The organism is Catenulispora sp. GP43, assembly GCF_041260665.1.
GTDB lineage: Bacteria > Actinomycetota > Actinomycetes > Streptomycetales > Catenulisporaceae > Catenulispora.
Genome location: NZ_JBGCCT010000002.1, coordinates 563,091 through 618,589, shown reverse-complemented (window position 1 = coordinate 618,589; position 55,499 = coordinate 563,091). Strand labels below are relative to the sequence as shown.

50 protein-coding genes, 1 pseudogene and 1 riboswitch (2 of these 52 cut by a window edge) are annotated in these 55,499 nt (G+C 71.5%); of the genes and pseudogenes, 22 read left to right on the top strand and 29 right to left on the bottom strand.

What is annotated here, in order from left to right; all coding sequences use genetic code 11:
- Positions 1 to 558, top strand: the 3' portion of a protein-coding gene (locus tag ABH926_RS06525; protein ID WP_370364427.1) for an endonuclease/exonuclease/phosphatase family protein. Its footprint begins 201 nt before the window's first position; 558 of the gene's 759 nt are visible here — the last part of the coding sequence; its start codon lies off the left edge, out of view; the stop codon is at positions 556 to 558.
- A gap of 8 nt (positions 559 to 566) precedes the next feature.
- Here ABH926_RS06525 and ABH926_RS06520 read toward each other — a convergent pair whose 3' ends face one another.
- Positions 567 to 1,151 (bottom strand): gluconokinase, encoded by a 585-nt coding sequence (locus tag ABH926_RS06520; protein WP_370364426.1) that lies wholly within the window; start codon positions 1,149 to 1,151, stop codon positions 567 to 569.
- A gap of 121 nt (positions 1,152 to 1,272) precedes the next feature.
- On the opposite strand from ABH926_RS06520, the gene ABH926_RS06515 reads away from it, so the two are divergent.
- On the top strand, positions 1,273 to 1,707 hold the full coding sequence (locus tag ABH926_RS06515) for a nitroreductase family deazaflavin-dependent oxidoreductase (protein ID WP_370364425.1): 435 nt from the start codon (positions 1,273 to 1,275) through the stop codon (positions 1,705 to 1,707).
- On the opposite strand, the gene ABH926_RS06510 is transcribed toward ABH926_RS06515, so the two are convergent.
- Both ABH926_RS06510 and ABH926_RS06505 read right to left on the bottom strand, forming a co-directional pair.
- On the bottom strand, positions 1,704 to 2,318 hold the full coding sequence (locus tag ABH926_RS06510) for a DUF4291 domain-containing protein (RefSeq protein WP_370364424.1): 615 nt from the start codon (positions 2,316 to 2,318) through the stop codon (positions 1,704 to 1,706). The two genes, ABH926_RS06515 and ABH926_RS06510, sit on opposite strands and share 4 nt — an antisense overlap.
- Positions 2,319 to 2,441: 123 nt before the next feature.
- On the bottom strand, positions 2,442 to 3,077 hold the full coding sequence (locus ABH926_RS06505) for a DUF1707 domain-containing protein (RefSeq protein ID WP_370364423.1): 636 nt from the start codon (positions 3,075 to 3,077) through the stop codon (positions 2,442 to 2,444).
- Between the two features lie 214 nt (positions 3,078 to 3,291).
- Here ABH926_RS06505 and ABH926_RS06500 point away from each other — a divergent pair, with 214 nt between their 5' ends.
- Entirely contained in the window at positions 3,292 to 6,048 is a 2,757-nt protein-coding gene (locus ABH926_RS06500) for a PKD domain-containing protein (protein ID WP_370364422.1), read from the top strand.
- An 87-nt stretch (positions 6,049 to 6,135) separates the two neighbouring features.
- On the opposite strand, the gene ABH926_RS06495 is transcribed toward ABH926_RS06500, so the two are convergent.
- The 4 genes from ABH926_RS06495 to ABH926_RS06480 all read right to left on the bottom strand — a co-directional run bounded on the left by ABH926_RS06495 (position 6,136) and on the right by ABH926_RS06480 (position 11,712).
- Positions 6,136 to 7,509, bottom strand: a complete 1,374-nt coding sequence (locus ABH926_RS06495; protein WP_370364421.1) for an ABC transporter permease — start codon at positions 7,507 to 7,509, stop codon at positions 6,136 to 6,138.
- On the bottom strand, positions 7,506 to 8,537 hold the full coding sequence (locus ABH926_RS06490; protein ID WP_370364420.1) for an ABC transporter ATP-binding protein: 1,032 nt from the start codon (positions 8,535 to 8,537) through the stop codon (positions 7,506 to 7,508). Before ABH926_RS06490 ends, ABH926_RS06495 begins: the two co-directional genes overlap by 4 nt.
- Before the next feature lie 416 nt (positions 8,538 to 8,953).
- Entirely contained in the window at positions 8,954 to 9,904 is a 951-nt protein-coding gene (locus tag ABH926_RS06485; RefSeq protein WP_370364419.1) for an aldo/keto reductase, read from the bottom strand.
- 23 nt (positions 9,905 to 9,927) lie between these two features.
- Complete coding sequence (locus ABH926_RS06480; protein ID WP_370364418.1) at positions 9,928 to 11,712, bottom strand: acyclic terpene utilization AtuA family protein; 1,785 nt, start codon at positions 11,710 to 11,712, stop codon at positions 9,928 to 9,930.
- A gap of 194 nt (positions 11,713 to 11,906) precedes the next feature.
- On the opposite strand from ABH926_RS06480, the gene ABH926_RS06475 reads away from it, so the two are divergent.
- Both ABH926_RS06475 and ABH926_RS06470 read left to right on the top strand, forming a co-directional pair.
- On the top strand, positions 11,907 to 12,287 hold the full coding sequence (locus ABH926_RS06475) for a hypothetical protein (protein WP_370364417.1): 381 nt from the start codon (positions 11,907 to 11,909) through the stop codon (positions 12,285 to 12,287).
- Positions 12,288 to 12,333: 46 nt separating this feature from the next.
- Positions 12,334 to 12,690 carry a VOC family protein gene (locus ABH926_RS06470; RefSeq protein WP_370364416.1) on the top strand — a complete coding sequence of 119 codons (357 nt, stop codon included), beginning with the start codon at positions 12,334 to 12,336 and terminating at the stop codon, positions 12,688 to 12,690.
- Positions 12,691 to 12,761: 71 nt separating this feature from the next.
- On the opposite strand, the gene ABH926_RS06465 is transcribed toward ABH926_RS06470, so the two are convergent.
- Positions 12,762 to 13,937 (bottom strand): citrate synthase, encoded by a 1,176-nt coding sequence (locus tag ABH926_RS06465; protein ID WP_370364415.1) that lies wholly within the window; start codon positions 13,935 to 13,937, stop codon positions 12,762 to 12,764.
- Positions 13,938 to 14,050: 113 nt separating this feature from the next.
- Between ABH926_RS06465 and ABH926_RS06460 the strand changes: the two genes are divergently transcribed.
- Entirely contained in the window at positions 14,051 to 15,019 is a 969-nt protein-coding gene (locus ABH926_RS06460) for an ABC transporter ATP-binding protein (protein ID WP_370364414.1), read from the top strand.
- Here the strand turns inward: ABH926_RS06460 and ABH926_RS06455 are convergent.
- From ABH926_RS06455 to ABH926_RS06445, 3 genes are read right to left on the bottom strand one after another with little or no spacing between them, the layout of a single operon-like run.
- The gene (locus tag ABH926_RS06455; RefSeq protein WP_370364413.1) at positions 15,006 to 15,710 is read right to left on the bottom strand and encodes an alpha/beta fold hydrolase; all 705 of its coding nucleotides are present in this window, start codon (positions 15,708 to 15,710) and stop codon (positions 15,006 to 15,008) included. The genes ABH926_RS06460 and ABH926_RS06455 overlap by 14 nt on opposite strands.
- 10 nt (positions 15,711 to 15,720) lie before the next feature.
- Entirely contained in the window at positions 15,721 to 17,199 is a 1,479-nt protein-coding gene (locus ABH926_RS06450) for a sensor histidine kinase (protein ID WP_370364412.1), read from the bottom strand.
- The gene (locus ABH926_RS06445; RefSeq protein ID WP_370364411.1) at positions 17,196 to 17,930 is read right to left on the bottom strand and encodes a response regulator transcription factor; all 735 of its coding nucleotides are present in this window, start codon (positions 17,928 to 17,930) and stop codon (positions 17,196 to 17,198) included. Before ABH926_RS06445 ends, ABH926_RS06450 begins: the two co-directional genes overlap by 4 nt.
- Before the next feature lie 93 nt (positions 17,931 to 18,023).
- On the opposite strand from ABH926_RS06445, the gene ABH926_RS06440 reads away from it, so the two are divergent.
- Genes ABH926_RS06440 through ABH926_RS06430 form a run of 3 tightly spaced genes read left to right on the top strand, consistent with a single transcriptional unit; the run spans position 18,024 to position 20,694 of the window.
- The gene (locus ABH926_RS06440) at positions 18,024 to 19,376 is read left to right on the top strand and encodes a ferric reductase-like transmembrane domain-containing protein (protein ID WP_370364410.1); all 1,353 of its coding nucleotides are present in this window, start codon (positions 18,024 to 18,026) and stop codon (positions 19,374 to 19,376) included.
- 11 nt (positions 19,377 to 19,387) lie between these two features.
- Positions 19,388 to 19,966 (top strand): FMN-binding protein, encoded by a 579-nt coding sequence (locus tag ABH926_RS06435; RefSeq protein ID WP_370364409.1) that lies wholly within the window; start codon positions 19,388 to 19,390, stop codon positions 19,964 to 19,966.
- Entirely contained in the window at positions 19,963 to 20,694 is a 732-nt protein-coding gene (locus ABH926_RS06430) for an FAD:protein FMN transferase (protein WP_370364408.1), read from the top strand. Before ABH926_RS06435 ends, ABH926_RS06430 begins: the two co-directional genes overlap by 4 nt.
- A gap of 3 nt (positions 20,695 to 20,697) precedes the next feature.
- On the opposite strand, the gene pyrE is transcribed toward ABH926_RS06430, so the two are convergent.
- The 3 genes from pyrE to ABH926_RS06415 form a co-directional block, all read right to left on the bottom strand.
- Entirely contained in the window at positions 20,698 to 21,225 is a 528-nt protein-coding gene (gene pyrE, locus ABH926_RS06425) for an orotate phosphoribosyltransferase (protein ID WP_370364407.1), read from the bottom strand.
- A gap of 46 nt (positions 21,226 to 21,271) precedes the next feature.
- The gene (locus ABH926_RS06420) at positions 21,272 to 21,937 is read right to left on the bottom strand and encodes a hypothetical protein (protein ID WP_370364406.1); all 666 of its coding nucleotides are present in this window, start codon (positions 21,935 to 21,937) and stop codon (positions 21,272 to 21,274) included.
- Positions 21,938 to 22,011: 74 nt separating this feature from the next.
- Positions 22,012 to 22,902 (bottom strand): serine protein kinase RIO, encoded by an 891-nt coding sequence (locus ABH926_RS06415; RefSeq protein ID WP_370364574.1) that lies wholly within the window; start codon positions 22,900 to 22,902, stop codon positions 22,012 to 22,014.
- A gap of 267 nt (positions 22,903 to 23,169) precedes the next feature.
- Here ABH926_RS06415 and ABH926_RS06410 point away from each other — a divergent pair, with 267 nt between their 5' ends.
- Positions 23,170 to 23,682: an RNA polymerase sigma factor gene (locus ABH926_RS06410; protein ID WP_370364405.1), complete on the top strand. Its 513-nt coding sequence runs from the start codon at positions 23,170 to 23,172 to the stop codon at positions 23,680 to 23,682.
- Positions 23,683 to 23,705: 23 nt separating this feature from the next.
- Entirely contained in the window at positions 23,706 to 24,161 is a 456-nt protein-coding gene (locus tag ABH926_RS06405; protein ID WP_370364404.1) for a hypothetical protein, read from the top strand.
- Here the strand turns inward: ABH926_RS06405 and ABH926_RS06400 are convergent.
- Entirely contained in the window at positions 24,158 to 25,690 is a 1,533-nt protein-coding gene (locus ABH926_RS06400) for an alpha/beta hydrolase (protein WP_370364403.1), read from the bottom strand. The genes ABH926_RS06405 and ABH926_RS06400 overlap by 4 nt on opposite strands.
- A 159-nt stretch (positions 25,691 to 25,849) precedes the next feature.
- Between ABH926_RS06400 and ABH926_RS06395 the strand changes: the two genes are divergently transcribed.
- Complete coding sequence (locus ABH926_RS06395; RefSeq protein WP_370364402.1) at positions 25,850 to 26,350, top strand: pyridoxamine 5'-phosphate oxidase family protein; 501 nt, start codon at positions 25,850 to 25,852, stop codon at positions 26,348 to 26,350.
- 79 nt (positions 26,351 to 26,429) lie between these two features.
- On the opposite strand, the gene ABH926_RS06390 is transcribed toward ABH926_RS06395, so the two are convergent.
- Complete coding sequence (locus ABH926_RS06390) at positions 26,430 to 27,335, bottom strand: alpha/beta fold hydrolase (RefSeq protein ID WP_370364401.1); 906 nt, start codon at positions 27,333 to 27,335, stop codon at positions 26,430 to 26,432.
- 103 nt (positions 27,336 to 27,438) lie between these two features.
- Positions 27,439 to 28,794 (bottom strand): glycoside hydrolase family 18 protein, encoded by a 1,356-nt coding sequence (locus ABH926_RS06385; RefSeq protein ID WP_370364400.1) that lies wholly within the window; start codon positions 28,792 to 28,794, stop codon positions 27,439 to 27,441.
- Between the two features lie 307 nt (positions 28,795 to 29,101).
- Between ABH926_RS06385 and ABH926_RS06380 the strand changes: the two genes are divergently transcribed.
- Entirely contained in the window at positions 29,102 to 31,147 is a 2,046-nt protein-coding gene (locus ABH926_RS06380) for a glycosyl hydrolase family 18 protein (protein WP_370364399.1), read from the top strand.
- A gap of 3 nt (positions 31,148 to 31,150) precedes the next feature.
- Here ABH926_RS06380 and ABH926_RS06375 read toward each other — a convergent pair whose 3' ends face one another.
- The 5 genes from ABH926_RS06375 to ABH926_RS06355 all read right to left on the bottom strand — a co-directional run bounded on the left by ABH926_RS06375 (position 31,151) and on the right by ABH926_RS06355 (position 35,996).
- Positions 31,151 to 31,807, bottom strand: coding sequence for a GNAT family N-acetyltransferase (locus ABH926_RS06375; RefSeq protein ID WP_370364398.1), 657 nt, complete (start codon positions 31,805 to 31,807; stop codon positions 31,151 to 31,153).
- Positions 31,800 to 33,152, bottom strand: coding sequence for a hypothetical protein (locus ABH926_RS06370; RefSeq protein WP_370364397.1), 1,353 nt, complete (start codon positions 33,150 to 33,152; stop codon positions 31,800 to 31,802). Before ABH926_RS06370 ends, ABH926_RS06375 begins: the two co-directional genes overlap by 8 nt.
- A gap of 149 nt (positions 33,153 to 33,301) precedes the next feature.
- Entirely contained in the window at positions 33,302 to 33,724 is a 423-nt protein-coding gene (locus ABH926_RS06365) for a DUF3151 domain-containing protein (RefSeq protein ID WP_370364396.1), read from the bottom strand.
- A gap of 61 nt (positions 33,725 to 33,785) precedes the next feature.
- On the bottom strand, positions 33,786 to 35,435 hold the full coding sequence (locus ABH926_RS06360) for a sigma-70 family RNA polymerase sigma factor (RefSeq protein WP_370364395.1): 1,650 nt from the start codon (positions 35,433 to 35,435) through the stop codon (positions 33,786 to 33,788).
- A 222-nt stretch (positions 35,436 to 35,657) separates the two neighbouring features.
- Entirely contained in the window at positions 35,658 to 35,996 is a 339-nt protein-coding gene (locus tag ABH926_RS06355) for a hypothetical protein (protein ID WP_370364394.1), read from the bottom strand.
- Between the two features lie 255 nt (positions 35,997 to 36,251).
- Between ABH926_RS06355 and ABH926_RS06350 the strand changes: the two genes are divergently transcribed.
- Positions 36,252 to 38,699 (top strand): beta-glucosidase, encoded by a 2,448-nt coding sequence (locus ABH926_RS06350; protein WP_370364393.1) that lies wholly within the window; start codon positions 36,252 to 36,254, stop codon positions 38,697 to 38,699.
- 28 nt (positions 38,700 to 38,727) lie between these two features.
- On the opposite strand, the gene ABH926_RS06345 is transcribed toward ABH926_RS06350, so the two are convergent.
- The gene (locus ABH926_RS06345) at positions 38,728 to 38,928 is read right to left on the bottom strand and encodes a hypothetical protein (protein ID WP_370364392.1); all 201 of its coding nucleotides are present in this window, start codon (positions 38,926 to 38,928) and stop codon (positions 38,728 to 38,730) included.
- A complete protein-coding gene (locus tag ABH926_RS06340) occupies positions 38,916 to 39,656 on the bottom strand; it encodes a COG4280 domain-containing protein (RefSeq protein WP_370364391.1) in 741 nt (246 codons plus the stop codon). Before ABH926_RS06340 ends, ABH926_RS06345 begins: the two co-directional genes overlap by 13 nt.
- Before the next feature lie 145 nt (positions 39,657 to 39,801).
- On the opposite strand from ABH926_RS06340, the gene ABH926_RS06335 reads away from it, so the two are divergent.
- From ABH926_RS06335 to erm, 3 genes are all read left to right on the top strand, one after another.
- Positions 39,802 to 40,761: a cobalamin biosynthesis protein gene (locus tag ABH926_RS06335; RefSeq protein ID WP_370364390.1), complete on the top strand. Its 960-nt coding sequence runs from the start codon at positions 39,802 to 39,804 to the stop codon at positions 40,759 to 40,761.
- A riboswitch (cobalamin riboswitch) is annotated at positions 40,748 to 40,889 on the top strand. Its footprint overlaps the gene before it by 14 nt.
- Before the next feature lie 42 nt (positions 40,890 to 40,931).
- A complete protein-coding gene (gene cobN / locus ABH926_RS06330) occupies positions 40,932 to 44,618 on the top strand; it encodes a cobaltochelatase subunit CobN (RefSeq protein WP_370364389.1) in 3,687 nt (1,228 codons plus the stop codon).
- Between the two features lie 244 nt (positions 44,619 to 44,862).
- Complete coding sequence (gene erm / locus ABH926_RS06325; protein WP_370364573.1) at positions 44,863 to 45,633, top strand: 23S ribosomal RNA methyltransferase Erm; 771 nt, start codon at positions 44,863 to 44,865, stop codon at positions 45,631 to 45,633.
- A 4-nt stretch (positions 45,634 to 45,637) separates the two neighbouring features.
- Here the strand turns inward: erm and ABH926_RS06320 are convergent, their stop codons facing one another.
- A complete protein-coding gene (locus ABH926_RS06320; protein WP_370364388.1) occupies positions 45,638 to 46,060 on the bottom strand; it encodes a nuclear transport factor 2 family protein in 423 nt (140 codons plus the stop codon).
- A 104-nt stretch (positions 46,061 to 46,164) separates the two neighbouring features.
- On the opposite strand from ABH926_RS06320, the gene ABH926_RS06315 reads away from it, so the two are divergent.
- Positions 46,165 to 46,788: a TetR/AcrR family transcriptional regulator gene (locus tag ABH926_RS06315; RefSeq protein ID WP_370364387.1), complete on the top strand. Its 624-nt coding sequence runs from the start codon at positions 46,165 to 46,167 to the stop codon at positions 46,786 to 46,788.
- A gap of 19 nt (positions 46,789 to 46,807) precedes the next feature.
- Positions 46,808 to 48,577, top strand: a complete 1,770-nt coding sequence (locus tag ABH926_RS06310) for a gamma-glutamyltransferase family protein (protein ID WP_370364386.1) — start codon at positions 46,808 to 46,810, stop codon at positions 48,575 to 48,577.
- Between the two features lie 8 nt (positions 48,578 to 48,585).
- Here the strand turns inward: ABH926_RS06310 and ABH926_RS06305 are convergent, their stop codons facing one another.
- Positions 48,586 to 49,191: a TIGR03086 family metal-binding protein gene (locus tag ABH926_RS06305; RefSeq protein WP_370364385.1), complete on the bottom strand. Its 606-nt coding sequence runs from the start codon at positions 49,189 to 49,191 to the stop codon at positions 48,586 to 48,588.
- Positions 49,192 to 49,274: 83 nt separating this feature from the next.
- Here ABH926_RS06305 and ABH926_RS06300 point away from each other — a divergent pair, with 83 nt between their 5' ends.
- Positions 49,275 to 50,243 (top strand): ADP-ribosylglycohydrolase family protein, encoded by a 969-nt coding sequence (locus tag ABH926_RS06300; RefSeq protein ID WP_370364384.1) that lies wholly within the window; start codon positions 49,275 to 49,277, stop codon positions 50,241 to 50,243.
- A 13-nt stretch (positions 50,244 to 50,256) separates the two neighbouring features.
- On the top strand, positions 50,257 to 51,798 hold the full coding sequence (gene murD, locus ABH926_RS06295; RefSeq protein WP_370364383.1) for a UDP-N-acetylmuramoyl-L-alanine--D-glutamate ligase: 1,542 nt from the start codon (positions 50,257 to 50,259) through the stop codon (positions 51,796 to 51,798).
- A gap of 25 nt (positions 51,799 to 51,823) precedes the next feature.
- On the opposite strand, the gene ABH926_RS06290 is transcribed toward murD, so the two are convergent.
- Both ABH926_RS06290 and ABH926_RS06285 read right to left on the bottom strand, forming a co-directional pair.
- Positions 51,824 to 52,471: a tetratricopeptide repeat protein gene (locus ABH926_RS06290; protein WP_370364382.1), complete on the bottom strand. Its 648-nt coding sequence runs from the start codon at positions 52,469 to 52,471 to the stop codon at positions 51,824 to 51,826.
- 48 nt (positions 52,472 to 52,519) lie between these two features.
- Positions 52,520 to 53,419: an AraC family transcriptional regulator gene (locus ABH926_RS06285; RefSeq protein WP_370364381.1), complete on the bottom strand. Its 900-nt coding sequence runs from the start codon at positions 53,417 to 53,419 to the stop codon at positions 52,520 to 52,522.
- Between the two features lie 85 nt (positions 53,420 to 53,504).
- Here ABH926_RS06285 and ABH926_RS06280 point away from each other — a divergent pair, with 85 nt between their 5' ends.
- Complete coding sequence (locus ABH926_RS06280; protein WP_370364380.1) at positions 53,505 to 54,467, top strand: DMT family transporter; 963 nt, start codon at positions 53,505 to 53,507, stop codon at positions 54,465 to 54,467.
- Positions 54,468 to 54,742: 275 nt separating this feature from the next.
- Here ABH926_RS06280 and ABH926_RS06275 read toward each other — a convergent pair.
- Positions 54,743 to 55,499: pseudogene (locus ABH926_RS06275) on the bottom strand (glycosyltransferase 87 family protein) (its annotated part continues 251 nt past the right edge of the window); the annotation flags it as partial.

The following is a 55,499-nucleotide window of genomic DNA, read 5'->3' as shown; positions in this document are numbered from 1 at the left end:
CCGCGCGTCGCCGGAGGTCTGCTGACCCTGTCCCGCATCCCGCTGGTCGGCCACCGCTACCGCGTCCTGGCGGCGCCCGACAAATGGCGGCGGGACCTGCTGATGCGCCGCGGCGTGCTGTTGACGCGCTTCGCCGCCGACGGGGAGTTCTTCACCGTCGCCAACACGCACCTGAGCCCCAACCACCAGACGGACTGGTCGAAGGCCGCCCCGTTCACCCGCGTCCAGCAGGGCGAGCTGGCCCGGCTGGCCACGACGGTGCGCCGCATCGACTCCGGCGAGCCGGTGATCGCGGTCGGGGACTTCAACGTCCCGCGCGACTCCTGGCTCCTGGAGGGCTTCGAAGCCGCCTCCGGTCTGCGCGACGCCTTCGACGGCGACGCGGCGACCACCTTCCGCCCGGTGCCCGGCTGGGACGGCGCGGCGCTGGACCAGGTGCTGGTGACGCCTGGGCTGATGGCCAAGGCCGAGGTGGTGCTGCGGGACAAGGTGCGGATGGCCGACGGGCGCGAGCGGTTCCTGTCCGACCACTATGGGGTGGCGGCCACGATCGGCTGAGGGCGGCCCTAACCCTCCCCCCGCTCCGCGCTCGTCGGAAGGTACTGCCTCAGACCCTCCCAGGTGATGATGTGGTCCACCGTCAGCTCCGGCGTGCCCGCGGACTTCACCATCAGCACGTCCTCGTCCGGCGTCGGCGGCTCCAGCACGGCCAGCTGGCTGCCCAGCATGTCGGCGTGGAACATGTGGCCCTGCCGGTCGGTCAGCCGCCGGTGCAGCGTCTTGAGGTCGACGACCAGGTAGACCATGCGGACCTGCGGCCGTCCCGCGCGCAGCCGGTCACGGTAGGAGCGCTTCAGCGCCGAACAGGCGATCACCGCCGGGCGGTGCGCGGTCGCCGCGTTGTCGATCCAGCGGCCGATCTCGTCGAGCCACGGGATGCGGTCCTCGTCGGTGAGCGGTTCGTGCGCGGCCATCTTGGCGATGTTGCGGCCCGGGTGGAAGGCGTCGCCGTCGGCCCAGTCCCAGCCCAGGCGGCCGGCCAGGGCCGCGCCGACGGTCGACTTGCCGCTGCCGGAGACCCCGGTGACGACGATCACCGGGGGCGCGGCCGTCGGGGAGGCGGCCGGCGGGGGAGTGGTCGGGTGCGCCATGTCCCCCAGACTGACATTGCCAAGGTCAGGGTGCTCGCCGGTGAGTCCGGATGGGTCATTCGGGGGAGGGCCGGTGACCAGGCGGGAATAGAACCCCTTCGACCGGTGGCTGGGCGCCGTTATGAGCAACGAAGAACGCCAATCCTGGAACCAGCAGATCATCGAGGAGTTCCGGGCCAACGCCGGCAGCGTCGAGCAGTTCGGCGGAAAGGGCCTGCTGCTGCTGCACCACACCGGCGCGAAGTCCGGCACCCCCTACGTCTCCCCGGTGGCGTGGTTCTCCGCGCCGGAGGGCGGCTGGGTGATCGTGGCCTCCAACGCCGGCCGGGACAACCACCCGGCCTGGTTCCACAACCTCCAGGCGAACCCCGAGACCGTCATCGAGACGCCCGGGGACGACGAGGTCCAGACGGTGAAGGTGAAGGCACGGGTCGTCGGCGACGACGAGCGCGACGCGCTGTACGCCGAGGTGGTCGCCAAGGCGCCGCAGTTCGGCGAGTACCAGAAGGGCACGTCCCGGCGGATCCCGATCCTGGTCCTGGAGCCGGCCGCCTAGCGGTTCCAGCGGTACAGCCGCTGCGCGATGCGCGGCGGCAGGTCGTAGGGCCGCTCCTTCGGCAGGTGCTCGGCGGCGCGGTCCCTACGTCCCTCCTTGATCAGCTCGGCCATCTTGCGGACCGTCGGCGTGATGTCGCGGATCTCGGTGGTCCAGCTGTCGACGTAGTCCGCGATGACGTGGCGGCTCAGCCCGACCTGGATCGAGCGGGCGTCGAGCACCGCTCCGGACAGCGTCCGCTCCGGATCCCACTGCACGTTGACCCGCGCGTTCTTGATCTGCTGCTCCCAGTCCGCGCGGTCGGTGTACACCCCGCGCTCGTAGCTGGTCAGCACCGCCTGCGACAGCGCGGTCTCCCAGCCCTCGCGGGTGATCCGCACAGCCAGGACGCGCTCCTGGCCGGGCTTGCGGGCCCAGTTGCAGCGGCCCATCATCCACAGGAACGACGGCTTGATCCAGGTCATCCGGTTCAGCGAGAAGGGCTCGACGAAGCGCTGGGCGGCCACCGCCGGCTCGGCGATCTCGGGCCGGTAGGCCTGGTAGACGACGATCGTCGTCCGGTCGTAGTCCGCGCGCACCTGGTGCAGCGGAAGGTTGTTCGTGTTGGCCATGAAGGCTCCCCGTTCTGGTTCTGCTCAGGGGAGTCTGGCGCATAGGCCCGTTCCGCGCCCGCGAATATCAGGGCTCACGAGCATCGGCGCCCACGAATATCAGGCCTCAGAGTTGGTGCCGGTTCAGCGCTGGTGCCTGTTCTCCCACCACCAGATCGCCGGGTTCACGGCGTCGCCGCCCGCGCCGCTGCGGTGCACCACGATCTTGCCGAACGTGGACTTGCCGGTGATGCGGATCAGCGGCCCCTCCTCGGCGCCCTCCGGCGCGCTGCCGGTGACCGCGCGCTTGCCGAACAGCGCGCCGCCCTCGTCGACCACCTGGGCGTTCTCCGGGACGGTGATGATCGCCTTGCCGCAGAACGTGTTGATGTCCAGCGTGATCTCCCGGCCCGGCAGGACCGCGTCGGCCAGGTTCACGATCAGGGCCCCGAAGCGGGCCGTGGCCTCGGTGTGCCGGCCGGCCACCCAGCGGCCGGAGCGGATCACCTTGCTGAACGTCGCGTTCAGCTGCTGGCGCTCCACCGCGGCGATCGGGCCGGCCGGGGCCCGGCGCAGGTCGGCCGGCAGATCGGCGGTGAGCGGGACCAGCTCGGCGCGGGTCTTGGCGGCGTAGGCGGTGTCGATCCGCTCGGCCAGCTCGGCGCTGGTCAGCCGGCCCTGGGCCAGGGCCTCGGAGAGCACGGCCGCCACCTCGTCGCGCTCGGCGTCGGAGGCGCGCACGTCCGGGACGAACTGGTTCTCTTCGGGCGCGGAGGTCATGCGGGCAGTGTAGCCGGAAACGGCGCCGAACGCGATATGTCGCGTTGGATGGCCGCCGGAGTGGATCAGGCCAACTGTGGACCAACGACGAATGAAAGCCTTCGCTATCAGCGGGTTCTGTGCCTCGCCAGGCCTTGTCCGGACCCTTATTCGCTTAGACAATACCGTCGCCACTTTCGCGCCGTTCCCCACATCCCCCAATCAGGGAGCATCAATGATCAGACGGAAACGTTGGATCGCCGGCGCCGCGTTCCTCGCCCTCATAGTGGGCGGGATCACGGGAGCCGCCCAGGGTCTGGAGAGCAAGAGGCCGACATCCGGCCCCGGCTCCTGCACCCTCATCGGCTGGAACCCGAGCACCGACCCGACCAACGCCAAGAACCTGCCGGTCGGCCAGCGCCCGCAGAGCTACAAGCCGGACAACTTCGACTGCTCCAGTGCCAAGTTCGCGGCGCTGGGCGCGGAGTTCCAGAAGTTCCCGCAGCCGCACGACTTCGCGGTGAACAACCGGATCACCTACGAGCCCGCCGCGAACGGCAAGGCGGCCACGGCGATCCAGCAGCCGGTGGCGGCGGTGAACCCGCTGGCCCCGTACTTCCCGCCGTTCCAGCACTTCGTCATCGTGTACCGCGAGAACCACACGTTCGACGACTACCTGGGCGACTGTGCCACCACCATCCAGGCCGGCTGCAACGGCCAGGTGCAGAGCACCAACCACATCAGCTCGGTGCCGGACCTGCACAACCTGGCCAAGACCTACGCGCTGTCGGACTCCTACAGCACCGGCACGCAGCCGCCGTCGGGCCCCAACCACTGGTGGCTGTTCTCGGCCCAGTCGCAGTCCAGCTCGCAGCAGCAGTCGTACCCGTCCAACGGGACGCAGTTCGACCGCTTCCTGAGCAACACCAACGGTCCCACGGACGAGGGCACCAACGCCTGCACAGCGCCGACCGGCACCGGCAGCGGCAGCAGCCCGTACACGTTCGTCATGAACGGTGACTTCTACTGGATGCTCAGCAGCGGCTCGGGCTACTGGAAGAACCCGGCCGACGGCAAGCTCGAGGTCCTGCCGCCGAACCGTCCGGGCACCAGCATCCCGGAGGAGCTGCACTACAACGAGTACACCTGCTCCAACCAGAGCATCCCCGACAGCACCGTGGCGAACGACTACATCAACTTCGTCAACACCAACGGTCTGCCGGCCTACAGCTACGTCGAGCTGTTCAACGACCACCCGGGCACGTACCAGGACATCCCCGGCAACGACACCGCGACCAACAACGTGGTGAACGCGATCGAGAACAACGCGACGTACAAGAACAACACCCTGATCGTCGTCACCGAGGACGACACCCAGAACGGCAACAACGGCTCGGACCACGTCAGCAACACCTACCGGGTGCCGCTGGTGGTCATCGGCCCGTCGCAGTACGTCAAGCAGGCGTACGTCAGCCACGTCGCGTACACGACCAACAACGTGATCGCGGCGATGGAACGGACGATGCAGAACGTCAAGGCCGGCATCATCGACCCGAACGACAACATCGGCCTGAACACCTTCCCGATGACCACCAACGACCAGGCCGCCCTCGGCGACCCGCTGGAGGACTTCTGGGTCCAGGGCTCGACCCCGCTGTCGGCCTCGGCCACGGCATCCCCGACCACCGGTAACGCGCCGCTCGCGGTGAACTTCACCGGCTCGGCTTCTGGCGGCACGGCGCCGTACACGTACAGCTGGAACTTCGGCGACGGCTCGTCGAGCACGTCGCAGAGCCCCAGCCACACCTACAGCTCCGCGGGCTCCTACACCGCGACGCTGACGGTGACCGACGCTTCCTCCCCGGCCAAGACGGCGACATCGCAGGTCGCGGTGAACGTGAGCGCGGTCGGCAACCCGCTGTCGGCCTCGGCGTCGGGCCTGCCGACCTCGGGACAGATCCCGCTGGCGGTGAACTTCACCGGGACCGCGACCGGCGGCACCCCGGCCTACCACTACAGCTGGAACTTCGGTGACGGATCCGCGACGAGCACGGCGCAGAACCCGAGCCACACCTACTCCACGGTCGGCACCTACACGGCGACCTTGACGGTGACGGACAGCGCGTCCCCGGCGAACTCGGCGACCTCGACGGTCACGGTCACCGCCGATCCGGTCGGCAGCGTGCCGCCCAGCGCGCCGCAGAACCTGACAGCCGCCGGCGGCACCAACCAGGTGACGCTGAACTGGCAGGCGCCGGCCAGCACCGGTGGTGAGACCCTCACCAAGTACAGCGTCTACCGCGGGACCTCCAGCGGCACGGAGTCGCTGCTGACCTCGGGCGGTTGCAGCGGCCTGAGCGGGACCACTTTGACGTGCACGGATACTGGGCTGACCAGTGGGACTACCTATTACTACCGGGTGACCGCGTCGAACCCCGTCGGCGAGGGCGGACAGAGCAACGAGGTCAGCGCGACACCGACCGGCAGCACCGGCTGCACGGCCGGGCAGCTGCTGGGCAACCCGGGCTTCGAGAACGGGAAGACCAACCCGGCGCCGTGGACCGTGACCTCGACGCACACCCCGGTCTCGGTGATCAACAGCAGCACGTCCGAGCCGCCGCACGGCGGGACGTACGACGCGTGGCTCGACGGCTGGGGCAAGTCCACGACGGACACGTTGGCGCAGACGGTGACGTTGCCCGCCGGGTGTTCGACATACAAGTTCAACTTCTACATGCACATCGACACAGCGGAGACCACGACGAGCACCAAGTACGACACGCTGCAGTTGCAGCTGCTGAGCAGTTCGGGCTCGGTGCTGAAGAACATGTACACGTACTCGAACCTCAACGCCAACAGCGGGTACTCGCTGCACTCGTTCGACCTGTCGGCGTACGCCGGGCAGACGGTGACGCTCAAGTTCACCGGGACCGAGGACTCCGAGTACCAGACGTCGTTCGTCATCGACGACACGTCGGTCAACGTGAGCTGATGTTCTAGCGCGTCCAGAACGACGGAACCGGCCGGGTGCTCAGCACCCGGCCGGTTCTGCGTTGCTGTCGCTCAGTGCGCGGGGAGCTCAGTGCGCGGGCAGGAGGTTGACGTTGCCGTCGAACTGCCACAGCGGGTTGGAGACCGTGCTGCCGTTGGTGACGATCAGGAAGTAGCCGTTGACCTCCTGGGGGCCGTCGCCGTCGGCGATGTAGCGGCCGTTCGCGGTGACGTCGAGCTGGTAGACGGACTGTGCGGTGATGTTGTCGCCGGGGACGTTCCAGGAGACCGTGCAGCGCCAGTCGTTGCCCGAGCCCTCCTGCGTGCCGATGCCCTCGCTCTTCAGGCATGACGCGGAGGTGTGCAGCTGCGCCTCGGTGAGCGGGGGCCGGTGCATCTCCGACTCCTGCAGCACGTAGAGGTGCGCGAACGCGGTGGCCACCGACTTCTGGACCTTGTCCTGGTTGATCCCCGAGCCGCCGGCGCCGCCGATCGAGACGGCGACGATGCCCATGGTCGCGGCCAGGACGCCGGCCAGCGGGACGACGCCGAGGGTCAGGACTCTGCGTCCGGCGCCGTCGTTGGTGAGGTTGGTGAAGTCGCGGCGCAGGAAGAGCAGGTAGGCCAGGACGGTGGCGACGACGGCCCAGACCAGGCTGACGGCGATGCCGATCATCAGGGGTTTGAGTTGCTGCGGGTCGGTGAACAGGCCGTTCCAGGAGATGAATGCGTAGCCGGGCAGGGCCAGGCGGACGGCGACCGGCAGCGGCAGCATCTGCGCGGCCTGCATGCCCAGGGCGACGATCATCGGCAGCAGCAGGCCCATCGGCGAGCGGCCCAGCGCGATCGAGCCGAGCAGGCCGATCGCGGCCAGCGCGAGGGTCGGGGCCAGGACGCTGATCCAGGCCAGCAGGACCTTGCCGCCGGCGTCCCCGCCGGACAGGCTGTGGCCGTCCAGGCCGACCAGGGGGTTGTTGCCCTCGGCCAGCAGGCCGCCGAGGATGCTGGAGAAGGCCAGGCCCGCGACCAGGAGCAGGATCACGGTGAGGCTGGCGATCGCCTTGGCCGCGAAGATGCGGCGGTGGGAGCGGATGGCGATGAGCAGGTGGCGCCAGGTGCCCAGGCGGTCCTCGGAGGCGAAGACGTCACCGGCGACCACGGAGGTGATCAGCGGCAGTCCCCACGTTCCGCAGAAGCCCAGGGCTACGAGGGAGCCGGCCCAGCCGGTGGCGTGCATCCAGCGGCCGAACAGGGTGTCGGAGGGCAGGGTGCTCTGCTGGTCGATCGCGAAGACAAGAAGGGCCGGGCCGATCCAGCACAGGAGAATCAGGAGGCGGACACGCCAGGCGGAGAACTGCTTGGTCAGCTCGAAGCGCAGGACGCGGGAGACCGGGACCGGGCGGGCGATCGGGGTCTCGGCCTCGGGGGTGGGGGCGGGGGTGTCGGTGACGGTGGCGGTCATCGGCCGGCTTCCTGGTGCTGGTCGGGGGTGGGGGTGGGGGCGGTGGCGGTGGCGGCGGCTCCGGCTTCGCTTCCGGCTGCGGCGTCAGCGGTGGCCGGCTGCTCGGTGAGCGCCAGGAAGGCCGCCTCCAGCGGCGAGACGACCGGCGCCAACTCGCGCAGTGCTATGTCCGCGCGCACGATGCGGGCCACGAGCTCGTCCATCGCCGCCACATGCCCGCGCACGACGATGACCTCGCTGTCGCCTCGTGCGACGGCGTCGGAGCCCTCGATGACGCGCACCCCGGGGGTCTGGTCCGCGACAGCGCGGGCGTCGGCGGTGTTCGAGACGCGCAGCCGGTAGTCGAGTTCGCGGTTCTCCTCGGAAAGCTTGTTCAGCGGGCCGGAGAAGACCACGCGTCCGGTGGACAGGATCGTGACCTCGGAGCACAGGGCTTCCAGGTCGTCCATCCGGTGGCTGGACAGGATGACCGTGGCGCCGTCGGCCGCCAGCCGGTTGAGCACCCCGTGCACATGCCTCTTGCCCGCCGGGTCCAGCCCGTTGGCCGGCTCGTCCAACACCAGCAGCCGCGGCTTGGTCAGCAGCGCGGCGGCCAGACCGAGCCGCTGCCGCATGCCCAGCGAGAAGCCGCGCACCTTGTCGTTGGCCACCTCGGTCAACCCGACCTGCTCCAGCGCCTCGTCGATCCCGATGCTGGGCGCGTCCCGGTGCCGCAGCGCGACGAGCGCGGCGAGGTTCTGCTTCGCGGTGAGGGTGGGATACAGCCCCGGACCGTCGACGAACCCTGACACTCCGTCTGGCGCGGCCGGCGTCCGGCCCACCGGAGCCCCGAAGATCTCCAGACTCCCCTGGTCGGCGACCGCCAACCCGAGCAACAGGCCCAGAAGTGTGGTCTTGCCGGCACCGTTCGGACCGACCAAGCCGTGGATCTGGCCCTTCGCCATGCTCACATCGACATGATCGAGCGCGACGACATCACCGAAGACCTTGGTGATACCGCGTCCCCTCACCGCGACGGTGGTATCCATCCGCTCCTCCCTCTGCCGGACGGCCATCTGATTCCGGAGGAACCTACCCCTGGCACTTGGCGCTCACCCGCGAAACGGCTGAATGTTCAAGGAACGCGAGGGGGCCGGGCAACGACGGGGGCCGGGCGGCCGTGGCTCGGGGCTGTCAGGGAGAGGGGTCACAGGAGGCTGACAAGGAGTCTTCGCGCGGGTTGAAGACGGATCCGTTGGTGGCGCGGTTCGGTTGAGCGGCGCGTTTCGCGCTGGCGGGTGGCGGTGTGGGTGGGTGGGTGGGTGGTTCGGTTTAAGGCGCCCGCGACCAACGCCGCGACCGCGCCCGGCCAAGGCAGTGCTGCCTGCCCCGCCCAAAGCGCGCTCGCGGCGTGATCACCCCGTCCCGGGCCCCTACCGGGCCCCTACCGAGCCCCGCGCGCCGCCTACTGCCGCGCCGGCGCCGGCACGATCGCGTCGATCTCCGCCAGCTCCTCGGCGGTCGGCTCCCAGTCGCCGGCGGCGGCGTTGGCTTGGACCTGCTCCGGCGACATGGCGCCGGAGATCACCGAGGCGCAGCCGGGCTGGGCTGCCAGGGCCGCGATGCCGACCTCCAGGATGCTGCGGCCGTGCTTGTCGGCCCAGGCGATGAGTGCCTCGACCTTGTCCAGCCGCTCTTCGGTGACCCAGTTCGGGCGGTCGGCCAGACGGGCGCCGGCCGGGATGCCGCTCTCGCGGCGGACCTTGCCGGTGAGCAGGCCGTTGGCCAGGGGGAAGTAGGGCAGGACGCCCAGGCCGAAGTGCTCGGCGGCCGGGACGACTTCGGTCTCGGCGTCGCGGACCAGCAGGGACCAGTGGTTCTGGGCCGAGATGAAGGGGGTGGCGTTCAGCTGCTCGGCGACGTAGTGCGCCTCGGCGATCTGCCAGCCGGCGAAGTTGGAGTTGCCCAGGTAGCGGACCTTGCCCTCGCGGACCAGGTCGTCCAGGGCCGACAGGGTCTCGGTGAGCGGGGTGGACGGGTCCGGGGTGTGCAGCTGGTACAGGTCGATGTAGTCGGTGCGCAGGCGCCTGAGCGAGGCCTCGACGGCGTGCCGGATGTAGGACCGGCCGCCCTTGGCGCCGGAGGCCGCCGGGTAGCCCATGTCATAGCTCTGATGCCCGAACTTGGTGGCCAGGACGACCTGGTCGCGGCGGCCCTCCAGGACCTCGCCGAGGAAGGATTCGGACTTCGACTGCCCGTAGATGTCCGCGGTGTCCAGCAGGGTGATGCCGGCCTCGATCGCGGCGTCCACGACGCGCCGGGTTCCGGCCACGTCCAGGCGGCCGCCGAAGTTGTTGCAGCCCAGGCCCACGACGGAGACGAGCAGACCGGAATTGCCGAGGTGACGATAGCGCATGGATCGATCTTAGTCCGGCGTCCTCAGCCGTTCAGGAACTCCACCGGAACCATGACCAGCCGTGAGCGCACGAACTCGCCGAGCCCCTTGGCCTGCGGATCGGCCCGCGTGCAGGACGCCACACCCTCCCCGAGCATGCCGTACACGACGAAGTTCACCGCCCGCAGGTTCGGCAGCTCGAAGCGCTCCACGCGCAGGTCGCAGGAGTCCGGGACCAGCTTCTGGAAGGTGTCGACGTCCACCGTCTCGCGCAGCCAGGCGAAGGCCCGGTCGGTGCGGGTCCACAGCCCGACGTTGGCGTTGCCGCCCTTGTCACCCGAACGCGCGCCGCAGACCAGCCCGAGCGGGGCCAGCCGCTTCATCCCGTCGGAGAAGAAGGGCTCGATCGGGCGCGCGGCGTCCAGGTGCAGCGCGGTCCCCATCGGTCGGCGACACGGCCGGATCGGCACCCGCTCGCCGTCGGGCAGGACCGCGACATGGTCCACGTGGCGGTCCTGGATCAAGGTCGGCCAGTAGACGCCGTACTCGACTTCCCGGGTGGGCGGCGCGGTGGGGTGGAACCCGGAGTAGCCGGCCAGGGCCAGGCTGGTCACGGCGCCGGTGAAGGCCTGCCCGACCTTGTCCGGATCCGGGTCCTTGACCGTGATGTGCAGGTAGGCGGTGGCCTCCTCGTCGGTGCGGGCCTGCTCGGCCGGCTTGTCGCTGCGCTGCAGCCGCACGTCCACCGAGGCGAAGCGGGCGCGGCCGCCGAGCGTGTCGAAGATCTGCGCCTCGGCCAGGCCCGCCTTGGCCTCTATGTCCAGACCGGTGACGCCCAGCGTGATCGAGTTGCGGAAGCCGCCGCGGTAGTTGAAGGCGACCTTCAGCTTGTGCGGGCCGGTCATGCCCTTGGCGCCGCGCATCTCGACCCGGTCCGGGGCCTGCTGGGTCAGGCGCAGGGTGTCGAAGTGCGCGGTGACGTCAGGGTTCGTATAGGCCGGGCTCTCGATCTCGTAGAGCAGCTGGGCGGTGACGGTGCCGACCGAGACCACGCCGCCGGTGCCCGGGTGCTTGGTGATCACCGCGGAGCCGTCGTGGGCCACCTCGGCGATCGGGAAGCCGGGGACCCGGGTGTCGGGCAGTTCGTCCAGGAAGGAGTAGTTGCCGCCGGTGCACTGCGGGCCGCACTCGATGACGTGCCCGGCGGCGACCGCGCCGGCCAGGGCGTCCCAGTCCTCGCCGTCCCAGCCGTGCCACCAAGCGGCCGGGCCCACGACGAGCGAAGCGTCGGTGACCCGGCCGCAGACCACGATGTCCGCGCCGGCGGCTAACGCCGCGGCGATGCCCCAGGCGCCCAGGTAGGCGTTGGCCGACACCGGAACGCCTGCGTCGCGGAACGGCTCGCCGGTGTCCAGGTTCTCGAAGGGCACGTTCTTGGCGCGCAGCTCGGCCAGCAGCGGCAGCAGGTCGTCGCCCTCGATGTGGGCCACCTTCAGGCGCAGGCCCAGATGCGAGATCAGGGCTCGCAGATCCTCGGCCAGCCGCGCCGGATCCAGGCCGCCGGCGTTGGTGACGACCTTGATCCCCTTCTCCTGGCAGGCTGCGAGCACCTGGTTCATCTGCGCCAGGAACGAGCGCGCGTAGCCGGGCCCGCCGCGCTCGCGGGCTTTGTACAGCAGCAGCGGGGTGAGCTCGGCGAGGTAGTCGCCGGTCAGGACGTCGATCGGGCCGCCGTCCACCATCTCCCGGGCCGCGGACAGGCGATCGCCGTAGAACCCCGACGAATTCGCGATGCGGACCGGGCGCCTTGGCAGGACGTTGGTGTTCACTTCACGACTCCTCGTAGTGTGAACCGGGCTCTCCCCGTGACTTTACCCGCGGGGTGCCCCCTGGCGGGCCAGTAGCGCGCAGGATTTCCTATAACAAGGTCGAGCGAATCCTCCTCCAGGACGAGACCGTCATCCTCCGGTATGTCACCCGCCAGACCGATTTCCCCGAACCGTCCGCGATATATCGTCACGCCATGACAGTCGACGAGCTGACGCCGCAGGAGATCGCGGCGGCCTTGGCGGCCCGCAGGGAACTGGGGCCGGACTACGAACACGAGATCGCGGCCTCGCTGGCGGACCGGATACAGCGCCGCATCGACACCGAGGTACTGGCCCGGACCGGCGGCGCGGGCCTGGTGGAGCCGGCCCCGAGGCGCCGCGACGAGGGCGAGGTCGCCGACGCGGTGACCGCGCGCTGGACCGCCCTGGGCTCGCTGGCCGCCGGCACCGCGGTCACCATCTGCTGCAGCGGTCCGAACTCCACGCCGGTCGTGGTGCCGATGGCCTGGGCCGGGATCATGGTGATCAACGTGGCGGTGAACGTCGGGCGGCGCCGCCGGCGCGGCCGGGCCTGACGCGCCGCGGCGCGGTTTGTGGGTACGGCGCTGGCAGGATGGCGCCATGGAACGAGTGCTGGGAATCGGTGGACACTTCCTGCGCGCCGCCGATCCGGCGGCCCTGACGGCCTGGTACCGCGACTGCCTGGGCCTGGACATGGACGAACACGGCCAGTGGGCGCAGGAGCCCGGGCCGACGGTGTTCGCGGCCTTCGACGCCGAGACCGACTACTTCGGGTCGCGCGCGCAGCAGGTGATGCTGAACTTCCGGGTCCGCGACCTCGACGCGATGCTGCGGCAGCTGCGGGACAAGGGCTCCGACGTCGCCGACGACGTGCAGGAGATGGACGGCATCGGCCGCTTCGGGTGGGTGACCGATCCGGAGGGCAATCGGATCGAGCTCTGGGAGCCCGCCGGCTGAGAACCCGCCGGAGAACGCAATCAGGGCCCGGATCCCTTCAGAATCCGAACCCTGCTCATTGTGTACTGCTCTCAGTCCTCCGGCAGCGGCTGCGGCGCCGATACACCGGAGTAGTGCGCCGCGGGCCGGATGATCTTCGAGTCCTGCGCCTGCTCCAGGATGTTCGCGCACCAGCCGATCACCCGCGAGGTGGCGAACGTCGGGGTGAACATGTCCCGGGGCACCCCGGACAGCTCCATGACCACGCCGGCGTAGAACTCGACGTTGGTGTAGAGCTGGCGGCCCGGCTTCAGCTCGGCCAGCGCCTTGAGCACGTGCTCCTCCACCGCCACGGCGAAGTCCACCAGGTCCCCGCCCAGGCGCTGGGCCACGCCGCGCAGCATGATCGAGCGCGGGTCGTCCGTGCGGTAGACCGGATGGCCGAAGCCCATGATCCGCGCCCCGGCCTCGACCTGCTCGCGGACCCAGTCCTCGGCCTTGTCGGGGGTGCCGATCTCGTCGAGGGTGTCCAGGGCCCGGGACGGCGCGCCGCCGTGCAGCGGGCCGGACAGCGAGCCCAGGGCGCCGGTCACGGCCGCGGCCAGGTCGGCGCCGGTCGAGGCGATGACGCGGGCGGTGAACGTGGAGTTGTTGAAGCCGTGGTCCACGGTCGAGATCAGGTACTGCTCGATCGCGCGGGCCTGCTCCGGCGTGGGCTCGGAGCCGGTGAGCATGTAGAGGTAGTTCGCCGCGTACGACAGGTCGTCGCGGGGCTCCACCATCTCCAGGCCCTTGCCGAGCCGGTGGATCGCGGTCAGCACCGTCGGGGCCAGGGCGCTGATGTACAGCGCGTCGGCCCGGCGGGTCTGCTCGTCGATGTCGTAGATCGGCCGCATGCCGCGCTGGCCGGCCAGCAGCGGCAGCGCCGCGCGCAGACCGTTCATCGGCTCGCCGTGCACCGCCTCGGCGATGGCCGGCAGCAGCGCCTTCACCTTGTCCGGGACGTGCCGCAGCGGCGTGGTCTCGGCGATGAACGCCGCGCGCTGGGCGGCGTCCGGCAGGTAGCCGTCGATCATCAGGACCCAGACATCCTCCAGGGTCCGCTTCTCGGCCAGCTCCACCGCGTTGTACTGGCGGTAGTGGTAGAAGCCTTCCTCGCCGCGCACGTCGCCGACTTTCGTGTCGGTGACGATGACACCGGCCAGACCGCGCGGAACCTCGACGGTGGTGACGCTCCGCGTGGGGCGAGGCTGCTCGGATTCGAGCATCGTCGTGCCTCCTTGTGTGATTGTGTCGTAACCCCGATCTTGGAGTTCCCGGCGTTGTGCGTCAATCGGCGCCGTTGGTGATATGTGATGATCATGGGGTGTACGCTGACGTAGTGACGGATGTGATCTCCCTCACCGCGGTGGTGAAGACCTTCGGGCGCGGACCGGCGGCCACGCGGGCGCTGGACGGGCTGGACCTGGCGGTGGCCCCCGGCGAGGTCCACGGCCTGCTCGGCCCCAACGGCGCCGGCAAGTCCACCACCCTCAGGATCCTGCTGAGCCTGCTGCGCCCGGACGCCGGCCAGGTGCGCCTGTTCGGCCGCGACGCCTGGCGCGACGCGGTGGCCCTGCACCGTCGGCTGGCCTACGTCCCCGGCGACGTCGCCTTGTGGCCGGACCTGTCGGGCGGCCAGGTGCTGGCGATGCTCGCCAAGCTCCGCGGCCGCACGACCGACGCCAAGCGCGTGGCCGAACTGCTGGAGCGCTTCGACCTGGACCCGGGCAAGAAGGGCCGCGCCTACAGCAAGGGCAACCGCCAGAAGGTGATGCTGGTCGCGGCGTTCGCCTCCCAGACCGAACTGCTGGTCCTGGACGAGCCGACCAGCGGCCTGGACCCGCTGATGGAGGCCGAGTTCCGGGCCTGCCTGGCCGAGGAGAAGGCCCGCGGCCGCACCGTGCTGCTGTCCAGCCACATCCTGTCCGAGGTCGAGGAGGTCTGCGACCGGGTCAGCATCGTGCGCCGCGGCCGGGTGGCCGAGTCCGGGACGCTGCCCGAGCTGCGGCACCTGACCCGCACCCTGGTCGGCGCCGAGCTGGGCCGGCTGCCGGCCGGCCTCGACGGCTTCGCCGGGCTGCACGAGCTGCGGGTCACCGAGCTCGGGCCGGGCGAGGGCGGGGGAGTGCGGCTGGAGTGCGCCGTCGACACCGAGCACCTGTCGGCGCTGATGGTGCTGCTCGGGACCGAGGGCGTCCGGTCGATGACCAGCCGGCCGCCGACGCTGGAGGAGCTGTTCCTGCGGCACTACGCCGATCCGGAGCGCGGCGGCGCGCCGGAGAAGGACAGCGCGCCTAGCGCGGCGTGATCGCCAGGCCGGCGAGGAAGGACCGGACCTCGGCCAGGAACCGCTCGGGGGTGTCGCGGTGCGGAGTGTGGCCCGCGCCCTCCAGCGTCACCAGCAGCGCGCCGGGGATCAGCGCCGCCGCCTCGGCCAGCAGGTCCTGCGGGACGTGGCTGGTGGGTCCGCCGGCGACGACCAGCGTCGGCGCCGTGATCCGCGCCAGGTCCGGCCACCACGCCGGATCGGGCGAGCGGATCGCGTCGAAGACGGCGGGCAGCACGTCCCAGTCATAGGGCGGCTCTTCCTGTATATGCTTCGGGGCCGGAAGGTCCATGCCGTCTTTCGGCGGGACCGTGTCCTCCAGGATCAGGGCTTTGAGCCGTTCGGGGTGCCGGGAGGCCGCAAGCGCGCACACCGTGCCGCCCATGCTGTGGCCGAGCAGCACGAACTCGTCCAGCCCGAGCGCGTCGGCGAACCCGAAGACGTCGTCCCGCCACAATGCGAACCCGTATTCACCCGGACGGCCGCTGTCGCCATAGCCGCGCAGGGTCGGCGCGAGGACGCGGAAGCCTTCGAGGGCGGCCGCGGTGGCGTCCCAGACGTGGGCCGTGCCCGGGTGTCCGTGCACCGCGATCAGTGGCGTCCCGTCGGCCGGGCCGGTCTCCCGGTAGTGCAGACTCAGGCCGTTGACATCGGCGATCTGGTCGACGGTCATGGCGCCGACTCTAGCCCTGCGCCGGCCGTACCGGCAGCACGAGTTCGAACACCGTGCGCCCCGGCCGCGACCGCACCTCGACCCGCCCGCCGTGCGCCTCGGCGACCGCGCGGGTGATGGCCAGCCCCAGGCCCGTGCTGCCGGAGCTCCGGGCCCGGGCCGGATCGCCGCGGGTGAAGCGGTCGAACACCCGGTCCGCGAAGTCCGGGGCCAGTCCAGGGCCGGTGTCCTCGACCGCGAGCCGGACCCGGCCGGCGTGCACCGTGATGCCGACCGTGACGAGCGTCCCGGGCGGGGTGTGCACGCGGGCGTTGGCCACGAAGTTCGCCACCGCCTGGGCCAGCCGGTGCGGGTCGCCGAGCACGGTCACCGGGTCGGTGGGCAGGTCCAGGCGCCATTCGTGGCGGGTCGGCGCCAGGCCGTCGGCCGACGCCGCGTCGCTGTCGGTGTCGGCGGCGCGCGCGTCGTCCACCGCGTTCAGCACCAGCAGCGTCAGGTCGACCTCTTTGGACTCCAGCGGCCGGCCCGCGTCCAGGCGCGCCAGCAGGAGCAGGTCGTCGACGATGGTGCCCATGCGGCGGGACTCGGCCTCGATCCGGGTCAGCGCGTGCCGGGCGTCGTCCGGCAGCTCGCCGCCGCGCCGCAGCACCAGCTCGGCGTGGCCGCGGACGGAGGCCAGCGGGGTGCGCAGCTCGTGCCCGGCGTCGGCGGCGAAGTCGCGCAGCCGGAGCTCGACGGACCGGCGCCGGGCCAGGGCGTCCTCGACGTGGCCCAGCATGCGGTTCAGGGACGCGCCGACCCGGCCCACCTCGTCATGCCGGTCCGCGTCCGGGACCCGCACGTCCAGCGCCACCTCGCCGCTGGCCAGCGACAGGGTGCTGACCCGCTCGGCGGTGCTGGCCACCCGCTCCAGCGGCCGCAGCGCCAGCCGGACCCACGCCGCACCGCCCAGCGCGGCGGCCGCCACGGCCCCGGCGAACAGCGCGATCTCGGCCACGGCCAGCTCCCGCACCGGCCCGGAGACCTGGGACAGCGGCAGGCCGGTGATCAGGACGTCGCCGTCGGCCCCGCTGACCGCGCGCATCCGGTAGTCCTGGAGCGTCGAGAGCCGCACGGTGTGCGGCGAGCCGTCCAGCGGCAGCGCGAGCAGCGCCCGGGAATCGGCCGCGGACAGCCGGACCTGTCCGGTGTTGTCGCCGGTCGAGCTGGTCCCGTCGACGACGCCGACCTGGGTCACCACCCCGTTGTCGGCGCGGGCCCCGAACGTGCGCTGCGCCTGCCCGCGGGTGTCGGCGGCGGCCAGTTCGTGCTCCAGGCTCTGCGCGTAGCGCGGCCCGGCCGCCGTCAGCTGCTGGTCCAGCCGCGTCACGAGGAAGCCGCGCACCAGGGCTGTGGTGCCGAAGCCGATGCCGGCGAAGATCGCCGCCAGCAGCACCACCAGCCCGAGCGTCAGCTGTCCCCGCAGCGTGCGCGGCCGGAGCCGGCTCAAGGAGCGGCGGCCTTGATCACGTACCCGGCGCCGCGCACCGTGTGGATCATCGCCGGGCGGCCGGCGTCGATCTTCTTGCGCAGGTAGCTGATGTAGAGCTCCACGACGTGCGCCTGCCCTCCGTAGTCGTACGACCACACCTCGGCCAGGATCTGCGACTTGCTCAGCACCTGTCGCGGGTGCCGCATCAGGAACCACAGCAGCGAGAACTCCTTCGGACTCAGCTCGATCGGCTCGCCGTCGCGGGTCACCTCCCGCGCGGCCTCGTCCAAGACTAGGTCGCCGACCACCAGGCAGTCGGGGCCCGCGACCCGGCCGGTCCGTCCGCGCGCGCTGCGCCGCACCAGGCTGCGCAGCCGTACCACCACCTCGTCCAGGCTGAACGGCTTGGCCACGTAGTCGTCGCCGCCGGCCGCGATGCCGGCGATCCGGTCCTCCACGGCGTCGCGCGCCGTGAGGAACAACACGCGCACTTCCGGGCGGGAGGTGTGAATCCGCCGCATCACTTCCATGCCGTCCATGTCGGGCAGCATCATGTCCAGCACGACGGCGTCCGGCTGGTAGGTCGCCGCCGCCGAGACCGCCTCCCGGCCGTCGTGCGCGCCCACGGCGTCCCAGCCCTCGTGCCGCAGCGCGCCGCAGACGACCTCCACCAGGTCCGGCTCGTCGTCGACGACCAGGAAACGCCAGGGTTCCGTCGGGTTCGCGATATTCGCAGGCATGGCGGTCATCGTCCACATCCAGCGTGAAGATTGGCTAAGGATTCTTCCCCGGCGGACGCCGTTCTGAGGAAACTCAAAGCTAGGACTGTTTACCTCGGTCGCATGAGCACGACCGCACTGTCCCGCGACACCGCGCCGACCGGCGCGAGAACCTCGCCCGAGACCGTCCCGCGGCTGGCCCTGGCGCTGATGGCGGCCGGCGCCGCCGCGGTGCTGGCCGCCTGGTGGCACGCCACGCCCAGCGTCGTCGGCGCGGCCGGCTGGCTGGACGGCGCGGGCCGGATCACCGGCCTGCTGGCCGGCTACCTGGCGCCGGTCCTGCTGCTGCTCATGGCCCGGATCCCGATTCTGGAGCACCGGGTGGGCAGCGACCGGCTGGCGCGCTGGCACGCGCTGGCCGGCCGGTACATGGTCTTCCTGGTCAGTGCGCACGTCGTCACGATCATCTGGGGATACGCCCTCACGGACGGCAAGGGCGTGGTTTCCGAGGGTGTGGACATCATCTTTCATTACCCGGAGATGATCAAGGGGTCGCTCGGCACCCTGCTGCTGTTCGGCACCGGCATCGTCTCGGCGCGGGTGGCCCGGCGCAAGCTCCGCTACGAGACGTGGTACTACCTGCACCTGGCCACCTATCTGGCGATCGCCCTGGCGTTCAGCCACCAGATCGTCAACGGCGCGGACCTGTCGGTGCAGCCGGAGCAGACGCTGTGGAGCGCGTACTACGTGCTGGCGGCGCTGACCCTCGGCTGGTTCCGGCTGTGGATGCCGTACGTCCGCGACCGGCGGCACAAGCTGCGGGTGCACTCGGTCGTGCCGGAGGGGCCGGGCGTCTACTCGGTGATCCTGAAGGGCGAGCGGCTGGACGATCTGAACGCCCGGCCCGGGCAGTTCTTCCGTCTTCAGTTCCAGACCCGGAACCTGCGCTGGGTGGCGAACCCGTACTCGCTGTCCGCCGCGCCGCACCCGAACTACCTGCGCTTCACGATCAAGAGCCTGGGCGACCACAGCTCGGCGGCGGCTCGGCTCCGGCCGGGCACGAAGGTGCGGGCCGAGGGGCCCTACGGCGCCTTCACCGAGGACAAAGCCCGCTCGCCGCAGGTGCTGCTGATCGCCGCGGGCGTCGGCATCACGCCGATCCGGGCCCTGTTCGAGACCCTGCCCGGGCGGCTGACGCTGCTCTACCGGGCCGGCAGCGACCGGGAGATCATCTTCCGGCGCGAGCTGGAGGACATCGCCCACGACCGGGGCGCCCGGCTGGTGTACTTGGTCGGCAGCCGTCGCCGGCACGGCAAGACGCTCACCCCGCGCGGGCTGATGAATCTGGTGCCGGACCTGAAGGCGCACGATGTCTATCTGTGCGGGCCGGAGCCGATGCAGCAGGCGGTCATCGCCGCGCTGCGGGAGGCGGGGGTGCCCACCTCGCACATCCACCACGAGTCGTTCGAGTTCTAGAGAGGCTGTTAATGCGACGCGCGATCGTCACCGGCACCGCGACCGTTTCCGGGGTCGTCCTGCTGCTCGGTCTGAAGCCGCACAGCGACACGCCGCTTGCGGGCAAGGGGACGAACAACAACTTCACGATCACCCAGTCGGGGGCGCAGGGGAGTCAGCCCGGCGCGCCTAGTGCGCCGAGTTCTTCGCAGTCCGGCTCCGCGCCTTCGTCTGCACCGTCGTCTGCACCGTCTTCGTCGGCGCCGAGTTCGGCCCCGTCGTCGGCCCCGGCGCCGGCCAAATCGTCAGCCCCGGCTCCGGCCCCGGCCGCCACGACCAAGAACGTCACCGGCGACGCCGTCGACACCCGCTACGGGCCGGTGCAGCTCGAGGTCACCTTCAACGGCAAGAAGATCACCCAGATCCAGGTGCTCCAGTACCCCACCGAGACCGGCCGGGACCAGGAGATCAACAGCTACGCCATTCCGCAGCTGAACCAGCAGGCGATGAGCGCGCAGAGCGCGAACATCGACGGCGTGTCGGGCGCGACGTACACCAGCCAGGGCTACCAGCAGTCGCTGCAGAGCGCGATAGACAAGGCCGGCGCGTGACGGTCCGCCACGTCGAGCAGGTGATGGGCACGGTCTTCTCGATCGCGGCCGACGACGGCGCCGGCATCCCGGCGGCCGTGGCCCGCCTGCACGCGCTCGACGCGAAGTTCTCGACGTACCGCGACGACAGCCCGATCAGCCGCATGGCCCGCGGCGAGGCGGTGGAACGCGACCCGGAGATCGCCGAGGTCCTGCGCCGCTGCGCCGAGATCGAGGCCGACACCGACGGCGCCTTCACCGCCTACCCGGCCGGCCGCCTGGACCCCAGCGGCTGGGTGAAGGGCTGGGCCATCGAGGAGGTGGACCGCCTCCTGACCGCCGCGGGCTCCCGCAACCACCTGATCGTCGGCGGCGGCGACGTCCAGGCCCGCGGCGAGGCGGAACTGGGCCGCCCCTGGACCGTCGGCATCGCGGACCCCCTGCACCCCGACCGCTACACGGCCCTGGTCCGAGGCCGCGACTTCGCCGTCGCCACCTCCGGCACCGCCGAACGCGGAGCGCACATCATCGACCCCGCCACCGCCGAACCGGCCACCGGCTTCGCCTCGGTGACCCTGATCGGCACCCGGATCGCGCACACGGACGCGTACGCGACCGCGGTGTTCGCCATGGGACCGGAACGCGGACTGGAGTGGGTCGAGGAGCGCGCGGGAATCGAGGCCTACGCGGTGCTGCCGGACGGGGCGACCGTGGAGACGGCGGGATTCGCGCGGTATCTGGCGGGGTGAGGGTCAGGCCCCTGCGGTACGCAGATCGTCGGCGGTGAGCAGAGACAGCAGCCGGATGTCTTGTGCCGCCAGGGCTTCGGCGCCGCCCTGCCAGCGGTCGATGACACACAGGGCTTCGCGCACGTCGGCGCCGAGGGTACGCAACTCCTCGGTGGACAGCAGGATCTGGCCGCCGCTGGTGACCACGTCTTCGACGATCAGGACCCGGCGACCGCCGATCTCGGCACCCTCGGCGAGACGACGCGTGCCGTAGGCCTTGGCGGCCTTGCGGACGAAGGCGCACGGCAGGCCGGTGTGCCGGCCCAGGGCGGTGACCACAGGGATGCCGCCCATCTCCAGCCCGGCCAGAACCTCGGTGCCGGCCGGCACGAGCGGGGCCATGCGCTCGGCTATCGCGTCGAGCAGGACGGGATCGGCCTCGAAGCGGTACTTGTCGAAGTACTCGGTCGCGGTGCGGCCGGAGCGGAGGACGAAGTCGCCGGTCAGGTGGGCGGCGGCGTGGATGCGGGCTGCGAGGTCGGAGTGGGTCACAGGCAGCCAGTATCGCAGGCGGCGTTCTGCGTCGTGTCGAACAGAATCAGCCGGTCCCCGTCAGTGCCTCGCCGAACCACTCCGTGACCTCGTCGGCGACGGCGAACGCGGCGCGCGAACCGTCCACCTCGATCACCCGGATCCCGTGCGCCTCCGCCTGCCGCACCGCGTCCTCGGCGACCAGGCGGTCGCGCGCGACGCGGTTCGCCTGGGCGCGCGCCGGGTCGCTGGTCTGGATCCCCATCGCGGCGGCGCGTGGCAGGGTATTGAGTTGGTGGCGGCGGAAGTCTTCGCTCGGGACCAGCACCACCATCCGGTGCGGGCTGTCCAGCAACGGCGCGACCAGTTCCGGGCGCAGGCCCCAGCCCTCGGCGATGATCGGGCGAGGCGAATACAGGCCGCGCAGGTCGTCCAAGGCCCAATCGAAGCGATCCGGGAAGCCCGCGAGGGTCTCCGCGGCCATGGCTTCCGGCGTGGTGTGGACCCATACCGTGTCAGGGGGCGGATCCTGCAGACTCTGCCCGAGCGCCACGCGCCGAGCGATCCGCCGGTCCTGGTGGCCGCGGGCGTCGTGGTAGTCGTAGTGATAGGCGGTGAGGCCGTGGCGGTGGGCGAGGATGCGCGCGACCGTCGACTTGCCGGCCCATTGCGCGCCGCCGATCCACAATGTGCGGCGCAGTATCTCGGAGGGATTCCAGGTTTGCTCGGACATCGCTGCGACTGTAGCCGAGATCCGCTTGCTGCGGATCTCGGCTGCCGGATCGGCGGTCGGCGGTATCAGGGTTCTCAGGTGAGGCGTGCCTCGCCGGCCAGCGTCTCCAGCAGGCGGCCGGGGTCGGCGAAGTGCTCGGGCAGGCCGTGGGCGGTGAACCACTTGGCGACGTTGTGCACGTCCCGGGACAGGTACTCCCGGCCCCTGGGGTTCACCACCACGTCCACCACCTGCGGCAGGTCGATCAGGACCAGCCGGCCGTGGTGCACCAGGATGTTGTACGGCGACAGGTCGCCGTGCGTCTGGCCGCGCTCGGCCAGCGCCAGCAGTGCCGAGACCAGTTGCTCCCACAGGTCCAGCAGCTCGTCCGGCTCGGGCCGCAGCTGCGCCAGCCGGGGCGCGGCCGTGCCGTCGGGGTCGCCGACGAACTCCATCAGCAGCTCGGTGCCGTACAGCTGCACCGGATACGGGACCGGCACGCCGGCCTGCCACAGGTCGGACAGGGCGCCGAACTCCGCGATCGCCCACTGCTGGGCGATCAGGTTCATGCCGAAGGAGGTACGGCCCTCGATCGCGCGCATGTCACGGGTGCGGCGCAGCCGGCGGCCTTCGAGGTAGCCGGCGTCGCGTTGGAAATTGCGGTGTTCGTTCGAGCGGTAGCGCTTGGCGGCCATCGTGACCTCGGCGCCGGTGTCGGGGGAGACGCGGCGCAACAGGAACACGTCCGCTTCCTTGCCGGTCTTCAGCACACCGAGTTCGTGGTCGCAGGCGCCCTGCTCGGTGATCACCCACTCCGGACGCGGCTCGGGGCCGTGGCCGGCGTCGGGCCAGTTGGACCAGCGGTCGCCCTCCGGCGGCGCCATGTCCGCGTTCTCGCGCTCGATGGCGAGGCGGGCCTTCTCCTCAAGCGTGAGGCGGCCTTTGCGGCTCGGGCTGGCGAGGGATTCGTCGACGCGCCGACGCATGCGCTGCGGGCGCGCGGAGGTGTCCTCGAAGTCTTCGAAATCGTCGTTCAGGTACTGCGAGTGCTTAGGCACTGTGGTGTTCTCCAGAAAGAAAGGAGGTAAAAGGTTCGGGATTCCGCGCGCGCGGCAATGACGAAAGACGTCACTGTCCCCACCTCCTTTCAGGAGAACTCGATCGGCGACCCGGTGGTCGGCGATGCGCACGACCTTGGCACGCCATCCGACGGCGCGCAAGCGATTATTCGCACCGCCGGTACGATCAAGCCCGTGAGCGCCGACGCGGACCCGCCTACCGCCGTCCGCTGGGTCCGCGCCGCCCAAGGCGGCGACGCGCTGGCGATGAGCCGCCTCCTGGACGAGCTGACGCCCTACGTCGGCCGCCTGTGCGCGCCGATCGCCCTGTCCGACGCACCGGACGCCGCCCAGGAAGCGCTGATCGCGGTGTTCCAGAACCTGCGGACACTGCGCGAGCCGGCCGCACTGTACGGCTGGGTCCGGCGCATCGCGGTGCGCGAGGCGATCCGGGTCGCGCAGCGCGGCGCACGCCAACAGCCGGCGGAGCTCGCCGAGCTCCCGGCGCCCGGCAGCCCGGAGCTGGCGGTCGACGTCCGGGACGTGTTGGACCGGCTGTCGCCGGAACACCGTGCGATCCTGATGCTGCGCGAGGTGGAGGGTCTGGACGAGCGGGCTGCGGCGGAGGTGCTGGAGGTGTCGGCGGGGACGGCGAAATCGCGGCTGAGCCGGGCCAAGGCCGCGTTCCGGAAGCAGTGGACGTCATGAGCGGCGCGGACGAGATGAGTGGCATGAGCGGCATGAGTGGCTGGCCGGTCGCGGACCTCGACCCCGTCCGCCGCATGCGTGTCCTGGCCTCGGCACTCCCGTCCGGCGCCTACGGCGAGCTCCGCATCGAAGCCCCCTTCGACCGCGTCTGGCACTACCTCGCGGACCTGGACCACAGCATCCCCGACCTGATCGGCTTCATCCGCCGCTTCGAGCTCGCCGCCGACGGCTCGGCGCTCGCCACCGGCCTGCTCGGCAACCGCGGCCGCTTCGAGGTGGAGCTGCGCGAGGGCTGGTGCGTCATGCAGGACCGGTTCGTCGTCGGCGGGTTCGCGGCGGTCGCGGACGGCGACGCCACCCTGCTCGCGGGCTGCGGCGCCGTCCGCACCGCCGGTATCCGCAAGGTCGTGCCGCTGCTCCTCGGCCGGCGCGCCGTGCTGCGCACCCTGGGCAAGGTGCGCAGGCGCGTGGAGGGCTAGGGCTGGGGCTTGCGCTGGGGATAGACCTTGTCGTCCAGCGGCAGGGGCATCGCTTCGCAGACCGCTGATGTCGGGGCGCCGCCGTCCAGCAGGTAGTCGTTCACATGCGCGTCCACGCACGCGTTGCCCGTGTCGTAGGCGATGTGGTTGCCGCCGTCCCGCACGAACACCATCGCCTGATCCGATTCCTGCGCGTCCTCCAGCGCGCCCTCGATCGGGGTCGCCGGGTCGTACTGGTCCTGCACCATCAGCATGCGCGGCAGGTTGTCCGCACCGGGAGACACGGGATGCTGCGAGGTGTGGGGGTAGAACGCGCACGGCTCCTCGGTGGACTCCGCACCCACCAGCGGATACGCCGCACCGAGCCGGTCGCCCTCGGCCACCCAGTACCCGGGATCGTGCGACCACGGCGTGTCCGCGCACGTCACGGCCCAGTACGCGCCGCTGTTCGCCTTGCCGGTCGGGACCCGCACCTCCGGCAGCAATGTCGTGGCCTGAGTCGGGCCTGCTCGCAGGGCCTTGAGAACCCCGGCCCATTGCGGCCAGCCGTCCGCGTTGTACAGCGCCTGCGCCTGCGACAGGTCCAGCGAGCTGCCGCGGCCCTGGGCCGCCACCGCGGCGCGCAGCGCGTCGTAGGAGGCCTGCGCCTGCTCCGCGGTGGCGCCGAAGCCGTAGAGGTCGTCGTGGCGGGCCAGCCAGGGCAGGAACTGCACCTCGAAGCGGCGGTCGAAGCCGCGGGCCCAGGCGTCGACGTAGTCGTCCTCGATGGTGGCGCGCCAGTCCATGTTCGAGTCCAGGGCGAAGCGGTCGGTGCGGGCCGGGAACGTCGCGGCGTACCAGGCGCCGAGCCAGGTGCCGTACGAGAACCCGAGGTAGTCGACCTTCGGCTCGCCGAGCAGCGCCCGGATGAGGTCCATGTCACGGATGGTCTGGTCGGTGGTGATGTACGGGGCCAGCGGCGCCGCGCCGCAGCTCTGACCGACCAGGCGCGCGTCGGCGAGTTGCAGCGCGGTGGTGGCGGGGGAGCGGTCGCGCTCGTCGGCGACCGGGGTGTACTTCGACCAGTCGATGCCGCAGTCCAGGGTGGTGGACGGGGCGACGCCGCGCGGCGCGAAGCCGATGATGTCGTAGGCGGACAGCAGGGCCGGTTCGGACTTCGCGGTCTTCGTCGCCAGGGTGGATCCGTCGCTGCCGGGGCCGCCGGGGTCGACCATCAGGATGCCGCGCCGGGCCGAGCCGTCGTTGCCGGGCACTCTGGTGACGCGCACGCTGATCGTGCCCTTCGACGGGTCGTACCAGTCCATCGGGACGGTGATGTCGGCGCAGTAGGTCACCGGGTACTGGCTCCAGTCCGGGCCGCCGGGCGCCGGGTGCGCGTACCAGTCGCACACCTGCCAGTCCAGGTGCTGGGCGCCGAGCGTGCCGTACGGATCGACCGGTGCCGCCGCCGCGCTGGGCCCCTCCACACCGATCAGCGCCAGACACGACACGCCGATGAACACCGAACGCAGGGCTTTGCAATGGATCATGGCCCCACGATAGGAGGCGGAGATCATCCGGCGGATCGCCCGGCGGAGGGAAGGCCGCCGCCGAGAAACTCCCTCAATCGGGGGAGCGGAAGCTGTCGAGAACGCCCGGCCGGCTCCGTCCCAGGGGTGAGAACGGACCTACACACAGGAGCGAGAACCATGGACCAGCACCAGATCACCGAGATCCTGAACCGCCCGACCAGCCAGGAGCTGCTGGCCCGGGACATCACCCGCCTGGCCTACGTCGCCGGGGACGGGACCCCGCGCAGCATCCCGATCGCCTTCACCTGGACCGGCTCGCAGATCATCCTGTGCACCTCCAAGAACGCCCCGAAACTGCCCTCCCTGCGCCGGAACCCGCAGGTCGCCCTGACCATCGACACCGAGGTGCACCCGCCGAAGATCCTGCTGGTCCGCGGCCGCGCCGAGCTCGACGAGGTCGACGGCATCCCCGAGGAGTTCCTGCAGATGAACGGCACGTACGGCATGACGGCCGAGCAGCGCGTCGAGTGGGAGGCGGAGGTCCGCTCGCTGTACCACGAGGGGATGGTGCGCATCGTCATCACGCCGACCTGGGCGAAGCTGATCGACTTCGAGACCACGCTGCCGAGCGCGGTCGAGGAACTGGTGCGGGCGCGGGCGGAGCGGGAGGGGGCCTGAGGGCCGCGCCCCCGGCACGGCCCTGACAACCCTCCGCCTTGCCGGCGGCCGCAGGGCCAGGCCGAGAAAGCCCAGCAAATCAGCCGAGGAAACGCAGCAGTTGCTCCGCCACCGCCCCCGGCTGTTCCTCGGGCAGCAGATGTCCGCCGCCGGGCAGCACCACGACCGACAGCTCGTCGGCGTGCCGCTCCCCGCCTTCCAGCACCGCCGGCGGGATCACCACATCGCGCTCCCCGCCGATGATCAGCGTCGGCACGCTCAGCCGCGCCTTGCGGTACCGGCCCAGCGGGTGCCCGAAGATCTCGCGCCAGACGTAGGCCGCGTTCACCTGCTCCACGGCCCGCGCCCGCCCCGGTTCGCGCAGCAGGTCGGTGTAGACCCGCAGGTCCTCGCGCTCCCACAAGGTCGGATCGGCCGACCAATGGCGCAGCAAGAAGGCTGCGAAACCGGTGTGCCGCAGCACCAGCCGGCCCAGCGGCGGGTGTTCGATGAACGCCGTGTGCCACATGCGCCACAGGTTCGGCAGCACCCGGCGGTGCACCGGCCACAGGTGCGTCATGTTCACCGACACCAGGGCCCTGACACGGTGCGGGTGCTTCAGGGCCGCGACGAAGCCGACCCAGCCGCCCCAGTCGTGACCGACGATCGCCGCCTGTTCGGTGCCAGCGCCAGTGCCGATGCCGAGCGCGTCCAGGACGGCGATCACGTCCTCGGCCAGGCTGCCGGTGCTGTAGCCGTGCTCCGGGGCCTCCGACCAGCCGCATCCGCGCAGGTCCAGCGCCAGGACGCGGTGGGTGGCGGCGAGCTCGGGCAGGATGTGCCGCCAGAGGTGCCAGTGCTGCGGGAAGCCGTGCAGCAGCACCACGGGCGGGCCGTCCGCGGGCCCTGCTTCGGCGATGTGGAATCGGACGCCGCGCGCGGTCACGTAGCGATGCGTGACGCGATGCGTGGCCTCGTCGACGGCGGGCATTGGGAGAACAGTCACGGGTGGCTCCTCCGGTTCGACTGCGGTGGATGCTGTCGAGCTGAAGAGGAGCCACCCGGGCTATACGTTCCCGCCGATCACGCCGGCGAGTGTGTGATGTGCCTCACTCGGCCAGGCCGAAGGCGTTCACCAGCTGGCCGTCGGCGGTGTCGCCGTCCAGCGACCAGGTCATGTCGCCGCGCAGTCCCAGGGCCTTGATGAACCAGACCTTCTCGGCGATGCTCTGCGGGTCGTCGAACGTCCAGAAGGTCTTGCTCACCGGGTCGTACTTGTAGGCGGCGCCGGAGAACGGGTCGTGGTGGACCGTTCCGGGCTGCGCCGCGATCTGGTTGTAGACGACGTCCGCCGCCACGCCGGTGGCCGGCTGGAACTCGCCGTCGCCCTTCGGTCCCGGGGCCACGCCGGTCCAGCCGTGCGCGTAGAACGGGATCGAGATGGCGATCTTGTTCGGGCTGGCGCCCTGCCGGAGGTAGTTCGCGACGACCTCCGCCGTCGAGATCTCGCCGTTGTCCGGGTACGGGTTGCCCGGGGTGGGGCGCGGGGCCGGGTCGAACGGCGAGGGGAAGAGGTTGGACTGGGACTCCGTCGGACCGGTGGTCTCCCAGGGGCCGTTGAAGTCGAACGTCATCACGTTCATCCAGTCCACGATCCGGGACACCGGGCCGACCTCGATGTGCGAGACCTTCTCCGGGCCGGACGGGGTGTCGGCGGTGAGCAGGTAGTGCTTGCGGTCAGCTGAACCCTGAGCGTTCAGCTGGCTGCGCAGTTCCTGCAACAGCAGCGTGAAGTTGTGCGTGTCCTGCGGTCCGTGCGGGTTGCCGTTGCCGACTTCGTCCGGGTACTCCCAGTCGATGGCCAGGCCGTCGAAGATCCCGGCGGCCGCTCCTGGTGCGGCGCCGGGCAGGTTGCCCTTGATGTACATGTCGATGCAGGACTGCGCGAACTTCGCCCGGGAGGCCGGGGTGGCCGCGGCGGCGGAGAAGTTGGTGGACTCCGACCAGCCGCCGATCGACATCACGATCTTCAGCTTCGGGTAGGCCTGCTTCAGTTCGCGCAGCTGGTTGAAGTTCCCGGCGATGGCCTGCGCGCCGGTGTCGGCGGTGCCGTTGACCGCGTCCGCGGCGTCCACCGGCTTCTGCCAGTCCGCCCAGGAGTCGGCGCTGGCGCAGGTGCCGTCCGGGGCGATGTTGGAGAACGCGTAGTCGATCTCAGTGAGCTTGTTCACCGCGCCGGAGGTGATCAGGTTCTTCTCGTAGAACCCTGAGTAGATCCCCCACTGGGTGAAGTAGCCGACCGAGACTTTTCCGTTGCTGTTGCCCAAAGACGCCGCCGTGGCGGTGGCGCCGGGGTTGGCCAGGGCGGGCGAGGCGGCGGCGACCGGGACGATCGCCAGGCTCAGGACCGCGGTCGCGGCTAAGGCGACGCGGCGGTGCCGGTGGTGCTGGGAGGGGCGGCTCATGATGCTCCTCGAACGATGCTCAGATGTCTAGACCAGCGATGGCGAGCGCCATGCTCCTCGCCGCCGACCCCGCGGTCAAGTCCTCGTAACGGCTTCTTTGCTATTCGCTGACCTGCACCGGGATGACCATGGTCTACGCCAGTAGGTCTAGACCTTGGTCTAGACCTCACCCTTGACAGTCCCCTTGGACGGCGGTACTTCTTCCCTACGACCCGATCCGTTTATTGCGGCGCCGCTCTCCGGATCAGCTCCATGCGCAGTTTCTTTCCGAACGGTTTCCCTCCCGCCACAGGAGCGTGCGTAACGAATGAGAGCGTCACGAAGCTCTGTAAGCAACAAACACAGATCTGTAAGCAACAAACACAGATCAGCCCTGACCGCGGTGCTCGCCTCCGCGGTCATCGTCGCGGGTGCCACCGCGGCCATCGGCGCGAGTCCCACAACCCACGCCGCGACACAGCAGACGAACACCACGGGGGCCGCTGCGACCTCCGGCGGTCTGAAGGTGGCCTACTTCGACCAGTGGTCCATCTATCAGAACGCTTACTACCTGAAGAACGTCGACCAGAGTGGTGCGGCCGGCAAGCTGAACTACCTGATCTACGACTTCGAGAACATCGACCCGACCAACCTCACCTGTTTCGAGACCACCAAGGCCACCGACCCCGACCCGGCCGGCGAGAACGACCCGAACGCCGGTGACGGCGCCGAGGACCAGTTCGCCGACTACCAGAAGTCCTACGACTCCACGATCAGCGTCGACGGGACCTCTGACGTCTACAACCAGCCCATCGCCGGCAACTTCCACCAGCTGCAGGAGCTGAAGAAGAAGAACCCGAACCTCAAGGTTCTGCTGTCGATCGGCGGATGGACGTACTCCAAGTACTTCTCCGACGTGGCCGCCACCCAGGCCTCGCGGCAGAAGTTCGTGTCCAGCTGCATCGACATGTTCATCAAGGGCAACATCCCGGCCTCCGGCGGCTACGGCGGCACGGGGACCGCGGCCGGCATCTTCGACGGCTTCGACATCGACTGGGAGTACCCGGCCTCGTCCGCCGGGCACCTGGGCAACCACGAGTCCCCGGCCGACAAGGCGAACTACACGGCACTGCTGCAGGAATTCCGGACCGAGCTGAACGCTCAGGGGTCAGCTGACGGAAAGACCTACGCACTGTCCGCAGCTCTGCCCTCGGGCCAGGAGAAGATCGCGGCCGGCATCGAGACGCAGAACATCGGGAACATCCTGACGTTCGGCGACGCGATGACGTACGACATGCACGGCGGTTGGGACGCGACCGGGCCGACGAACCACCAGTCGCCGATCTACAGCGACCCGAACGACCCGATGAACCCGATCGCGCCGGGCAACGCCAAGTACAACCTCGACGAGGCGGTCAAGGCGTACACGGTCGGTGATCCCGCCTACGGGATCCCAGGAGGGTTCCCAGCGAGCAAGCTCACCGTCGGAGTCCCGTTCTACTACCGGGGCTGGACGGGGGTGACCGCCGGATCGGCCCACGGCTTGTTCCAGCCGGCCACGGCCCCCGCGGCGGGAGCCGCGGACTCCGGGAACGTGCCGGGCATCCAGATGTACAAGGAACTCAACGGGATCGTGAACAACCCCGCTGACACCTACTGGGACCCGGTGGCCGAGGCCGCGTACTTCTACGACGGAACCAACTTCTGGTCCGGCGAGGACGCGCAGTCGATCCAGGCCAAGGCCGACTACCTGCACTGCAACGGCCTCGGCGGCATGATGATGTTCTCGATGTACGACCTGGACAGCGCCAACACGCTGTTCAACGACGCGGTGAACGACGTGAACGGCTCGGCGGCCTCCTGCCCGACCGGCCCGCCGACCTCGGGCTCGTCCAGCTCGTCGTCCCCGACCACCCCGCCCACCACCCCGACGACGCCGTCCTCGACGCCGCCCACCACGCCGACCACGCCGACCTCGCCGAGCTCGTCCTCGTCGTCCTCGGCACCGGGCGGAGTCTGCGGCGCCCCGGCGTGGAGCGCCTCGACCGCCTACAGCGGCGGCGCGGTGGTCTCGTACAACGGCCACACCTGGACCGCCAAGTGGTGGACCCAGGGCGACATCCCCGGCAACAACTCGCAGGGGGTGTGGACGGACAACGGCGCCTGCAGCGGTGGCACCAGCACTCCGCCCCCGCCGCCTCCGGGCAGCTGCACCCTGCCGGTGTGGAGCTCCACCAACGCCTACAGCGGCGGGGCGGTGGTCCAGTACGGGTCGCCGGCGCACAAGTGGACCGCCAAGTGGTGGACCCAGGGCGACATCCCCGGGAGCAACTCGCAGGGGGTGTGGACCGACGGTGGAGTGTGCACCAGCTGATCTTTAGCTGATGCCGCTTGTCTGGCCGCTTGTCTGTGAGCCCGGAACCGTGTGCCACTGCGGTTCCGGGCTCTGCCGTGTGCTCCGGTGCGGATCGGCGCCGGGTGCGCCGATGGCGAGGTGCCGGTCGGCGGCCAGGTACAGGGTGTCGATCCCCTCGGCCCGGTCGTCCTGGATGGTCAGGATCGTGATGAAGCCCAGTTCCGCCAGGAGCTTGAGATGGCCGGAGTTGGTGGACCAGGTGCGCAGGACGACCCACGACGGCAGCGTGGCGGGCAGGCCGAACAGGCCGGCGTAGAGCCTGCGCGCGACACCGGAACGGCGCTGATCGGGCCGGACGGCGATCGTGCTCACATACAGGCACGGGCTGTGATCCGGGTACCTGGCGTCCTCATGGAAGGCGCGGAACGACAGAAAGCCGGTGAGGTGGCCGGGCTGCCCGGCGAGGATCGTGTCCTGGTCGAGCATCTGCTCGAAGTAGTCGTCGTTGTCGGCCGCGGCCTGTCCGCGCTCGCGCAGATCGGTTTGCACCGTACCGCTGCGGGTGGTCAGCGGGGGGACGAAGTCCCCGGCCACCCCGGCGAAGAGATCTGCCAGTCCGGTGCGCTGACCGCTGGTGAGGCCGCCGGGCCGGACCCACGCGAGCTGTGAGTCATCCATGTTGTTCCTCCGGGGCGCCGACCGGTGGGCCGACCTCGACGACGAACCGTTCTGCCTGCCGATCTCTTCGGCGCTTCCGGCGGGCCGTAAACCAGCGTCGGGTCACAGCCAGGTCGATCGCGAACAACCCCCACAGGCCGAGCAGCGGGGCGATGGTGGTGATCGTGTGCATGTACGAGAAGCCGACCTGGGCCAGTGCCGGGACCAGGCTCGCGACGCCCGCGGCCGCCGAGATCGCGAACAGGGCCTGGAACCTGCGCAGCTCGGACTCGCTCTTGAAGTCGGCGAGCTGGCGTGAGTGGTTCTCCAAGGCGCGCAGTCTGGACATGGCGGTGGCACGGTGCTTCTGCACCTCCATGCGGGCTTCTAGGAACGTGGCCACGCGCAGGAGTCCGGGGTCCTTCAGCATGACGCTGAGGTTCTCGACCTCGGACAGGTCGTGGGCCAGCGCGAGCTGGTTCGCGGTGAGCACGTGCGCGTCGGCCAGCTCCCACTGCGAGCTGCGCGCGGGCCCGCGCAGGCTGTGCGCGTTGATCCACAGTTGGCAGATGTACCACTGCGCGTGGATCAGGTTGAGGAGCGTGAGCACGAGATCGATCTGACCGGCCGCGGTCTCGGCGTCGGTGCGGATGATCGTCGACCAGCCGGAGCTGGCGATGGCCAGCCCGCCGAACTGGCGGAACTCGACCGCTTCCTCGGGGCCCCCGGTCGAGGACCCGGCCGAGAGCCAGAGCAGCCGGTGCACGGTGTCGTCGTCGAGCATCCGGGCCTGCCCGGTGAAGCACAGCCTGAAGTCGTGGAAGGCGTAGCGGAAGGGGCGCGGTTCGATCAGGTCGGACGTCGCGCGCTGAAGGTCCCGGATCAGGGATCCGTGCAGATCGCTGCCGGCCGCCGGGTCGGCGGACCCGGGGAGCTGGAGTCGCAGGCTCGGACTCAGGGCGCCGCTCGCGTGCAGGTAGGGCAGGTAGTCCTGGTTCTTCCAGGCGACGAGATCGTCGTAGAACCCGGAGAGGGCCAGGACCTGGTCGTCCTGCGGCTCGGCGGCGGTGAGCGTGTAGTCGACGGAGACCACACCGAGCCAGGGGTAGACGCGCAGCCGCCGGCTGTAGTCCCAGGCGATGCCGCCCAACACGACCGCACCGCCGGGGAGCGGGCACCACAGCACCGGGGCGTGTCCGGCGAGGTAGGAGAGGTTCCAGCTGCGGAGCAGCGCCGCGTCCACTTTGGGCTCGCAGTGGAGCCCCCGCAGTACCGCGATCAGCTGTTCGGTGTCGGTGACGGCTCCGCCGAGGTCGTACTTGAAGGGCAGGAAGACCGACAGCTGCGGTGCGCGCCCGAGACCCATGTCTGCGCAATCCCCCGAGTATCAGAGTTCGGATACGGCCGAGGGTACCGGTATCCGACGAGGCGGGGATCCACCCGCGAGGGCGGTCCACCGGGCGCGAGCCTTTCGGGCGCCACGCACGCGTGCGCGGCGCCCGGTCCGGCGCTTGATCAGCCCCGCAGCACCTTGAAAGCCTCCGGGTCGCTGTCCCCGAGGAACGTGGCGCAGCGCTCGGCCTCCTCGGTCTCGCCGATGCGCTCGGCGGCCAGGCCCAGGGCGTTCAGGGCGCGCAGGAAGCCGCGGTTGGGCTCGTGCGACCACGGGACGGGGCCGTGGCCCTTCCAGCCGGCGCGGCGCAGCAGGTCCAGGCCGCGGTGGTAGCCGGTGCGGGCGAAGGCGTAGGCGGTGACCGAGCCGGCGGTGGATTCGTCGGCGGCCAGGGTGGCCTCCGCCAGGGCGGCCCAGGCGGCCGGGGCCGCCGGGTTCGCGGCCGCCACCTCGGCCGGGGCGGTGCCCGCGGCCAGGGCCTCGCGCACCGGGGCGTCGTCGGGGAGCTGGGTCGGCGGCGGCGCGCCGAGGAGGTCCTTGTGCATGGCTAGAGGCTACCCGGGCCGGTCGGGGTGGGCCGGTTCGGCTGGGCCGCCGCGTGTTCCGCTACTGGTCCGCCGAACGCAGGCCGTGTTTGCCCGTGTGGTGCGTGCCCGGCAGCGGCCACTGGGGCCATTGCGGCAACGGCGGCAGCTGCGGCAGCTGCGGCCAGGTCACGGTCACCCACGGCAGCGGTAAGCAGAGCGGGTCCCAGCGGGCCGCCAGGATCAGCCCGATGTTCTCCGGCGTCGGATCCTGGAGGGTCTGCCATGCCAACTCGCAGATCGTCGGCTCCTGCGACGACGAGGTGGTCGGCGCTGGTGTCGGCGTGCTCGTCGGCGGCGGGGGCGGGGGTGTGGTCGGCAACGACTCGGTCGGGGTCGGTGCCGGCGTGGGTGTCGGGCGCGGCGCCGGCGTCGGTGTCGGTGTCGGTGTCGGCTTGGGCGGCGTGGGCCGGGGGCGGGGCACCACCGGCGGCTTCACGATCGGCGTGTGCCGCACCGGCGGCGGCACCGCCGGCGGGTTCGAGGGCTTCGGTGCCGGCGGCTTCGGCGACGGCGTCGCGCCGGCCACCGGCTTCGGCGCGGGCAGCGCGACCGCCGGAGCGCTGGACGACGGCGCGCCCAGCGGCGGCGCCCCCGAACCGCCCGACATGCCCCACGCCAGCACCGCGCACGCCACCACCGCGACCGCCGCCATCGTGATCGCGTGGGTCTTCGCCCTGCGCAGCTGCATCAGCCAGCGTGCCAGCAGTGCGCCGGACTTCGCCGAGCCGTCGGCCGCGGCGCCCGCCGCAGTACCGCCTGCCGCCCCCGCCGCAGCGCCGCCCGCCGCAGCACCGCCGCCGACCACCGTCGCGGTCGTGCCCGCCGACGTGGCCATCATCCCCGCGCCGGCCGCGGCGCCCAGGGCCACCCCGGCGATGATCTTCGCCGCCGCCGCGGACCCGAACACCAGGGGCGAGAGCACCTCCGGCAGCGCCTCGTTGAACTTCAGCAGCTCCAGGTACAGCCCGGTGCAATCAGCGCACGTGTCCAGGTGCCGCTCCACCTTCGCGTGCTCCCGCGTCCCCAGCTTCCCCCGGACGAACGCCGCCAGGCGCTGCGCGTGCGGCCGGCACCCGTCGTTCACCGTCTCGGACAGGTGCTCCTGTAAGAACGCCTGCCGCAAGCCCTCGCGCGCCCGGAACGCCAGCGCCGAGACCGCCGACGGCGACAGGTCCAGCAGCGGCGCCACCTCCGTCGGGCTCTCGCCCTCCACCTCCAGGTGCCACAGCACGATCTGCCAGCGCTCCGGCAGCGAGTGGAAGGCCCGCGAGGTGATCTGCCGGTCGAAGGCCTCCTCCAGCGGGTCCCGGTCCGCGCCGGTGAACGGCGCCGCCGTCACCTCCAGCTCGGCGATGTTCTCCACCAGCCGGACCCGCTTGTCCGACTCGGCCCAGTCGAAGGCGGTGCGCCGAAGCGTCGTGTACAGATACGCCCGGAACGCCTCGTCCGGGCCGTTCCCGCGGTCGATCGCGGCCAGCACCCGGGTGAACGCCTCGGCGGCCAGGTCGTCCGCGGCCGCCTCGTCGCGGGCCAGGTGGCGGGCCACCCGCAGCGCCGCGCGTCGGTGCCGCTCGTACAGCGGCCCGTACGCGCGCCGGTCGCCAGCCCGCACCATGGCGATCAGCTCAGCGTCGGTCGGTGGGTGCTGCTGCTCCCCGGGGACGGGCACGGACGGCCTCCTAGCGTCGGCGTCAACTCAGTCAACTCACGGACAAAGCGGTGACTGGCGCGCGACACCGGGGAGGTGGCGCCTGGTGTGCGGGCCGGGGACACAGCTTGGACCACCGCACACTCACTCGTGCGCTAATACGAGTGCGATGTACCCGACCGGATGAACTCAGGATCTTGACACTGCCCGCACCGGGGCCGGCGCGGGTAGTTTCCGGTCGTCTTACAGGGCTCTGGCCCCGGCCCGTTCCGAAAGCACGGCCCGGCGCACGCCGAGGGCCCCGCCTAATCGGCCGGCCCAGTCGCGCAGCGCCGCGGTCTCCGCATGCCCGACCACGAACTCCGGGGCCACCAGGAACCCCACCCTCATCACGGACCTCCGCGAGTCGGCGACGACGGGACCGAGCCGCACTCTGCGGGCCCGCAGCGCGCTCAGCGCTGCCTGCCCGACGGCCGCCGGCATGCTCACCAGGTCGAAGGCCTGTCCCACCGCGATCGTCAGCGGTTGGGCGGGGTCGGTGTAAAGCCCCCGCAACTCGCCCCGGCCGTTCTCGGTCACCATCGTCGCCTCCCTCGCGCGGGGCCCCGTACGAAGGCCCCTCGCAGAAGAGACGGGGTTCGGGAGATTTCATAACGCGGGTTTGGCGGTGAATTCAGCGGCTACCCGGGGAACCGCCTGATCCACCCGGATGCGCGGGTAAGAGGGACAAGGGTTGCGCCGCCGGGCCCGCGCCGGATGATCGGCGGTGACGCCGGTGGCGCGGCGGCGGTCCCGCCGCGCCCGTGTGTCGCTTAAACGTTCGAAAGGGAACCTGTGATGGACGACAAGGCGCTGGCCGGACTCCTCGGACGCCTCACGCTCGAGCAGAAGGTCGCGCTGCTGACCGGTGAGGACTTCTGGTCGCTGCGCGCGGTCCCGGAGATCGGGCTGCGCAAGATCCTGCTCTCGGACGGCCCCGCCGGCGTGCGCGGCACCACGTGGGACGAGCGTGACCCCTCACTGCTGTTCCCCAACCCGACCGCGCTGGCCGCCACCTGGGATCTCGGACAGGTGCGGCGCGCCGGGGCGCTGATGGGGGCGCAGGCCCGGGACAAGGGCGTCGCCTGGCACCTGGCACCGAACGTCAACCTGCACCGCAGCCCGCTTGGCGGACGCCACTTCGAGTGCTACTCCGAGGACCCGGTGCTCACCGCGACGATCGCCGCGGCCTTCGTCGACGGCGTGCAGAGCACCGGCGTCGCCTCGACCGCGAAGCACTACATCGGCAACGAGTCCGAGACCGACCGCATGACCTACGACGCCGAGATCGACGCCGCGACGCTGCGCGAGGTGTACCTGCCGCCGTTCGAGGCCGCGGTGCGCGCCGGCGCCTGGTCGGTGATGGCCGCGTACAACTCCGTCGACGGCGTCAGCATGACGGAGAACGAACCGCTGATCACCGGAACCCTGAAGGGCACGCTCGGCTTCGACGGGGTCGTGGTGTCCGACTGGTTCGCCACGCGCTCGGCGGCCGCGTCCGCGAACGCCGGGCTGGACGTCGTGATGCCCGGGCCGCAGGGCCCGTGGGGCGAGGCGCTGGTGGCGGCGGTGGGCAAGGGCGAAGTCCCCGAATCGGTGATCGACGACAAGGTCCTGCGAATCCTGCGCCTGGCCGACCGCACCGGCTTCCTGGACGGCGCCGACCCGCTCCCGTCGGCGACCACCCCGGACGACGCCGGCGCCCAACTCCGCGACATCGCGGCGCGCGCCATGGTGGTGCTGCGCAACGAGGCCGTCGCCGGTGAGCCGCTGCTCCCCCTGAACCCGCACTCGGTGTCGCGGGTGGCGGTCATCGGCCCGAACGCCGAGCATCTGACGGCGCAGGGCGGCGGCTCCTCGCACGTGAACCCGGCGCACGTCGTCAGCCCGCTGACGGCGCTGACCGAGGCGCTCGGCCCGATGGTGACCGTCGAGCACGCCGAAGGCGTGGTCACCCGGCGCCTGCTGCCCCCGCTCACACCGCGGACCGCGACCGATCCGGACACCGGGCACGCCGGTCTGCGGGTGGACTTCATCGACCCGGCCGGCGACGTGCTCGGCAGCGAGGTGCGGCAGACGTCGCGGTTCGTGTTCCTGGGCGGGCTGCCGGCCGGCACCGCCGGGATCCGGGTCCGGGCCGACGTGGCCGTCGCCGCGACCGGCAACCACCAGTTCTCGGTGTCCGGCCTCGGCTCGTTCCGGCTGGTGATCGGCGACAACGCGCCCATGAAGATCACCCTGGCCCCCACCGAGGGCGCGGACCTGGCCGAGGGCCTGGTGAAACCGCCGGAGCACCGGGTCGAGGTCGAGCTGGACCCGGGGACGGTGCGGATCGAGGCGGTGGTGCAGGTCGACGAGAACCTGCCGGTCGCTGTGTTCGGGCTGCACCACGCGGCGCCCGGGCCCGAGGCCGACGAGCTGTTCGAGGCGGCAGTCGCGGCGGCGCGGGGCGCGGACGTGGCGATCTTGGTCGTCGGCACCACCGACGAGGTGGAGAGCGAGGGATTCGACCGGACCGGCCTGAAGCTGCCGGGGCGCCAGGACGACCTGGTCGCGGCGGTGGTGGAGGCCAACCCGCGCACGATCGTCGTGGTGAACGCCGGGGCGCCGGTGGAGATGCCGTGGCGCGCGCTGACGCCGGCCGTGCTGTGGGCGTGGTTCCCCGGGCAGGAGGGCGGCCACGCCATCGCCGACGCGGTGACCGGCGCGGTCGAGCCCGGCGGCCGGCTGCCCACGACGTTCCCGAAGACCGCGGCCGACGCGCCGGTGCTGTCCACGCGGCCGGTGGACGGCAAGATCGTCTACGCCGAGGGCTCGCTGTTCGGCTACCGCGGGTATGCGAAGGCTGACATCGTCCCGGCGTACCCCTTCGGCCACGGCCTGGGCTACACCACCTGGGAGTACGAGGACATCACCGCCGCGGTGACCGCGGCCGGGGACGTCGAGCTCGCGGTGCGGGTGCGGAACACCGGCGCGCGGATCGGGCGCGAGGTGGTGCAGATCTACCTGGCCGGCGAGGACGCGGACGAGCCCTGCGATCCCCGGCGGCTGGTCGCGTTCGGCTCGACGCTCGCCGCGCCGAACGAGATCGCGACCGTCCCGATCACGATCCCGGTGCGGGTGCTGGCGCGGTGGGACCGCGAGTTGGGGGTGTGGCGGGTCCGCGCGGGGGTGCGGGAGCTGATCGCGGCGCGCTCGGCGGGGGACGAGCGGCTGCGGACGCGGGTGGAGATGACCGGATCGTAGGCGGCGGCTGGGGATTCCGCCTTGGTTCTCACTTCCGGCGGACGGCCCGGGCCAGCGTCGCGGCCAGGGCGAGGGTGACGACCACCGGCAGCAGCCACCAGCACGCGGTGGTGTGCGTGCTGAGCACGGCGGTGCCGGCCAGGGCGGCGATGACCAGGACGGCCACGAACGGGTCGTCGCCCACGACGAAGTCGTACCAGAACAGCCCGAAGGCCTTCACCCTGCCCACGCCGCGCGCCTCCGTTTCAGGACCCAGACCGCGCCGAGCGCGACGAGCAGGACGTAGGCCAGCACCGCCGGGAGCGCGGCGTCGCCGCCGGGCCACTGGGCGCCCGCGCCCTCCGCGCCCCAGAAGACCCCGAAGCCGGTGAGCATCACGCCGACCGCGAACTTCATCGTGTTCTCCGGCACGCGCGCCAGCGGCGCCTTGATCGCGACGCCCGCGGCGCACACGGTGAGCACCGCCGCCACCGCGGCGACGGCGGCGAGCGGGATGTCGTGCTGGTTGGCGCCGAAGGTCAGGGCGATGAACGCGACCTCCAGGCCCTCCAGCACGACGCCCTTGAAGCTGAGGGTGAAGGCGTACCAGTCGGCGACCAGGGACTTCTTCGCCGTGGCGGCCTCCCGCGCGGCGGCGACCTCGCGCTGGTAGGCGGCGGCCTCGTCGCGCATGTCCTTGTAGCCGGACGCGCGCAGGATCGCCTTGCGCAGCCACTGCAACCCGAAGGTGAGCAGCAGACCGCCGACGATCAGCCGCAAGGCCTTGAGCGGCAGCACGGTGAGCGCCGGCCCGAGCGCGGCGACGACCACCGCGAGCAGGAGGAGGCCCGCCGCCACGCCCTGGAGCGAGGAGCGCCAGCCGCGCGTGAGGCCGACCGCGAGCACGATGGTGAGCGCTTCCACCGCTTCGACGGCGCAGGCGAGGAACACGGAGAGGAGCAGGAAGGCGGTTCCCACGTGCCTAATGTAACGCCGGGCGGTGAAGGTTCCGGGGATGGCGGGTGTCTCGGCGGCGTGGGGGGCTTGTCCGGGTCGGGGTCTTGGCGTCTTGGCGTCCTGGCCGGTTGTCGGGAGCTCGGCGGGGCGCCGCTACATTGGCGCCATGCGATCTTCGTCCCGGGCGGTAGGGCTGGTCCTCGGCTTCGCGGCCGACTGGTACTTCGGGGATCCGCGGCGAGCGCATCCGGTGGCGGGCTTCGGGCGGGTGGCCTCGGGGCTGCGTCGGGTTTCGTATGCGGATTCGCGGGTTGCCGGCGCCGCCTATGCCGGCGTGCTCGTTTCGGGCGCCGCTGCGCTGGGTGTCGCGGCCGAGCGGGTCGGGCGGCGGCCGGTCGCCGGAGCCGCGTTGACCGCGGCCGCGACGTGGACCGTGCTCGGCGGGACGTCGTTGCGCCGCGAGGCGTCCGCGATCGGTGAGTCGCTGCGGGCCGGCGACCTCGCGGCGGCGCGGGAGCGGCTGCCGCACCTGTGCGGGCGCGATCCGCGCGGGCTCGATGCCGACCAGATCGCGCGGGCGGTGGTCGAGTCGGTCGCCGAGAACACCTCCGACGCGGTGGTGGCGCCGCTGTTCTGGGGTGCGGTGGCGGGGATTCCGGGGCTGCTGGCGTATCGGGCGTCGAACACGCTGGACGCGATGGTCGGCTACCGGAACGCCAAGTACCGCAACTTCGGGTGGGCCTCCGCGCGCCTGGACGACGTCCTCAACTGGGTCCCCGCCCGCTTCACCGGCGCCGTGACCGTCGCGGCCGCACCGGTGGTCGGCGGCAGTCCCGTCCGGGCGCTCAGGGTCCTGCGAAACGACGGCGCCCGGCACCCCAGCCCCAACGCCGGACGCTGCGAGGCCTCCGCCGCCGGTGCCCTCGGCGTGCGCCTCGGCGGGACCAACACCTATGGCGACGTCGTCGAACACCGGCCGGTCATGGGGACCGGCCGGGCGCCGCGCGTGCCCGACATCCGGCGCGCCGCCGTGTTGTCGGCCACAGTCGGGCTCGCCTCGGCCGCGGCCGCCGCACGTCTGGCCGCCGCGTTCGCGCCGGGCCGTCGCGCACGCCGCTTGCGCTGACGTCGGATCTGGCACACTGTCCACCAAGACGACAGTCCAGGAAGCCCGTGCGAATCGGGCGCTGTCCCGCAACTGTGAGCGGACCACGGTCCGCGAGCCAGGAACTGCCTGTCGTCCGTACCCATCAGCCCGAGGCGGAGCGCGGACTCCGCGAGAGGAAGTGCCGTCGCATGCCCGCGCGCGTTCTGTTGCTGTCCACGGCCGACACCGAGCTTCTCGCCGCCCACGCCTGCGGCGCTCCCTACGTCACCGCCAACCCCGCGCGCCTGGACGCCGAGGCCCTGGCACCGCTGCTGCGTGCGGCCGACGTCGCCGTGCTGCGGCTGCTCGGCGGGCACCGGCCGTGGCGCTGGCTGATCGAGGCGGTCGCCGCCGCCGGCGTGCCGGCCGTCGTGCTCGGCGGGGAGGCCGAGCCGGACGCTGAGCTGATGGCGCTCTCGACGGTGCCCGGCGGCGTGGTGGCCGACGCCCTCAACTACCTCACCGCCGGCGGTCCGGCGAACCTGGCGCAGCTGGCGAACTTCCTCACCGATACGGTGCTCGGCGGCGGCGAGGGCTTCGAGGCGCCGCAGGCCATGCCCGAGTTCGGTGTCCACGGCGAGCGCGAGCGGCGCGAAGGACGCCCGACCGTCGGCATCGTCTTCTACCGTGCGCACGAGATCTCGGGTAACACAGCCTTCGTAGACACCCTCGCCGACGCCCTCGAAGACCGCGGTGCCAACGCTCTTCCCGTCTACTGCGGCTCGCTGCGCGGGTTGTCGGACGCCGCGGGCGCGGGCCTGGTCGACCTCCTCGGCCGCTGCGACACCCTGGTCGTCACGGTCCTGGCCGGAGGCGGTGCGACGGCGGCGGATGCCAGCGCAGGCGGCGACGAGGACGCCTGGGACGTCGGCGCGCTCGCCGCGCTGGACGTCCCGGTCATCCAAGGGCTCTGTCTCACCTCCCCGCGCCAGACCTGGCAGGACTCCGACGCCGCGCTCACCCCCATGGACGCCGCGATGCAGGTCGCGATCCCGGAGTTCGACGGTCGCCTCATCGCCGTCCCCTTCTCCTTCAAGGAGAACGGCGACGCGGGCATCCCGGTCTACGTCGCCGACGCCGAACGCGCCGCGCGCCTGGCCGGCATCGCCTATCGCCATGCCGCACTGCGCGCCATCCCCAACCGCGACAAGAAGCTCGCGCTCGTCCTGTCCTCCTACCCGACCAAGCACTCGCGTGTCGGCAACGCCGTCGGGCTCGACACCCCGGCCTCCGCCGTCCGCCTGCTCCACGCCCTGCGCGAAGCCGGCTACACCGTCGGCGACTTCCCCGACGACGGCGACCAGCTCATCCACCGGCTGATCGCGGCCGGCGGGCACGACGTCGAGTGGCTCACCGAGGAGCAGCTGGCCGCCGCGCCGGCGCGAGTGCCGCTGCGCGACTACGAGTCCTGGTTCGCCACGCTCCCCGAAGACCTGCGCGAGGGTATCCGCCGGCACTGGGGCGAGCCGCCCGGCTCGCTGTACGTCGACGGCGAGGACATCGTCCTGGCCTCGCTCCAGTTCGACAACATCCTGCTGATGATCCAGCCGCCGCGCGGCTTCGGCGAGAACCCGATCGCCATCTACCACGACCCCGACCTGCCGCCCAGCCACCACTACCTGGCCGCCTACCGGTGGCTGGAGCACAGCTTCGGCGCGGACGCGGTCGTCCACCTCGGCAAGCACGGCACGCTGGAATGGCTGCCCGGCAAGGGACTGGGCCTGTCGGAGTCCTGCGCCCCGGACGCGGTGCTCGGCGAGCTGCCGCTGGTCTACCCGTTCATTGTGAACGACCCCGGGGAGGGGACGCAGGCCAAGCGGCGCGGGCACGCCACCGTCGTGGACCACCTGATGCCGCCGATGGCCCGCGCCGACACCTACGGGGACCTGGCCAAGCTCGAGCAGCTGCTCGACGAGTACGCGACCGTGCAGGCCCTGGACCCGGACAAGACCCCGGCGGTGCGCGCGCAGATCTGGACCCTGATCCGCGCCGCGCAGCTGCACCACGACCTCGCCTCGATCCTGCACGGCGACGTCGACCACCAGCCCGCCGACGACGACTTCGACGACTTCGTGCTGCACCTGGACGGCTATCTGTGCGAGATCAAGGACGTGCAGATCCGCGACGGGCTGCACATCCTGGGGCGCGCGCCGCAGGGCGAGGAACTGGTCGCCGACGTGCTGGCGATCCTGCGGGCCAAGCAGGTCTTCGGCGGGGTGAACGGCGCGGTCACCGGGCTGCGGCAGGCGCTGGCGGAGTTCGTCGGGCTGGACGAGCAGGTGCTGCTGGCCGAGCCGGGGGCGGCGGTGAAGGTGCCGGAGGCGCTGGTCGCGCTGGCCGGCGACGACGGGGCGCCGGCCCGGTCGGCATCGGATGCCGTGGACCTGTTGGAGAAGCTGGCGACCAAGCTGATCTCGGGCTTGGCGGCGCGCGACTGGGAGGTCGAGGCTGCTGCGGAAGTATGCCTCGAAGTGCTTGAAGTCGCTGATCCGAGCACTGTGAAGGTTTTGGACTTCGCCGCCACCGAACTCGTCCCCCGCCTGGCCCGCACCACCGACGAGATCGCCAACATCCTGCGCGCCCTCGACGGCCGCTACATCCCCGCCGGCCCCTCCGGTGCGCCGACCCGGGGCCTGGTCAGCGTTCTGCCGACCGGCCGCAACTTCTACTCCGTCGACCCGAAGGCCATTCCCTCGCGCAACGCCTGGGACGTCGGCGTGGCGCTCGCCGAGTCGCTGATCGCGCGCCATCTGGCCGACACCGGCGAATACCCGCGCTCCGTCGGGCTCACCGTCTGGGGCACCTCGGCGATGCGGACGCAGGGCGACGACATCGCCGAGATCCTGCACCTGCTGGGCTGCCGGCCGGTGTGGGACGAGGCCTCGCGGCGGGTCACCGGGTTCGAGGTGGTGCCGGTCGGCGAACTGGGGCGTCCGCGCATCGACGTGACGGTGCGCATCTCAGGGTTCTTCCGTGACGCATTCCCGCACGTCATCGCGCTCATCGACGACGCGGTCCAGGCCGTCGCCGAGCTCGACGAGGGCGCCGGGGACAACTTCGTGCGCGCGCACGCCGACGCCGACACCGCCGTCCACGGCGACCGCCGCCGGGCCACCACCCGCGTCTTCGGCTCCAAGCCGGGTGCCTACGGCGCCGGGCTGCTGCCGCTGATCGACGCCCGCGACTGGCGCACCGACGCCGACCTCGCCGAGGTCTACGCGGTCTGGGGCGGCTACGCCTACGGCCGGGGCCTGGACGGCCGCGAGGCCCGCGGGGACATGGAGAGCTCCTTCCGCCGCATCCAGGTCGCGGCGAAGAACCAGGACAACCGCGAGCACGACATCGTCGACTCCGACGACTACTTCCAGTACCACGGCGGCATGGTTGCGATGGTGCGCTCGCTCACCGGCACCTCGCCGGCCGCCTACGTCGGCGACTCGGCGGTGCCGGAGGCGGTCAGGACCCGGACGCTCGCCGAGGAGACGCACCGGGTGTTCCGGGCCCGCGTGGTGAACCCGCGGTGGGTGGCCGCCATGCAGCGCCACGGGTACAAGGGCGCCTTCGAGCTGGCCGCGACCGTGGACTATCTGTTCGGCTACGACGCCACCGCCGGGGTCGTCGACGACTGGATGTACGAGCAGCTCGCACAGACCTACGTGTTCGACGAGACGAACCGCGCGTTCATGGAGCGCTCGAACCCCTGGGCGCTGCGGGGGATCTCCGAGCGGCTGCTGGAGGCCGCCGAGCGCGGGCTGTGGGCCGAGCCGGAGGCCGAGACGCTGGACGGGCTGCGCCAGGTGTTCCTGGAGCTCGAAGGGGAGCTCGAAGGCGAGTGACGCCACATGCCCCGCCGGACAAATGACAGGAAGATCCGGCGGGGTCCTTGCTAGGCTCCGAGATCATGTGTTGCTTCAACGCCATCTTCATCCGCACCCGCGCCTGACGGCGGGTAGCCGATCTCCTGATCCGCGATTCCCGCCGCATCCGAGTCCACGCCGGTGCGGTCGTTGAGTGCTGCCCGGCTTCGAACGCGAGAATGCCGCGGAGCAGCACGTGCACTACCAAAAGACTTCTTCCTCCATGTCCGGGTTCGTCGGCGGACGCCATGAACTCGGACAGAACTTCCTCGCCGACCCCGGCCTGATCGCCGCGATCGGCACGCTGGTCCGGGACCGGACGCGGGGCCCGATCGTCGAGCTCGGCGCCGGCGACGGCGCCCTGACCGGCCCGCTGTCCCGGCTGGACCGGCCGCTCACGGCGCTGGAGATCGATCCGCGGCGGGTGCGGCGGCTGGCCGCGCGGTTCGAGCGCCGGCCGGACGTGGACGTGGTCCGCGCCGACGTCCTGCGGTACCGCTTCCCGGCCGCGCCGCACACGATCGTCGGTAACGTGCCGTTCCACCTCACGACCGCGATCATCAGGAAGCTGCTAGCCGAGCGCGGTTGGAGCAGCGCGGTGCTGATCGTGCAGTGGGAGGTGGCGCGGCGGCGGGCCGGGGTCGGCGGGGCCAGCATGCTGACCGCGTCGTGGTGGCCCTGGTACGACTTCGGGCTGGTCCGGCGGATCCCGGCCTCGGCGTTCCGGCCGGTGCCGTCGGTGGACGCCGGGCTGCTCACCATGTGGCGCCGTCCGGAGCCGCTGGTGCAGGGCCGGCCCGGGTATCAGGCCTTTGTGAAGCAGGTCTTCCAGGCGTCGGGGCGCGGGGTCGAGGAGATGATCGGGCGGACCGGCCGGGTGCGGCGGGCCGAACTGCGCGAGTGGGTCCGCCGGAGCCGGATCCCGGCCCGGGCCCTGCCCAAGGACCTTCAGGCCGAGGACTGGGCCCGGTTGTGGGAGCTGGTGCGGGACTGAGGGATCAGGCGGCGGCCTGGATGGCCTCCAGCAGCTTGGCCGTGCGCGTCCCGTCGCTGTGGTCCCGGGACTCGGCGATCAGGCCGTCGACCACCCGGACCACGTTGATCGAGGGCAGCTCGAAGCCCTCGCCGGTGGGCACGAGCGTGCCGACGACCGTGAATTCCACGACCGCGACCTGCGGGTCGACGGTCTCGTAGATGATCACGTTCTTGATCTCCGTGTAGTCCAGGTACTGCGCGAAGGTCTTCATCCGGCTGCGCAGCGCCTCGTTGCCGCGCGACTCCCGGAGGCCCTCCGGCGCGAAGGGGTTGGTGACCAGGACGTCCTCGGCGTAGAGGTCGGCCAGGTCGTCCCGGCTGCCCTCGACGGCGGTGCGCAGCATCAGCTCGATGGTCTCGCGGGTGGTGCGGACGTGCTCGGACATGGCGTTCTCCTGACGGGAAAGCTAAGTGGGGCGAGCGCCCCGTTTCGCTGACCGGAACGATACGGGGCGACCGCCCCGGTTGTCGAGGGGTCTACTCTGGCGCTGTGAACGGGTCCGCGAAAACCGATGTGGGGGCTGACAGAGCCGACCTGCGGGGCGTGTCGGCGGCCGAGCGGCCGCTGCGCGCCGACGCGCGCCGCAACCGTGCCCGGGTGCTCCAGGCCGCGGCCGAGGCGTTCGCCGCCGAGGGTCCGGCCGTGCCGCTGGACGAGATCGCCCGGCGCGCCGGGGTCGGCGCCGGCACGGTCTACCGGCACTTCCCGACCAAGGAGGAACTGCTGGCGGCCGTGCTCATCGCCCGCATGGAGACGATGCTGGCCGAGGTGCGCGACGCGCTGGCCGAGCCGGACCCGGGTCCGGCGTTCTACACGTTCTTCCTCACCATGACCGTCGACGCGCAGGACAAGATGGACCTCGCCGAGGCGTTGACCAGCCACGGCATAGACATCAGGGCCGCGACGGCCGGCATCGCCGGGGAGCTGAAGGGCGCTCTGGCCGCTCTGCTGCGCCGGGCCCAGGACGCCGGCGCGGTGCGCCCCGACGTGAACGTCGAGGACCTGCACGCGCTCGTGATCGGCGCGATCGCCGCCGCGCGCGCCGCGCCCTCGGCGGACGTGCCGCGGGTGGCGGGGCTGGTGGCCGACGGGTTGCGTCCGCGCCTAGGGTAAGGGTCGGCAGGAGGGTGGGATGATGACGCCGACTTTCACCACACGTCCGGAGCTGAGCGGTACGTTCGGCATGGTCTCCAGCACGCACTGGCTCGCCTCGTCGGCGGGCATGGCGGTGCTGGAGCGCGGCGGCAACGCGTTCGACGCGGCGGTCGCCGCGGGGTTCGTGCTGCACGTCGTGGAGCCGCACCAGAACGGGGCCGGCGGCGATCTGCCGGTGATCTTCGCGCGCGGGGACGACAAACGGCCGACCGTGTTGTGCGGGCAGGGGGTGGCGCCGGCCGGGGCGAGCGTTCAGCACTTCCGCGAGCTCGGGCTGGGGCTGGTGCCCGGCTCGGGGCTGCTGGCCGCGGCCGTGCCGGGGGCGGTGCCGGCGTGGCTGACGCTGCTCCGCGACCACGGGAGCATGGAGCTCGCGGAGGTTCTCGCTTACGCCATCGGCTATGCGCGGGACGGGTATCCGGTCACTCCGGCGATATCGCAATGCATTGCGGATATCGAGCAGATGTTCCGGGAGCATTGGTCGACTTCTGCTGACGTCTACCTTCCCGGCGGCGCGGTTCCGGCTGCGGGATCGGTGTTCCGGAATCCGACGCTGGCTGCCACCTACCAGCGCTTGGCCGACGCGTCCGGGTCTACGCGCGCGGCGCGTATCGATGCCGCATTGGATGCGTGGCGGCAGGGGTTCGTCGCCGAGGCTGTCGATGCCTTTGCGCGGACGGCGTGGCGGGACTCCTCCGGGGCCGACCATGCCGGAGTACTTACGGGTACTGATATGGCGGCGTGGCAGCCTTCTTATGAAGAGCCGGTGCGTTATGACTTCGGCGGATATACGTTCTGCAAGACCGGTGCGTGGGGGCAGGGGCCGGTTCTGTTGCAGCAGTTGGCTTTGTTGCAGGGGCAGGAGCTCGAACCGGGGAGTGTGGACTTCGTCCATCGGGTGGTCGAGGGCGCCAAGTTGGCCTTCGCCGATCGGGAAGCCTGGTACGGCGACGGCTTCGACACCCCGCTGGATGCTCTGCTCTCTCCGGAGTACAACGCCGAGCGGCGCGCGCTGATCGGGGAGGTCGCTTCGCTGGAGCTGCGTCCGGGGTCGCCGCTGGGGCGTGTGCCGGTGCTTCCGGAGCGTCCCGACCTTCCGATTCCCGTCGATGCCTCCACCGGGGAGCCGGTCGCCTCCGGCGCGGGGCGTGGGGAGGCGCGGGGGGACACGGTGCATGTGGACGTCGTGGATCGGTGGGGGAACATGGTCGCGGCGATGCCTAGCGGCGGCTGGCTGCACTCCTCGCCGGTGATTCCCGCGCTCGGGTTCTGTCTGGGGACGCGGATGCAGATGACGTGGCTGCAGGACGGGCTTGCCAGCACCCTGACACCCGGGCTGCGGCCCCGGACCACGTTGTCGCCGACGCTGGCGCTGCGCGGCGGGGAGCCGGTGCTGGCGTTCGGGTCGCCCGGCGGGGACCAGCAGGACCAGTGGCAGCTGTTGTTCGTGCTGAACCACGTGGCCGGCGGGATGAACCTGCAGGAGGCGATCGACGCGCCGACGTTCCACAGCTCGCACTTCCCCGAGTCGTTCTACCCGCGGCCGGCCTACCCGGGGCGGGTCGTGGCCGAGGCGCGGCTCGGCGCCGCGGTCCTGGACGGGCTGCGGCGCCGGGGGCACGAGGTGGTGGTGTCGGAGGACTGGTCGCTGGGGCGGATGTGCGCGGTCGGGCGGGATCCGGAGCGGGGGTTGGTGCGCGCGGGGGCCAATCCTCGGGGGATGCAGGGGTATGCGGTGGGGCGGTAGAAGACTCTTTATGCGGCCGGGCGCCAGTCGGGCGTGCGGCCGAGGTAGAGCAGGATGTGGTCGAGCGTCGAGGCGTCCTCGGGGATGTCCAGTGCGGGCACGAAGGGTGCACCGGCGGGGGCGCGGTTGTCGCCGTTCGGCACGGCCAGCGTGATCCGCAGCGCCTCCGCCTCCAGCTCCGGCCGCAGCACGTAGCCGACGCCGAGCGTGGCGGCGACGTCCCAGGCGTGCACGACGTAGTCGATGAAGTGGAAGCCGATACCCACGCGCGCGGGGAAGCGCGGCGGATCGATCTTGAACTCCGGCAGATCGAAGACCGCGTCCAACTCCCCGCCGAGCGCCGCGTACGCCGCCAGCACGTCCTCCGACGCCGCCAGGTACTGCTGCACGGCATCGGCCCCGGCCGGCGCGAACTCCCAGTGCTTCATCTCGGCGCCATCCCCCCGCGCCGCCGCCGCGAACCCCCGGTGCTGCACGGTCATGTGGCCCAGCAGATCCGCGAGCGTCCAGCCCGCGCAGGGCGTCGGCCGCCCCAGATCGGTGACCTGCACCTGCCGGACAATGTCCATGCTGTCGCGCACCGCACGCGCGTTGAGGTCTCTGATATCGGTCATGCTCCGATGATCCGCCGGTCCGGCGGGGCTGGTCCACTTAAAAGCGGGTGAGGGGGCTGTGAGCTGGCGCTTAGGATGCGCAGGTGACGCACAAGGCGGGTGGGCGGACGGCTCGGTCGATCGAAGCCGCGATCGGAGCCGTGGTCGGGGCGGCGGTCGGCGACGCGCTCGGAGCGCCGTTCGAGTTCGGGCCGGCCGGGGTGTTCTCCGCGAAGTACCCGGTCGGCGAACCGCAGCCCGATGAGATGCGGGGCGGGGGCGGCTGGGACCCCGGCGAGGCCACCGACGACACCCAGATGGCGGTGCTGGTCGCGGACTCGCTGCTGGAGCGCGGCGGCCTGGACCCGGCTGACGCCTTCGAGCGGTTCCAGCGCTGGGCGGCCGGGGACCCCAAGGACATCGGCCTGCAGACCGAGACCGTCCTGACCAGCGGCGACCCCTGGGACAGCGCGGCCGGCCTGCACTTCTGGATCACCGGCCACGCCGCAGGCAACGGCTCCCTGATGCGCGCCTCGACGTCGGCGGTGTACTTCGCACCGGCCGGCCGCGAGGCGACGATGGACGCGGCGCGGCGTATCGCGGCCCTGACCCACGGGGACCGGGCGGCGTGGGAGGGAACCGCTGTGTTCCACGAACTGGTCCGCCTCGCCCTCGCCGGACAGGACCCGCTCGCCGCACTGCCCGAAGTCGTCGCGCAGATCCACCCCGACCACCGCGACCGCTACGCCACGATCCTCGCCCCCGACTGGCATCCGAGCATGGCCACCGAGTTCAACGGCGCGGTCTGGCCGTGTCTGGCCTCTGCCGTCTGGGCGCTGCGGAACACCCCGGACTTCGCCTCGGCCCTGCGCGCGGCCATCGACCTCGGCGGAGACACCGACACTGTGGCGGCGGTGACCGGCGGCTTGGCCGGGGCCGTGTACGGGGCCGGGGCGATTCCGGCGCGGTGGACCGCTGCGCTGCACGTGCCGGTGCCCGGCTGGGGCGACCGGGTTCTGCGGTGTGCGGACCTGGTTGTGCTGGCCGAGCGGCTGGTGGGGGCCTCGACCTAATAGGCTTTCCCTCATGAACCCCTTCTCCGCCCCCGGTCCTGTGCAGTTCGACGGCGCCGCCGTCACCGTCGTCGGAGCCCGGGTCGTCGGGTTGTCGGCTTCGGCGGCGCTGTTGGCGCGCGGGGCTCGGGTGACGCTGATCGACCGGTACGACGACGAGGCGACCACCGCGCGGGCCGCGCAGGCTGCCGCGCAGGGGGCCACGCTGCGTTTGGGCGACGGTGACACGCTGCCCGAGGGGACCGAGCTGCTCGTCGTGAGTCCCGGGCTGCCGCCTTCGGCGCCGATCGTGGCGGCGGCGCGGGAAGCCGGGGTGCCGATCTGGGGCGACGCGGAGTTGGCGTGGCGGTTGCGGGCTCCGCTGGCCGACGGGAGCTACGCGCCGTGGCTGGTCGTGACCGGGACCAACGGCAAGAGCACTACGGTGCGGATGGCCGAGGCGATGCTCAAGCAGGCCGGGAAGAACGTCGCGGCGTGCGGGAACATCGGGTACCCGGTGCTCGACGCGGTGCTGCGGGGGCAGGCCGGCTGGGAGGCCGGGAAAGCCGAGGAGCCCGGGGAGGCCGGGGAGCCGTTCGAGGTGCTGGTCATCGAGCTGTCCAGCTACCAGCTGTACTGGAGCTCGACGCTCAGCCCGCTGGCCTCGGTGGTGCTCAACATCGCGCCGGACCACATCGACTGGCACGGGTCGTACGCCGACTACGTCGCGGCCAAGGGCCGGGCGTACGAGAACTGCCAGGTCGCCGCCATCTACAACGCCGCCGATCTGGAGACGGTGCGGCTGGTGGAGGAGGCCGAGGTCGTCGAGGGCTGCCGGGCCATCGGGTTCACGCTCGGCGCGCCGGGGCTGTCGATGCTCGGGGTGGTGGACGGCATCCTGGCCGACCGGGCCTTCGTGCCCGACCGCCGCACCAGCGCCGCGGAGCTGGGCACCGTCTACGACGTCGAGCTGCACGCCCCGCACAACATCGCGAACGCGCTGGCCGCCGCCGCGCTGGTCCGCGCCTACGGCGTGGAGTCCACGGCGGTGCGCGACGGGCTGCGCGAGTTCCGGCCCGAGCCGCACCGCATCGCCTGGGTCGCGACCGTCGACGGCGTGGACTACGTCGACGACTCCAAGGCCACCAACCCGCACGCCGCCTCGGCCTCGATCGGCGCTTACGAGCACGTGGTCTGGCTGGCCGGCGGCCTGGCCAAGGGCGCGGACTTCGACGACCTGGTCGAGCGGCACGCCAAGCGGCTGCGCGGCGCGGTCCTGTTCGGCGCCGAGCGCCACCTGGTCGCCGAGGCGCTGCGCCGCCGCGCGCCGGAGGTGCCGGTGGTGGACCTCGGCGGCCCGGGCCCGGAGCAGGCGGCCGCGGTGATGGCCGAGGCGGTCGCGGCGGCGCGGGCCATGGCGGTGTCGGGGGACACGGTGCTGCTGGCGCCGGCGTGCGCGTCGATGGACATGTTCACGTCGTACGGGCAGCGCGGGGACGTGTTCGCCGAGGCGGTGCGGGAGATGAAGGCGCGGGAAGCTGGAGAAGCAGGGGAAGCCGCAGAGGCCGGGGAGTAGGCGGGGGAGGCCGGGAGCGGGCGCTCTACTGCCCGGGCATCCGATTGTCCCGGAAAGCCCTGGCGAAAGCCGCCCCGGTCGGCGTCACATCGGGATCGTCGGCGATCACCGAGTACAGCGCGGTGGCCGCGATGACGTCACCGAGCGAGGCGTACAGCCCCGCCTTGTTGAGCAGCAGCGTGGTCCGGGTCTCGGGGTCGGGGTCGCCGGCCAGGCCGTTGTCCATCGCGATCAGCCGGTCCTGCGGGTCCTCCAGCAGCAGCGAGAGCTCCTTCCAGGCCGGCGGGAAGCCGGGGAAGCGCTGCGTGATGCCGCGCAGGATCCGCGTCTTCTCCACGCGGTCTTCCAGCCACTCCAGCTGCACGAAGGACCTGGAGAAGCCCGGTGCCAGCTGCCCGGCGTGCTCGCGGCGCAGCATGTCCAGGGTGGTGCGGCAGGTGAAGAAGCCGGTCGGGGACAGGCTGGCCACGCGTTCGTACAGGTTCTGGGCGGCGCGGGTGTCGCCGCGCATCAGGTGCGTGAAGGCCGCGTCGTACGGCGGGTAGGGCCAGTCCGGCGCCAGGGCCGCGGCCCGGCCGAGCAGGGTGAGCGCCAGGTCGTAGTCGCCGCGGGAGCCCGCGGAGCGGCCTTCCGCGTGCAGGCGGTGGGCCTCCGGCGGGATTTCGTAGCTCATGGTCAGACAAGGTATGCCGCTCGTCTGTTCGAGGGTAGCCCTCTGATATCAGAGGGCAGATCCGAGATGGGCTGTCCGGCCGCCCGCGCCCCGTGCGAACACCCCCGGCGTGATCCCGTACGCGCGCTTGAACCAGCGCGCCAGGTGCGCCTGGTCGGCGAAGCCGGTGGCCGCCGCGACGTCGGCCGGGGTGCCGCCGGTGGCCAGCAGCGCGCGGGCGTGGCGCAGGCGCAGCTGGCGTTCGTAGTCGCTGGGGGACATGCCGAACTCGGCGGAGAAGGCCCGGTAGAGGGCGAACCTGCTGCACCCGGCGGCCGCGGCGAGCAGTTCCACCGACAGCGGCTCCGGGTACGCCTCGCGCATCAGGTCCCGGGCCCGGCGCGCAGCCTCGCGCTGCGCCGCGTCGGCCAGCGTCCTGATACGCGGCCGATTGGTCGCGCCGCGCAGGTGCGCGCCCAGGATGACGGCGCGCAGGCGCTCGTCGCGGGCCAGCGGGCTGGCGTCGGCGGCCAGCGCGGCGTGCAGGCGGGCGATGGAGTCGGCCAGGCGCCGGTCGCCCAGCACCGGATCGGTGAACAACGGCAGCGGGGCGGCGGCGTCCAGCGGGTCGGTGCCGTCGGCCGGGTCCGCCGCGTCGGCCAGGACCGCGCGGACGATCCGCGGGGAGACGTGCACGATGCGGTAGTGGTAGCCGAGGTCGGCGGCGGCGCGGCCGTCGTGCGGGTCGTCGGGGTTCAGGGCCATCACCATGCCGGCGGCGCTGGTGTGCAGGGCCCCGCGGCAGTGGAACTGCTGCGCGCCGGCGTCGGTGACGCCGAAGGAGTAGGCGTCGTGCGAGTGCGGGGCGTACACGTGGTCGCGGAAGCGGGCGTGCATGGCCTCCAGGCCGCGGGTTTCGTCGCGCCAGTACTCGGCCCAGCCTCGGGAGTTCGCCGCGGTCCCCGCCATGCCCCTCATTGTGCCCCGGGTCTGCGTCTTCGTCGCCGCACGAGCGTTCAAGACCGGATGCTGGGACGCGGGCCAGGATCGGGGCATGTCAGCTCAACGGTCGGCCGGACAGCCGAACCCCTACCTGTTCCTCGCGATGACCATGATGCTGTGGGGCGGCGCGTTCTCCAGTTCGGAGGCCGTGGTCGATCACGTCCCGCACACCGTGGCCGCCACGCTCCGCTTCGGCGGCGGCGCGATCGCGCTCCTGGTCGCGATGGCGCTGACCGGCCGGTCCCCGCGGGTCGGCGCGCGCGCCGCGGGCCGGGCGTGCCTGGCCGGGGTCCTGGGCGTCTTCGCCTACAACGGCTTCTTCTTCTGGGGCCTGTCGCTGGCGCCGTCGTTGGACGGCGGGATCCTGATCCCGGTCATGAGCCCGGTGCTGACCACGGCGTTCCTGGTAGTCAGCGGACGCGAGAAGGCCTCGCGCCGCCGCCTGGTCGGCCTGGCGCTGGGCCTGGCCGGCGCGGCGGCCTACCTGGTCGGCGCGAACAGCGCCGGCGGCGGTTCGCACCGGTTGGCCGGGGACCTGCTGTACGTGCTGAGCGCGGTGTGCTGGGCGGCGTTCACCCTGGCTGCGCCGAAGGTGCTGGCCGGTATCGAGCCGCTGACCGCGATGGCCTACGCCACCTGCACCGGCGCCGTCCTGCTGGCCCTGGTCGCCGCGCCGGATCTGGGGCATGTGCGGTGGGGCTCGCTGCCCTCAGGGGTCTGGGTCAACGTCGCCTACCTGGCGATCGGCGCCACCGCGGTCGCGAACGTCTTCTACTACCGCGGGGTCGCCGCGGTCGGCCCGGCCAGCGCTTCGCTGATGATGTTCCTGGTCCCCGCGGTGAACACGGCCTGCGCCACGCTGTTCCTCGGCGAGTCGTTCACCGCCGTGCAGGCCGCCGGGGCCGTGGTGCTGCTGGCCGGCGCGGCGCTCGCCGGGAAGGCGTCACTCCGGGTGAGGCGGCGGAGCTCCAGGACCAGCGCGACCACGACGAGGACGACTCCGGCGAGCACGTAGCCGTTGCCGTACAGGATCTGGAACGGATCCCAGGCTTCTTCGCGGCCGTGCAGGCGCGGCGCGTAGTTGATCAGTCCGGTCGGGATGAGCGGCAGGGCGGGATCCGAACCGCCGGAGTCGTTCACCCGCATCGGCCACGCCAGCGCCAGGAGCGTGCACACCGTGACCCAGGCCAGGGCCCGGCGTTGCCGCGAACGCAGCGCCGTGTGCACGCCCAGCACGACCAGCGGCTCGAACCACACCCAGTGGCAGGTCCAGGAGATCGGCGAGACCTCCAGTGCCACGACCGCGACCACGCAGCCGCCGAGCAGTTCGGCGCCGCGGTTCGCGGCCAGCGCGGCGGCGACCAGCCCGGCCACCACGATCAGTGCGCTGGCCAGCAGCCACGGGTACTTCGCCGCGTTGTCGCTGTCGTTCAGCAGTCGCAGGAACATGCCCTGCAGCGACTGGTTCGCGGCGTAGTCGCGACTGAAGGGGGTGATGCCGACGGCGTGGAACCAGAACTCGTGCGAGGCCTTCGGCAGCACCAGCCAGACCCCGCCGCTGACCGCCACGAAGGTGCCCGTGGCGACGATCGCCGCCCGCACCCGCCGGGTGAGGAGCAGGTAGACGATGAACAGACCCGGGGTCAGTTTGATCGCCGCGGCCAGCCCGATCCCCACGCCCTTGGTCCACCGGCGGTCGGACTGCGCCAGGTCCGCGACGACCAGGGCCATCAGGAGTACGTTGACCTGCCCGAGGTTCAGGTTCGAGTGCACCGGTTCGAGCCAGATGACCACGGCGGCGACGATCCCGGTGGCACCGAGCCGTCCCAAGCCCGCCCGGTAGCCGAGCATGCCCCACGCCGACCAGGCGACGGTGACCAGGCAGCCGATGCTCACCGCCGCCGTCAGGACCTTGACCTGGTCGAAGTCGAGCCAGGTCAGCTCGTGGAACCCGAGCGCGGTGAGCGGGGGATAGAGGTAGGGCAGGTTGCCCGGACCGAATCCGCTGGAGTACAGGGCATCCTGGCCGTGCGCCAGCGACTTGCCG

What these genes read in the sequence shown, in the direction of transcription:
- ABH926_RS06520 (WP_370364426.1), bottom strand. Translation starts at nt 1,151, where the DNA reads ATGGCGCACCCGACCACTCCCCCGCCGGCCGCCTCCCCGACGGCCGCG.
- ABH926_RS06515 (WP_370364425.1), top strand. Translation starts at nt 1,273, where the DNA reads ATGAGCAACGAAGAACGCCAATCCTGGAACCAGCAGATCATCGAGGAG.
- ABH926_RS06510 (WP_370364424.1), bottom strand. Translation starts at nt 2,318, where the DNA reads ATGGCCAACACGAACAACCTTCCGCTGCACCAGGTGCGCGCGGACTAC.
- ABH926_RS06505 (WP_370364423.1), bottom strand. Translation starts at nt 3,077, where the DNA reads ATGACCTCCGCGCCCGAAGAGAACCAGTTCGTCCCGGACGTGCGCGCC.
- ABH926_RS06500 (WP_370364422.1), top strand. Translation starts at nt 3,292, where the DNA reads ATGATCAGACGGAAACGTTGGATCGCCGGCGCCGCGTTCCTCGCCCTC.
- ABH926_RS06495 (WP_370364421.1), bottom strand. Translation starts at nt 7,509, where the DNA reads ATGACCGCCACCGTCACCGACACCCCCGCCCCCACCCCCGAGGCCGAG.
- ABH926_RS06490 (WP_370364420.1), bottom strand. Translation starts at nt 8,537, where the DNA reads ATGGATACCACCGTCGCGGTGAGGGGACGCGGTATCACCAAGGTCTTC.
- ABH926_RS06485 (WP_370364419.1), bottom strand. Translation starts at nt 9,904, where the DNA reads ATGCGCTATCGTCACCTCGGCAATTCCGGTCTGCTCGTCTCCGTCGTG.
- ABH926_RS06475 (WP_370364417.1), top strand. Translation starts at nt 11,907, where the DNA reads ATGACAGTCGACGAGCTGACGCCGCAGGAGATCGCGGCGGCCTTGGCG.
- ABH926_RS06470 (WP_370364416.1), top strand. Translation starts at nt 12,334, where the DNA reads ATGGAACGAGTGCTGGGAATCGGTGGACACTTCCTGCGCGCCGCCGAT.
- ABH926_RS06465 (WP_370364415.1), bottom strand. Translation starts at nt 13,937, where the DNA reads ATGCTCGAATCCGAGCAGCCTCGCCCCACGCGGAGCGTCACCACCGTC.
- ABH926_RS06455 (WP_370364413.1), bottom strand. Translation starts at nt 15,710, where the DNA reads ATGACCGTCGACCAGATCGCCGATGTCAACGGCCTGAGTCTGCACTAC.
- ABH926_RS06445 (WP_370364411.1), bottom strand. Translation starts at nt 17,930, where the DNA reads ATGACCGCCATGCCTGCGAATATCGCGAACCCGACGGAACCCTGGCGT.
- ABH926_RS06440 (WP_370364410.1), top strand. Translation starts at nt 18,024, where the DNA reads ATGAGCACGACCGCACTGTCCCGCGACACCGCGCCGACCGGCGCGAGA.
- ABH926_RS06435 (WP_370364409.1), top strand. Translation starts at nt 19,388, where the DNA reads ATGCGACGCGCGATCGTCACCGGCACCGCGACCGTTTCCGGGGTCGTC.
- ABH926_RS06420 (WP_370364406.1), bottom strand. Translation starts at nt 21,937, where the DNA reads ATGTCCGAGCAAACCTGGAATCCCTCCGAGATACTGCGCCGCACATTG.
- ABH926_RS06415 (WP_370364574.1), bottom strand. Translation starts at nt 22,902, where the DNA reads ATGCGTCGGCGCGTCGACGAATCCCTCGCCAGCCCGAGCCGCAAAGGC.
- ABH926_RS06405 (WP_370364404.1), top strand. Translation starts at nt 23,706, where the DNA reads ATGAGCGGCATGAGTGGCTGGCCGGTCGCGGACCTCGACCCCGTCCGC.
- ABH926_RS06400 (WP_370364403.1), bottom strand. Translation starts at nt 25,690, where the DNA reads ATGATCCATTGCAAAGCCCTGCGTTCGGTGTTCATCGGCGTGTCGTGT.
- ABH926_RS06395 (WP_370364402.1), top strand. Translation starts at nt 25,850, where the DNA reads ATGGACCAGCACCAGATCACCGAGATCCTGAACCGCCCGACCAGCCAG.
- ABH926_RS06385 (WP_370364400.1), bottom strand. Translation starts at nt 28,794, where the DNA reads ATGAGCCGCCCCTCCCAGCACCACCGGCACCGCCGCGTCGCCTTAGCC.
- ABH926_RS06380 (WP_370364399.1), top strand. Translation starts at nt 29,102, where the DNA reads ATGAGAGCGTCACGAAGCTCTGTAAGCAACAAACACAGATCTGTAAGC.
- ABH926_RS06375 (WP_370364398.1), bottom strand. Translation starts at nt 31,807, where the DNA reads ATGGATGACTCACAGCTCGCGTGGGTCCGGCCCGGCGGCCTCACCAGC.
- ABH926_RS06370 (WP_370364397.1), bottom strand. Translation starts at nt 33,152, where the DNA reads ATGGGTCTCGGGCGCGCACCGCAGCTGTCGGTCTTCCTGCCCTTCAAG.
- ABH926_RS06365 (WP_370364396.1), bottom strand. Translation starts at nt 33,724, where the DNA reads ATGCACAAGGACCTCCTCGGCGCGCCGCCGCCGACCCAGCTCCCCGAC.
- ABH926_RS06355 (WP_370364394.1), bottom strand. Translation starts at nt 35,996, where the DNA reads ATGGTGACCGAGAACGGCCGGGGCGAGTTGCGGGGGCTTTACACCGAC.
- ABH926_RS06350 (WP_370364393.1), top strand. Translation starts at nt 36,252, where the DNA reads ATGGACGACAAGGCGCTGGCCGGACTCCTCGGACGCCTCACGCTCGAG.
- ABH926_RS06335 (WP_370364390.1), top strand. Translation starts at nt 39,802, where the DNA reads ATGCGATCTTCGTCCCGGGCGGTAGGGCTGGTCCTCGGCTTCGCGGCC.
- cobN (WP_370364389.1), top strand. Translation starts at nt 40,932, where the DNA reads ATGCCCGCGCGCGTTCTGTTGCTGTCCACGGCCGACACCGAGCTTCTC.
- erm (WP_370364573.1), top strand. Translation starts at nt 44,863, where the DNA reads ATGTCCGGGTTCGTCGGCGGACGCCATGAACTCGGACAGAACTTCCTC.
- ABH926_RS06320 (WP_370364388.1), bottom strand. Translation starts at nt 46,060, where the DNA reads ATGTCCGAGCACGTCCGCACCACCCGCGAGACCATCGAGCTGATGCTG.
- ABH926_RS06310 (WP_370364386.1), top strand. Translation starts at nt 46,808, where the DNA reads ATGATGACGCCGACTTTCACCACACGTCCGGAGCTGAGCGGTACGTTC.
- ABH926_RS06305 (WP_370364385.1), bottom strand. Translation starts at nt 49,191, where the DNA reads ATGACCGATATCAGAGACCTCAACGCGCGTGCGGTGCGCGACAGCATG.
- murD (WP_370364383.1), top strand. Translation starts at nt 50,257, where the DNA reads ATGAACCCCTTCTCCGCCCCCGGTCCTGTGCAGTTCGACGGCGCCGCC.
- ABH926_RS06290 (WP_370364382.1), bottom strand. Translation starts at nt 52,471, where the DNA reads ATGAGCTACGAAATCCCGCCGGAGGCCCACCGCCTGCACGCGGAAGGC.
- ABH926_RS06285 (WP_370364381.1), bottom strand. Translation starts at nt 53,419, where the DNA reads ATGGCGGGGACCGCGGCGAACTCCCGAGGCTGGGCCGAGTACTGGCGC.
- ABH926_RS06280 (WP_370364380.1), top strand. Translation starts at nt 53,505, where the DNA reads ATGTCAGCTCAACGGTCGGCCGGACAGCCGAACCCCTACCTGTTCCTC.